This is a genomic window from Methylomonas stagni (genome assembly GCF_050154735.1).
GTDB classification, from domain to species: domain Bacteria; phylum Pseudomonadota; class Gammaproteobacteria; order Methylococcales; family Methylomonadaceae; genus Methylomonas; species Methylomonas koyamae_A.
Genome location: NZ_CP189557.1, coordinates 2,122,670 through 2,180,340, shown reverse-complemented (window position 1 = coordinate 2,180,340; position 57,671 = coordinate 2,122,670). Strand labels below are relative to the sequence as shown.

Genomic DNA, 57,671 nt, shown 5'->3' with positions numbered 1-57,671 from the left:
TTAGCGCGACTGTCGGCACCGGCGTGAAAATGGCAACTGGCGCAGGCCTGCACGCCGTCGCTGCCGATTTGGCTGTCCCAGAACAGCGCCTTGCCCAGTTGCAGGGCCGCTTCGCGGTTCTTGACGAAGCGGTCCAGTCCTTCCGGCAGCGGCGCGCCGCCGTCTTGTCGCACGGCCAGACGCAAGGATTCCAAGCCAAAGGAGCGAGCGTCGGCCGGCGCTTGCACGATGGTGGTATTGGCGGAGACGCCGGCACCGGCCAGCAGGCCGGTTATCAAGGCGGTGTTCAGAAAAATCCTGGCGGCTCGGGAATGGGCGGCCGGTTCGATGGTGCGTGCGCTAAACAGGTGGCGGTACATGACAGTCCTCTTGATGTTTATTCGATCATGTCCCGGAATGCTTGGATTGCAACCCCTGCGAGACCGGGTTGCCGTGACGAAGGATGGCTTGCAATCTCGCCGTTGATTCCGCGGTTTGGGTTTGGAGAAACCGGTCCGGGCGTTATTAGTTTTTCAAAATAAGGTTGGCGCGGCCGGCTGGTGGCCGGCCGAGCCAAGAAGCGAGGGACGTCCTTTTCCCTCTAGGGTTTTGGCTTAGGCCAGTACGATGCCGCCGCTGCAACGACCGCCGACTGAACTGCCCAATTTGACAGCCAAACCAGCACGAATGTTGGATTTTACTTTCATGACACTCTCCTCTTTATACCCGTGCCCATCGCACGTCGATTCGCCGGCCCCATGCCGACTGATCCGGTTCGAGTTTGACCGCCCGCAATCCGCTGCGCAGGCGCGGTCCGACTATCCTCTAAATTCAAAATCGCTGGCGCCACGCCGGAATAGGGTTGACGCCCCGTTAAACCATTCGGCCAGATCGTCCGGCCCCAACGCGATAGGCCGACCCGAAAGGCTATGTTCGCGTTAATCTTCGCCGTCGCCCCGGTATCGATCGCTCAGGCCCGGTAGCCGCGGATGGCGATGGCTAAGCGTCCTGCCAGCCGAGTCCTGGCTAAGCGATGCCAGAGGCGACGGTCGCGCATCCCTGTCGTGATTAACGCGAACATAATCGTTAAAGGCGCTCGGCCATCCCTAGCCGAGGCCGCGTGCCGGGCTAGCCGTGCTCGCGAATGTCGATGTTGCTCTTGGTCACCCGTATCTCAACGTGGAACAATTGCTCGAAGACTTCGCCGATGTGCGGAATACGCTGGACTTCGCCGAGCAGCAGGTTGTAGATATTCAAATCCGCCGCCGAGAATTCGCGCTCGGGTTGCGGGCGGCCGAGCAGCCGATTGATCGCTTGCTGGGTTTGTTCGGCGGCGGCCAAAATGCCTTGCTCACGGCGGAAATATTTCATCAAGCAGCGAATCAAGCGCTCGAACGCCGCCGCTTCGTAGGCCGGTCGGCCGAATTGCGTACTCAAGATGCCGCGCAATTGCGCCTCGGCGATCCGGTGATAGGCACTAACCGCCGGCGGCGCGATGCGTTCGGCCAAGCTGTCGGCATTCGTCGTCAGTCCCAAACCTTCGCAGGTTTTTTGATACATGTCGGCGTAGACCTTTTCCCGATCGGCCCGCCATGCTTCGCTAGCGATCAGCGATTTGGATTGCAACTGTTTGATCTGAGTTTGCACCAGCGCCTTGAACGCGTTAAATCGTTCGGAATCGACGTTCGGCCAAGTATCCAAAATCGTCCACAGCTCTTCGTAATGGCGGCTCATCAGCGACCACACCGAGAAGGCGATGGCGTGGGCCTGCAAGCCGTACAGACCGTAATCCAGCGCGGCCGGCAATGCGTCCAGCGCGGCCGCGACCTCCGGGGCTTGCGGAACGTCGTCCATGCCGGCCAGCGTCGTGCCGTCGACCAGCACGCCCAAAAATTCTTCGATCATCTTGCGCGGTCCGGCGCAAACGCCGTGCGCGGACTGAAACACGTAGTTGCGTTCGGCGTAGTCGTAAATGCCTTGGGCTGTCATCGGCGCGTCGGGGGCGAGCGTGGTTTCGACGACCGGCAGGAACAGCATTTGATGGGTGGTCATCCGCACACCGTCGGTGACGCGGTACATAGATGACAACACCGGATGCAACTCGCCGTTCGCGACGCGGGGCGCGGTTTTCATCAGTTGGTAGGCCGGAACCGCCAGCACCAGCGCCGACAAGCGCTCCAAATGACCGACGGTCCAGCCGGCGCGGGCTTCCGGAAAACGCCGCAGATAGGCTTCGCGGATTTGCAGCAAGGCGGCCATCGCCGGCAACCAATGCTGGCCCATGCTTTTCAGCGCGGTCAAATTCATCGGCCGCTCGTTTTGGTAGCGGCTGCCGGGGTAGGGGCAGGTCGTCCATTCGGTCGGCACTTCGACACGCAACGGTTTCGGGAAGACGTTGGATTCGCCGACCTGGCGACCTTCGTTATCCATCGCGATATGAGCCACCCGAAATACCGGGATCATCAATTCCAGATAGCCCAATTCCACCGGTCGGCCGGTCAGTTCGGCCATGATGGCCTCGCATTCGAACCAAGTGCGCGGCGATTGGCCGGGAGCCGTTGGTAGTAGGTGGTTGGCGCCGGTTTGCGCCATTTTAGGGGCGGGTGCCGGGTTGGTGGTTTGCAGGATGCCTTGTAGAATCAACTCTTCGAGCAGATCCTTAACCACCGGCCAATCGTAGCCCTGGCCCCAACCGGTGGCGCTTATGGCTGGAAAGCTGGCTTGCTTGGCCAGGTTTTCGCCGAATGCGAACAACTCGGGTTCGTCGAAGCTGATTTCCTTGTCTTCGTAATACAGGCGTAGTTCGGTGGCGCCGGTCTCGTTGGTGACGTATTGGGCGATCGTGCGTTTATGCATCGGCAGAAACAGCCAATCGTCCTGGCTCAGTTCCGCCAGTTCCGGCGTTTCGGTCAAGTCGGCGTGAAACGGGCAGCCGCCGCTGTGTTGGGTGTCGTCGGTCCGAGACCTTTCCAAAATCGGCTGGCTCATCGCGCATGTCTCCGGAATGGGTTGAGTTCGAATGGCACGCTTGGTAACGACGCGCCGGCTCTAAGGACTGGAATCCCGTGCCGCCGGTCATTTCTACTGATATCCGCAACCGTGTCGGCGTGATGAAACAATAAATCCAGCGCCGGTTGGTGTCTGTGAATAACGGCATCGGTGCGTTGCGAGATAACTCACTTGACACCGGAAAGTGGGCGTACAGTGTTCGTCAGACCGTGTGGCGTAAGTCGTTCCGCTGCTTTGCGTAGCTCGAGGGGGAGGCGACTGCTTGGGTGTGGTGAAACTGGTTCGGATCAACCAATTGCGCCGGTTGAAATCAACCAAAAGTTTCGCTGGAGCGTCGATTAAGCGCACGACGATGATGCGGTCGCTTGTTTTGTAAGGGCGTTAACGCGATTGGCTCGGGTATTGCCTGAGCGCATCTGTCGTAACACAAGATCGGCGAGGTGTGGCAATGAGCGATTCGGTAGCGAATCTGGCTGAAAACGGAGAGATAGCCTCATGGTGTTGATATTGGCCTATGCCGCGGTGCTGTTGAGTTTTGCGTCCGGGCTGCTGGCGCTGCTGGTCAACCGCCGCGCCGGTTTGCTTCGGCTAGGCCACGCCGCGTTCCGGCGTTGGCCGGCCGGCAGGCGATGTTGGACTAGCGCCGATGCCTGGCTGGAAGAAAGCCGATACGCGGCGTTACTGAAAACCACGGTATTCAGGTTGCTGGGTGCGGCGGGCGTCGCCGCGATTCTGGCCGGTTTGTGGGTGCTGTTGGGTCAAACCTCGGTGGTCACCGACCGAATTGGCTTGGGCTTGCCGTGGTTGCCTTGGCATGTACGTTTCGACGGTCTGTCCGGTTTCTTCTACTTGATAATCGGCATCGCCGTTGGCGCGGTCAGCCTGTACGGGCCGGGTTATGTGGCGGCCTATCAAGAAGAAAAACATCCGTTCGCGGTGTTGGGCTTGTTCACCGGTCTGTTCGTTGCCGGTATGTTGTTGGTTCTACTGGCGGACGACGCCTTCTTTTTCATGATCGCCTGGGAGCTGATGTCGGTCGCCAGTTATTTCCTGGTGGCGTTTCAGCACGAACACCCGGCCAACCGCCGCGCCGCTTTTCTGTATTTGCTGATGGCCGAGGTCGGCGCGCTCGCCATCATTCTGGGATTTGGGGTGTTGGCGGCCTTTACCGACGGCTTTACCTTCGACGCCTTGCGTCAAGCGCAACTGTCCTCGAATTGGGCGACCTTGGCTTTCGTGCTGGCCTTGTTGGGTTTCGGCATGAAGGCCGGCATCGTGCCGATTCACGTTTGGTTGCCGGAAGCGCATCCGGTCGCGCCGTCGCATATTTCCGCGCTGATGAGCGGCGTCATGCTGAAGGTGGCCGTCTACGGACTGATCCGGTTTTGCTTCGATTTGCTGGGCGACGTGCATTGGCAATGGGGCGTCGTGCTGTTGGTGCTGGGCACGTTCTCGGCCTTGGGCGGCATTCTGTACGCGATGATGCAGCCTAACCTGAAACGCCTGCTGGCGTACAGTTCGGTGGAAAACATCGGCATTATCTTCATGGTGCTGGGCTTGGCGGTGATCTTCATGGCCAACGGCTTTCCGCAGCTGGCGGCCTTAGGCTTATTGGCGGCCTTATTTCACGCCTTCAATCACGCCTTGTTCAAAAACCTGCTGTTTTTAGGGGCCGGCATACTGCAGCATCAGGTTCACGATTTGAATATCGATACCATGGGCGGCTTGATCCAACGCTTGCCCAAGACCAGTTTCCTGTTCCTGATTGGCTGCATGAGTATCTCGTCGTTGCCGCTGTTCAACGGCTTTGTGTCGGAGTGGCTGGCCTTCCAGACCGCACTGCAGGTGGACGCGCTGGAAAACGGCGTGCTGCGGAGTCTGATACCGGTGTCGGCGGCGGCCCTGGCCTTGACCGCCGCCTTGGCGGCGGCTTGCTTCGTCAAAGTGTTCGGCATGATTTTCTTAGGGTTGCCGCGTTCGCGCAACGCCGAAAAAGCCCAGGAAGTGGACGATCGCGGCATGCTGTTGGCCTTGAAATTGTTGGCTGGCTTGTGTTTTTTCATCGGGATTTTTCCGGCTTTCATCATTGACTTACTCAATCAGGTGGCCCGGCAATTGTTGGGGCAAGCCTTGCCCAACGACACCGCGCTGAGCTGGTTGCGGCTGGCGCCGGTGTCGCATCAACAGGCATCCTACGCGCCGCTGTTGGTGTTGATCAGCGTTTTGTTGGCGTCCGGCGCGGCGTTCTGGTATCTGCGCCGCAATCCGGAAACTAAAACCATGCGCCGCGCGCCGGCTTGGGATTGCGGCTTCGGCGGTTTGAACGCGCGCATGCAATACAGTTGCAGCGCGTTTACGATGCCGTTCCGGCGCATTTTCGCCAAGGTCTGGTTGATCGACGAGCAAATCGATAAAGACCTGCACGGTGCCGGGGACATCGAAGTCGCGGCGATTCATTACCGCCTGCAAGTGCAGGATCACAGCTGGCCCAGGCTCTATCTACCCATTGCCCATGGCATCAATCAACTGGCCAGGCTGGTTGGCCGCATCCAGACCGGTAATATCCGGGTTTATCTCGGTTACTCGTTTGCTACGTTAATTCTGATGTTGTGGGTGGTCAGTCTATGAACTGGTTCGTTGCCGTGCTCCAAACCTCGCTGTTCGTGGCCTTGGCGCCGTTGTTGAGTGGTTGGTTGAAATGGTGCAAATGCCATTTGCAAAATCGCCGGGCGCCGTCCTTGCTGCAACCCTATCGCGATTTGCTTAAGTTAACCCGTAAACAGCCGGTGGTGGCCGAACATGCTTCGTGGCTATTCATCTACACGCCGTACATCGTGTTTTCGGCGATGGTGCTGGCCGCATCGGTGGTGCCGTTGATAGCGGTGGACTTGCCGACCTCGGCCAGCGCCGACGTCATCGTATTGGTCGGATTTTTTGCGTTTGCCCGGTTTTTCTGGCGCTGGCCGCGCTCGACATTGGGACCGCATTCGGCGGCATGGGCGCGTCGCGGGAAATGACGATTTCGTCGCTGGCCGAACCGGCGATGCTGATGGCGGTGTTCACGCTGACGATGACCGCATCGACCACCAACCTATCGCTGGCGATCGAACATGTACTCTACGAAGGCTTGGTGCTAAGGCCGTCCTTCGTGTTCGCGATGTTCGCGCTGATGCTGGTGGCGATCGCCGAGACCGGCCGGATTCCGGTCGACAACCCGACCACTCACCTGGAGCTGACGATGATCCACGAAGCGATGATCCTGGAATACAGCGGCCGCCATTTGGCGTTGATCGAGTGGGCCAGTCAGTTGAAGTTGGCGTTGTACGGGGTGTTGCTTGCCAATATCTTCGCGCCTTGGGGTATCGCGCGGGAATTGACGTTGCCGGCGCTTGGCTACGGTTTGCTGGCGATTGCGGGCAAGTTGGCGGTGTTGGCGGTGTGCTTGGCGATTTCGGAAACCCTGGTGGCGAAGATGCGCTTGTTTCGGGTGCAGGAATATCTCAGCTTCGCCTACTTGCTGGGTTTGCTGGGCATGTTGAGTCACATCATCTTGGAGGCGGCGCGCTGATGAATCTCGAACAACAGGATTTTTACACCCAGGCGATTTTGTCGATGGCCGCGCTGGTCGGTTTGACCTCGTTTCTGATGCTGGGGCAGGGGCGTTTGTTGCGGCTGATCTTCGTGTTCGCGCTGCAAGGTTTGCTGCTGACGCTGACCACGGCCTTGGCGGCTTACAGTCTGGATAGCCATCATCTCTACATTTCCGCGCTGTTGACCTTGGTGCTGAAGGTGTTGTTCATTCCGTGGATGCTGCGGCGGCAGGTGCTGTTGCTGAATTTGCACCGCGACGTGGAGGCTTTGAAAAACAACACTTTCGTGATGCTGGGCGGCGCGGCGCTGATGGTGTTCAGCTATTACGTGCTACATCCCATCGTGCAGACCTCGTCGGCGGTGATGTTGAATGCATTGGCGGTCAGCCTGTCGGTGGTGCTGCTGGGCATGTTGTTGATGATTTCGCATCGGCAGGCGATTGCTCACGTGGTGGGCTTCATGTCCATCGAAAACGGCTTGTTTTTCGCCGCGATTGTGGCGACTCGCGGGATGCCGATGGTCGTCGAATTGGGGATAGCCTTCGACGTGTTGGTCGCGGCGGTGTTGTTCGGGATCTTTTTCTTTCATATCAGCACCAGCATCGACTCGCTGGATGTCGATCGCATGAACCGTTTGCACGAGGTGGACCGATGATCGCCGCTTATCTGGTCATGCTGATTCCGCTGATCGGCATCCTGTTTTTCGCGTTTGTCGGTCACCAGCGCGAAACCGGCCAACTCAACGTGCGCTTCAATGCCGTCACGTTGCTGGCGACGATTTGGTTGGCGGTCAATGTGCTGAACAACGGCACCATCCTGTCGGCCGGCAAGGCCTTCATCGTCGATTCGTTCAACGTGTATCTGATCGTGTTGACCGCCTTTGTCGGCTTGACCACCTCGATTTTTTCCGCGCCTTACATGGAGCACGAAAAGCAGCGGGGTAAATTGACCGAGAAGCGGCTGAAGCTTTACTACTCGATGTATCAGGGCTTTATGCTGGCAATGTATCTGGTATTGACCACCAACAACATGGGGGTGATGTGGGTGGCGATGGAGGGGGCGACGCTGGCGACCGTATTATTGGTCAGCCTTTACCGCACACCGGAATCGATAGAAGCCGCCTGGAAATATTTCATTCTGTGCGGGGTCGGTATCGCTCAGGCCTTGTTCGGCACGATCTTGCTGTATTACGCGGCGGTGCAGATCGGCGACGGCGATAACGCCTTGCTGTGGTCGGTGCTGTTCGACAACGCCGCGCGCTTGAATCCGGAAATTTTGGAGCTGGCCTTCGTGTTCATGTTGATCGGCTACGGCACCAAGATCGGTCTGGTGCCCTTGCATAACTGGTTGCCGGACGCCCATTCCGAAGGCCCGACGCCGATGTCGGCGGTGTTGTCCGGATTGTTGCTCAACGATGCCCTGTACGCGGTGGTGCGCAATAAGATGCTGGTGGACGGCGCCACCCACACCAACATGGCCGGTTTGTTGATGATGGGATTCGGCTTGCTGTCGTTTTTGGTGGCCGCCTTGTTTTTGCACCGGCAAAAAGACATCAAGCGCTTGTTCAGTTACTCGTCGATAGAGCACATGGGCGTGATGACCTTTGCCTTCGGCATGGGCGGCGCATCGGCGACCTTCGCGGCGCTGCTGCACATGACGGTGCATTCGTTGACCAAATCGGCGATCTTCGTGACAGTGGGCCATGCCGCGCAACTGGCGGGCACCCAGCAGATGGAGAAAATTCGCGGTTTGATCAAAACTCAACCCGAGATCGGTTGGGGGCTGTTGATCGGTACCGTGGCGATTGCCGGCTTTCCGCCGTTCGGCGTGTTCACCAGCGAATTTTTGGTATTGGTGGCGACGATGCATAGTTATCCGTGGCTGGCGCCGGTATTGTTGCTGGGAATAGGCGTCGCCTTCGCCGGGCTGTTTCGCCACATTCAACCCATCGTCTACGGCGAGCGCCCCGAGGGCCAGCAGCCGATTAAAGCCAATCTGTGGCCGGTGATGATTCATCTGGCGCTGGTATTGTGGTTGGGTCTGGCAATTCCCGATTTTCTGGCGAATTGGTTTTCGCAAGCCACGCAGTTGATTTCCGGGAGCGTGCCGCTATGAGCGATTCGAACTGGACCGAAGTCTTACGCTCGTCCCTGTCGGCGGCCGGTGTCGCCGTCGAATCGGATGCCGCCGGCGACGCCATTTTCCGTTGGCGGGTGGCTTCCGAACATTGGCGCACGTTGGCCGAGTTGGCGCTAGCCGATAGCGTGCGCTGGTCGGCCGGCTGGGCCGAACAACGCGCGGCCGGTTTTGTCGTGCATGTATTGCTGGAAAAACACGGCGTTTATCTTTGGGCGCAAACCGAGCTGGGTCCGGCAAAGCCGGAAGTGCCCAGTCAGGCCGGCGTGTATCCGGCCGCCAATCGCAGCGAGCGCCACACCCAGGATATGTTCGGCATCCAGTTCGTCGGCCATCCGGATAACCGGCCGTGGACGCGCCACAAGGCGTGGGACAAACACCAACATCCGTTGCGCAAGGACTTTCCGGTCGAAGGCCGCCCGGAAACCGTGACGCCGCCGGACATGGATTATGCCTTCGTGAAATCGCACGGCGCCGGCACCTACGAAATCCCGGTCGGTCCGGTCCATGCCGGCATCATCGAACCCGGCCATTTTCGGTTTCAGGCGGTCGGCGAATTGATACTGAATTTGGAAGAACGCCTGGGTTACGTGCATAAAGGCATCGAAAAAATCGCCGAGGGCCGCGATCCGCCGGGCTTGGCCAGGCTGGCCGGCCGGGTGTCGGGCGATACGACCGTCGGACACGCCTGGGCCGCCTGCATGGCGATGGAGCGGGCGGCCGGTGTCGAAATTCCGCCGCGCGCGGCGCTGATACGCGGCATTCTGGCCGAACGCGAGCGGGTCGCCAATCATCTGGGCGACATCGGCGCGATCTGCAACGACGTGGCGTTTACGTTCGCGCAAATCCAATTTACCCGATTGCGCGAAGACTGGTTGCGCACCCAGGCCGCGATGTTCGGGCATCGGCTGATGATGGATTGCGTCGTTCCGGGCGGCGTGACATCGGACTTGTCGGCTAAGCAATGCCAAGCCATGCGCGTCGGTATCGTCAAGCTCAGAGACGAATTGGCCGACCTAATGACCACGCTGGATTTGAATTCGTCGCTGGAAGACCGGCTATATACCGCCGGATTTTTGTCCGAGGATATCGCCGCCGCCTACGGCACGGTCGGCTATGTCGGTAGGGCCAGCGGTCAGGATTTCGATGTGCGCCGCGATGCGGCCTATCCGCCCTACGACGCGGTCGGTTTCAAGGTAGCGCTGGAAAATCAGGGCGATATCGCCTCGCGTTTTTGGGTGCGTTATAAGGAAATCATCGCCTCGATGAAGCTGATCGAACAGTTTATCGACCGGCTGGCGCCGGGCGCGTTGGTCGGCGAGTGGCTCATCCCGGCGGCCGGCAGCCGCGGCCTGGGCATCGTCGACGGCTGGCGCGGCGAGATCGTGAGTTTTGTGGCTTTCGAAGCCGGCAACCGCATCGCCCGGTTCTACCCGCGCGATCCCAGTCAGTTGAACTGGCCGGCACTGGAAAAATTGGTGTTGAACAACATCGTGCCGGATTTTCCGGTGTGCAACAAATCCGTGAACGGCTCCTATTCCGGTAATGACTTATAGGTAGCGGCCATGCTGAAACAGTTTAAGAAAATCCTGACCACCGGCATCGTCACCGAGCGGGTGAGCGTGCCCAAGGACGCGGAGTTGGAGGCCCTGGGCATTGAAATCAAGCGGCACGTCGACCGCAAGTTTTCCGGCAGCATCGCGATTCGTCAGGTGGACGCCGGTTCCTGCAACGGCTGCGAGTTGGAAATTCACGCACTGAACAATCCTTATTACGACATCGAGCGCTTCGGGATTCACTTCGTGGCTTCGCCGCGCCACGCCGATGTATTGTTGGTGACCGGGCCGGTATCGCGGCACATGCAGACCGCGTTGATCCGGACCTACCAGGCCACGCCGGATCCTAAGTGGGTAGTGGCGGTCGGCGATTGCGCGACTTGCGGCGGCGAGTTCGGCGTGTCCTACGCCAGTTGCGGCGCGGTGGCGAATGTAATTCCGGTCGATGCGACGATTCCCGGCTGTCCGCCGACGCCGTTGGCGTTGATGCAAGGCTTGTTGGTGTTGATGACGCGCTAGTCCCGGCCTTGCAATGCCTGTGCCCGACCTGGGCTGTTCGCGCGGCACGGCGAAGCCGGCTCTTCGTGGCTTAACCGTCGCCCGACTTCTCGTAGCCGATCAAAATCGGCGCCGTTCAATGCCAAACTCGGGAAAATCGCCGCCTGAATAATTGACCCGGCCCGCGCCGGATGGGTTAAGCTTAACCGGTTGCCGTCCGAGTCGTCGCGGCCGTTTGGCCGCTGCTACGTCGCCGGGCAACGTTGAAGTTTGGTTAGCCATATTCCTCCCTATAACAACGACAGGAGACAACATGAGAATCGGCGTACCCAAAGAAATTCACGACGGCGAAAAACGCGTCGCTACCACGCCGGAAGCGGCGGAAAAAATCATCAAGCTGGGCTTTACAGTCTGCGTGGAATCGGGCGCCGGCGCGGCGGCCAATATCAGCGACGAAGCCTACCAGGAAGTCGGCGTCAAGATTTTGCCCGACGCCAAGGCGGTCTGGCAGGAGTCCGACATTGTCATGAAGGTCCGGGCGCCGGAACGTCACCCGGAACTGGCGATAGACGAGGCGGAATTGCTGAAAGACGGCCAGACCCTGATCAGCTTTATTTGGCCGGCCCAAAACGACGCGCTGATGCAGCAATTGGCGGCCAAAAACGCCACTGTGTTGGCGATGGATAGCGTGCCGCGCATGTCGCGAGCTCAAAAAATGGACGCGCTGAGCTCGATGGCCAATATCGCCGGCTATCGGGCGGTGATCGAAGCCGCCCAGCATTTCGGTCGTTTTTTCACCGGTCAGATCACCGCCGCTGGTAAGATACCGCCGGCCAAGGTCTTGGTCATCGGTGCCGGCGTGGCCGGTTTGGCGGCGATTGGCGCCGCCAAGGGCATGGGCGCCATCGTCCGCGCCTTCGACACTCGCCCCGAGGTCAAGGAACAGATCGAAAGCATGGACGCCGAATTTCTGATGCTGGATTTTCATGAAGACGGTTCCGGCAGCGGCGGTTACGCCAAAACCATGTCCAAGGAGTTCATCGAAGCCGAGATGGCGCTGTTCGCCCGCCAGGCGATGGAAGTGGACATCATCACCACCACCGCGCTGATTCCCGGCAAACCCGCGCCGGAACTGATTACCGCCGGCATGGTGAAATCGATGAAGCCCGGTAGCGTCATCGTCGATTTGGCCGCCGAGCAAGGCGGCAACTGCGCGCTGACCGAAAAAGACCGGGTGGTGGTCAAGCACGACGTCACCATCATCGGCTACACCAATCTGCCCAGTAGGCTGGCTAATCAATCCAGCCAACTGTATGCCACTAACTTGCGCCACTTGCTGACCGACTTGTGTCCGACCAAGGACGGCACGCTCAACGTCAATTTCGACGACGAAGTGATCCGCGGCGCCACCGTGATCAAGGAAGGCAAGATCACCTGGCCGCCACCGCCGCCGAAACTCTCGGCCAGCCCGAAACCGCTGACCGAATCGCCGGCGGTAGCGCCCAAGGAAGAGAAACCCCAATCGGCGCTGGCGCAATTGCTGCCGATGCTGCTGGCGGGCGCCGCCTTGTTCGGCATGGGCGCGGTCGCGCCGGCGTCGTTCCTGTCGCATTTCACGGTGTTCGTGCTGGCCTGCTTTGTCGGTTATCAAGTGATCTGGAACGTCACCGCTTCGCTGCATACGCCGTTGATGAGCGTGACCAACGCGATCAGCGGCATCATCGTCATCGGTGCCTTGCTGCAAGTGTCGACGCCGAATAATTTGGTGATTACGGTATTGTCCGGCGTGGCCATCCTGATCGCGTCCATCAACATCGCCGGCGGCTTTCTGGTCACCCGGCGCATGCTCGAAATGTTCAGAAAATAAGGAGTAGGCAACATGGCACAAGGTTTAGTTACGATGTCTTACATCTCGGCATCGATTCTGTTCATTTTAAGCTTGAGCGGTCTCAGCCGGCAGGACACTTCCCGGCGCGGCAACTATTTCGGCATGTTGGGCATGGCGATCGCAATTGTCGCGACGGTGTTCGGCGGTCACGTCACCGCGTTCGGCATCCTGGCCGGCGCGCTGTTGATCGGCGGCTCGATCGGCGCCTTCGCGGCGGCGCGGGTGGAAATGACGCAAATGCCGGAACTGGTCGCGCTGATGCACAGCCTGGTCGGTATGGCGGCGGTGTTGGTCGGTTACGCCAGTTTCCTCGATCATAATTCCACGTTGGTCGGCGTCGAAAAAACCATACACGAGCTGGAAATCTACATCGGCGTGTTCATCGGCGCGGTGACCTTCTCCGGTTCGGTAATCGCCTTCGGTAAACTGTGCGGCAAGGTCACCGGCAAACCGGTATTGCTGCCGGCCCGGCATTGGTTAAATCTGGCGCTGTTCGTCGCCACCTTCATTCTGGGCCGCCAGTTCTTGGCTAACGCCGAAGCCGGCGACGCGTTGATGCCGCTGCTGATCATGACCGGCATCGCGCTGGTGTTCGGCGTGCACATGGTGATGGCGATCGGCGGTGCCGACATGCCGGTGGTGGTGTCGATGCTGAACAGCTACTCGGGCTGGGCGGCGGCGGCGACCGGTTTCATGCTCAGCAACGACTTGCTGATCGTCACCGGCGCGCTGGTGGGTTCCAGCGGCGCGATTCTGAGTTACATCATGTGCCGGGCGATGAATCGTCACTTCCTCAGCGTCATCGCGGGCGGTTTCGGTACCGCCGGCGGCGGAGAGGCGGCGGAAATCGAAGGCGAAGTTCAGCCGATCGAAGCCGAGGAAACCGCGCAACTGCTGCGCGAATCCAAGAACATCGTCATCATTCCCGGTTACGGCATGGCGGTCGCTCAAGCCCAGCATACCGTCAACGAAATCACCAAGTTGCTGGTCGGACAGGGCAAGAAGGTACGCTTCGCGATCCACCCGGTCGCCGGCCGGATGCCCGGCCACATGAACGTGTTGCTGGCCGAAGCCAAGGTGCCCTACGACATCGTGCTGGAAATGGACGAGATCAACGACGACTTCCCGGAAGTCGATGTGTCTATCGTGATCGGCGCCAACGACATCGTCAATCCGTCGGCCTTGAACGACCCCAACAGCCCGATCGCCGGCATGCCGGTGCTGGAATGCTGGAAGGGCGGCACCACCATCGTCATGAAACGCAGCATGGCCTCGGGCTACGCCGGCGTCGGCAATCCGTTGTTCGTGCTGGAGAACACCCGCATGCTGTTCGGCGACGCCAACGACCGGTTACAAGCTTTGTTGAAAGCCTTGCAGGCTTAATCTGAACGGCCGCTGTCCGGACCGCGCTGATCGGCGGGCGGGCGCGACATTCGGTAGTAGTCCCGACCGGCACCGGTGCCGGTCGGGACTATCGTCATTCCTTCTCTTCAATGCGAGCCGCAATCCGTGCCAAATACGGTCTGCGGCTTACTCCCGCCTTAGTCGGCAGGCGCTGCCCCAGTCGAATGGGTTGATTTAGGGCGCGGCGGCGAGCTGTTGGTGCGGCGCGCAGGCCGGACAACTGACTTCCGCCAATTGGCCGCTATGGCGATGGCGCAAGGGTCGGGCAAGACCATCTTCTTGGTTCATGGACCGGTACAACCGGTTTTCCTCGGCTATGACTTCCCGCTCGTGTTCGAAAGGGTAAAGATTTTGCGCCATGCCGCCGCCGGCGATGAAATGGCCGCTATCCAACAGCATCAGTTTGGCGTGCAGCAGTTCGTGCAGCAGCGCGTCGGCCGGCGATACGCCGCAGGCCGGGTTGGCGTCGCAGCCCGGTTCGGCCAGTAATTGCGCGCCTAGTCGGGTATCGAAATAAATCGTCACGCTATCGACCCGGTATTGGTTGCCCCAGGCTTGCGCCTGCCAGGTGTTCTTGCGGTATTTCAGCAGCACTTTTTGTTGGTCCAGATCCCTGATTAGTGCCGCGACCGCCGGATAATGGGCGTAGTATGCCGCGATGCTCTCGAAATCGGCGGCGACGTTGGCCGGTTCGCCAAGTTCGGGGCGATAGGCGGTTTTCAGAAAATCCAGTATCGCGGCTGCCGCGTCGGCCGGCGCCGGTTGCGGATTCGCGACCTGTTGATAGGCGTTGGCGATGTCGGCGGCGCTCGGCGGTTGGGTTCTTCGCAACTTGATCAACGTATGGTTGGCTTCGTCTCGGCTGGCGATCGCCTGCATCGCGCCGGCCGGCGGCGCCACCAACTGCGCGGCGGGGCTTGGCGGAGGCGCGAGCAAGTCGTCGGCGCAGACCGCCCGCGACCACCCCAGCAAGCCGATGCAAAACGTCAATACCAAGCCGACCTCGCGGCGGCGGTTGCCGTGAGCCGGTGGAAAGTCCAACGAACGCCGGTCTTCTTTCAGGTATACGCCGTGCGCCTCGGCGATCGCCAGCAGTTCGCGATAAGCGTCCGCCGCCGAGACGCTCAAGTCGGCTCGACAAACCAGGGCGGCCTTGCCGTCGATGACGCAGGGATGCAGAAAATTGTGCGTCGGCCAGCGCTGGTACCAGTCGTTGAGTGCTTGGGCTAGGCGCTCGGGGTCGCGCGGCGGCCGGACGGCGGTTTGGTAGGCTTGTTGCAGCGTGCGGGTTTCGCTCATCGTGACCGTGGCATTGCTCGAATATTCAAGGGACAGCGCATTATAAAAATTTCCATAGACTCGCCACAAAATAAATGACCGTGAACGACGGCGCGGATTTGCCGTCGTTTGGCGGAGTCGTGCTTAAGGATTGCAAGTATCCGATTCGAGCCACTGCTCAGTGCCGACTTGCCAAACCCGAAAAAATATTTAGACTATACAATAATTATTGAATAGTTAAATCGATGGATAAGGAATCAGCCGCTAAATTGTTCGAATCTCTGGCTTCCGGTGTGCGTTTGGACGTGTTCCGGTTGTTGGTTAAACACGCGCCGCAAGGTTTGGTTGCCGGCGAAATCGCCGCAGAACTGGGTTTGCCGCCGACCAATCTATCGTTTCATTTAAAAGCCCTGACCCATGCCGGGCTGGTTGACGCCACCCAGGAAGGCCGCTTTCAACGCTATCGGGCTGATTTGAACCTGATCCGCGAGTTGATCGGGTATCTGACCGAGGAGTGTTGCGCCGGCAGCCCGACCGCCTGCTTCGGACCGGAGCAAATGGCGTGCGGCGACGGCGAGTCTTGAATCAAACCCATAACATGGTCATCCGTATGAACGTTTTATTTCTATGCACCGGCAACTCCTGCCGCTCGCTGATGGGCGAAGCGATCTTCAATCAATTGGCGCCCGAGGGCTGGCACGCGATCAGCGCCGGCAGCCGGCCGATCGGCCGGTTGAACGACGGTGCGGTGGCGATACTCGAAGAAAAAGGGATATCCACGGCCGGTTATTTCAGCAAATCCTGGAACGATTTGCCGGTGACCCCGGATATCGTGATCAGCGTCTGCGCCAATGCCGCCAACGAAACTTGTCCTGCTTATCTCGGCCCGGCCTTGCGTAGCCATTGGGGCGTGGACGATCCGGCGCATGCCGAGGGCAGCCCGGAGGAAATCAAAGCGGCTTTCGAAACCGTGTACGGCATTGTGCGTTACCGAATCGAGCGGTTTCTGGACTTGCCGTTGAATGAATTGAAAAACGATCCCGAGCGCTTCAAGGCCGAACTGGATCGCATCGGCGCCTTGTTACCTTAATCCCTCTCGCGGAGAAAACAGCCTTATGAAACGTTTCCATATTCACCTTGCCGTCGACGATCTGCAACGGAACATCGAATTTTACAGCGCGCTGTTCCAAGCCGAACCCAGCGTCGTCCACGACGACTACGCCAAATGGATGCTGGACGATCCGCGCATCAACTTCGCGATCTCCAACCGGGGCCGAGCAGCGGGCGTGGATCATCTCGGCATTCAAGTCGAATCGGAGCAGGCCTTGACCGAAATTCAGCAGGTGCTGCAACAAGCGGCGTTGCCCGTCATCGAGCAAAAACAGGCCGCCTGCTGCTACACCGAGTCGGACAAATACTGGACGGTCGATCCGCAAGGCGTCCCCTGGGAAGCTTTTCATTCGTTGAAAAGCATTCCGATATTCGGTAAAGACGCCGATTTGCCGACCGATAGCGCTGCGAGTTGCTGCGGTCCTTCGTCGAATTGCAGCCCTATCTGATCGAACAGTTCGAGGTTTTCCACGATGAATTTGCCAATCTGCCCGCAGCCGCGCTTGTCGTTTTTGGACCGCTTCCTAACCTTGTGGATATTTCTCGCGATGTTGCTGGGTGTGGGCATCGGCTTTGCGTTTCCGGAACAGGTGAATCGCCTGAACACCCAGGCTTCGGTCGGCACCACCAACGTCCCGATTGCGATCGGTTTGATTCTGATGATGTATCCGCCGCTGGCGAAAGTGCGTTACGAGGAACTCGGCGACGTGTTTCGTAACGGCCGGGTGTTGGCGCTGTCGCTGGTGCAAAACTGGCTGATCGGTCCGCTGTTGATGTTCGGCTTGGCGATCGGATTTTTAGCCGACTATCCGGAATACATGACCGGCTTGATCCTGATTGGCCTGGCCCGTTGCATTGCGATGGTGATCGTCTGGAACGAACTGGCGCGCGGCGATAACGACTACTGCGCCGGGCTAGTGGCCTTTAACAGTGTGTTTCAAGTGCTGTTTTTCGGGGTTTATGCCTGGTTGTTCGTCACCGTGTTGCCGCCGCTGTTCGGTTCGCCGGGCAGTTTGGTGGCGGTGACGATCGCCGATATTGCCCAAAGCGTGTTTATTTATCTGGGGATTCCGTTTATCGGCGGCTTCGCGACGCGTTGGCTGTTGGTCAGAGCCAATGGCAAGGACTGGTACCAGCAGCGCTTCGTACCCAAAATCAGCCCGCTGACGCTGATCGCGTTACTGTTTACGATCGTGACGATGTTCTCGTTGAAGGGCGAATTGATCGTGCAATTGCCGCTGGACGTGTTGCGTATCGCGTTACCGCTGCTGATTTATTTCGTCGCGATGTTTCTGGTCAGTTTCGCGATGGGCAAACTGATCGGCGCCGACTACGGCCAAACCACGACATTGGCCTTTACCGCCGCCAGCAACAACTTCGAATTGGCGATCGCGGTGGCGGTGGCGGTGTTCGGCATCGACAGCGGCGCAGCTTTCGCGGCGGTGATTGGGCCGCTGATCGAAGTGCCGGTCATGGTCGGCTTGGTGAACGTCGCGTTCGCGATTCAAAAGCGCTGGTTTGTTGGGCGCTAGTCCCGGCAGGCTTCGGCGTTCTCGCCAGCACCGGCTTTTTCGAACGATCGATCCCCCTGGAACCTCGGTTTCGGTCAATTTCTCGCAATTCGGCGTCAGCCGCCGCATGCCCTCTACATCCGGCCCTATTTCTCACTGGTGTTTCTCGGGCTGAGCTCGTCTAAGCCCGGACCGGCGTGCCCTTCGACAGGGCGAACGATATTACAAGAGCCGGGTTAATAGGTCCCGCTCCGGCGGGGAAGCACAAACACGCCATTCCCAATGCCACGGGCATCCTGACTTTGCAAGCTATAGTTTTCCCGTTTGGGAAACTCCGGTAGGCGGCGTTTTAGCGGCGACCGAGTGTTTAGCCGCGAATCGCCGATAACTGCGGTTAGCGCGTTTGCAACGCCGGGCAAAGTCAGTCCATCAGTGCTTGGTCCCCGCGACAGCGTCTAACGATTAGCACAGTTGCCCTCTCGCCGATATTCGTTTCCGGCCAATGTTAAGTCCTCCAATCGTTGGGCGGGCGGCCGATGCCGCACGCCAAATTCGACAGTCCATGTCGGATGCGCCCAATTTAGCCTGTTAGGTACGCGGTCCGTGGCGGCAACGATTCGCCCTTGAAAAACAACGTGCTGCGGCATTCGGCGATGTTTCGGCGTATCACGCATGTAATACATTTCACGATTCTTTAACAGAGCTGTAACGGAAACTTATTGATTTGTTTGGAATAATTCGCCGCAACTGAGATGGCAGGGAGCCGCGGATCTTGGTTGATGCGGAATTACAGGGAACAGGGAAGACCAGCGAAGGGAGCGGCAAGAGGAAGAAGGTAGGGAGTAGGTTGCAATACGGACACATGGTAGCGGGGATAGCGACACCACTCGAGGTGTTAGAAGTTTAGTGAGCAGGTAAGCGTGTAAAAGCCAAACTCGCCGCGAGGCGGGGACGGAAAGTTTCAGGTCTTGGCTTGGGTCGGTCGCCGGGGATGGCGGCGGGCGGTAGGAAGCCGACAAGCCAAGACGGCTGGGCTGTCACCTTATGTATTTTTTAAATCTTAAACATAAGGAAACCATTATGAAATCTTTAAACAAAGCCTTGTTGGCGGCGGCGATGTTTGCTGCCACCGGCGCGGCGAATGCGTCTATCAACAACACTAGCGCGGCTACGGTCGAAGCGTATTTGTCGGTATACGACAAAAGCCAAACCTTGACGTTCACGCTGGATTTGGGCGTGTTGATGAGCGATCTGATCGCCAACGTCGCCAACGACAGTTATACGCTGAGCTACAACCTGGCCGACAACGATATGTGGAACACTTTTGCCAGCGGTATGGACGCTTCGCAAACCAAGTTCGCGGTTGCCGTCGGTTACGGTTCCAAGCAGATGATTACCGGTATGGTCGAGATCCCCAAATTCACGAATTTGACTGTGTCGGCAAACACCGGAACGGCAATTAAAAATCACGCGAATGAAATTAACGGTGGACAAGTTGCGGATAACCCCGGTGCTACCGCAGCCGACTATGCGGCCAATCTGAGTTCGTTGGTGTACGACTCCGATACCCCGAAAACCGGGCAGCACAACCAATTCAACACCATCTTCACCGCAGTCAGCTTGGCTCAAGCCAATATAGCCTACGGCACCTCCGGCGATTTCTGGTACTACAACGGCATTCAGCCTCACACTCTGGCCGCCGGTAAATGGACCCTGGCCGGCGATCTGCTGACCTACGCTCCGGTCCAAGCCAATGTGCCGCTGCCGGCCGCGGTTTGGATGTTCGGCGCCGGCCTGATGGGCATGTTGCGCGCGACCCGCCGTAAATACGCCGCCGCGTAAGCGGTATTCGGAGCGGCGTTGGCGCCGCTCCGGTTTTCACGATTGATAACTCGAGGAACTACCCATGAAAAACTTAGTATTAGGCACCGCGATCAGTGCCTTGCTGGCCGCATCAGGTGTGCAAGCCGCCACCATCAATGATCCGATTCCGGTCGACGGCAATAACCTGCCGATCATCGACGCCAGCCAAACCAACGTGTTGTATCTGTCCGGCGCCTCCGCGGCGGTCAACTTTATCGAAAAGCTGATCACCGATTCATCGGTACCGGCCGCCGATAAAGTCTGCGACACCACTAAAAAAGTTTGGAAATACAAAGACAGCCTGACCGGTTCCGACCAAAACGCTTATTTGTGCACCCGCGCTACTACCAACAGCAATGTACCGACCAACAAGCCTTACATCTTGGTCTACAAACGCAGCGCCGGCGGTTCCGCGTTCGGCGTTAGCCCTATCATCGCCGAAGCCAACGGCGATACCGCCAATGCTACGATCGAGTTTTTGAAAATCAGCTCGGCTTGCACCTCCAACACCTTGCCGGTCGCCGGTTCGACGCTGGGCTTGATCACCTGCCCTTACGACTTGGCCGATGCTAGCAAATACAGCACCCACATCTCCGACTTCGGCATTTCCGACGTCGATCCGGGGCAATTTACCGGAAACAACGCCCCAACCGGCTATCTGAATGTGACTTCCGACGATGTCGCTAAATTGACCGTGAAAAGCGCTTCGGCGGTGACCTTCGGCGTGCCGGTCACCAAAAAACTGTATTTTGCATTGCAAGCCGCTCAAATCGCCAACGGTTCCTTGGCGGGCTGCGCGGTCGGTGCCGAAACCGAGGCCTGCATGCCTAGCCTGAGTTCGGCGCAAATCGCATCGATTCATGCCGGCAGCTGGGCGGACTGGAATCAATTGAAAGTGACCGGTTCCACCGGTTTGTACGATTGGGTCCAAGCTAATGCCGCAGCTTATTTGCCGGGTTCTTCGTTGTTGCACACCTGCCGCCGCGAAAACGGTTCCGGTACCCAGGCCCAATCCAACATTAAATTCCTGCACGATCCTTGCACCGAAGCGGCAGTCGCTACTTCACCGGCCGCAGACGCAGTGTCCTTGGGTTTCAGTGAAGGCGACGGCTATCCGATGATCCACGAGAACAACACCTCGGGTTCGGTCGGCAACTGCTTGGACGAGCTGAACGACGGCAGCAACGCCGCCAACGGTTTCAATAACACCTACGGTGTGCGCTGGGCGGTCGGTATCCAGTCTCTGGAGAAAAAGACCGCCGTATCCAGCAACTTCCGTTTTGTTAAAGTCGATGGCGTGGCGCCGACCCTGGCTAACGTGGTCAACGGCAAATACAAGGACTGGGCGGAAAACACTTTCCAATATTGGACCGACCACTTTTCCGACGCCAACCTGAAAAAACTGACCAACGCGATCATTACTTCAGCCGGCGCGCCGGAAGTGATGGCGGCGCTGAATGCCGGTTTCACCCACACCTTTACCGCTACTCCAGGTGCATTCTTGGCCGTACCGACCAGCTTTGCTCCCGAAGCCAACGGTGCGTTTAACGCCAGCCGTCCGGTCAATCCATACAGTCATGCGACAGCAGCCGCATCGACTAATGCCTGCCGCGCACCAACCATTTACAACAACGGCGATGCCAAACTGTAATGGTTGATTAGGGGCAATCCCGAACCAGGTCAGGGACGACCGCCTTAAAAAGTGACCGGGGCAGTCGCGGCAACGCGGCTGACCCGGCCGCTTTTTCGGTTTTAACGCGATTGCCATTTTCGGGGCGACGCGGTCGATTCGTAGCAGGCCGGTTGCCGGTGCGAATGCCCGCCGCGCGTCACCGGTTTGTCATAAAAGCTTAACCTGGGCTACCTAAAATGGCGGCTCGCAGGCCTTCATAACGAAGGCCGTTTAGGTTTCATCGGAATTCAATGAGTTTGAACACTGTCCGCTTCTGCCGGGTCTGGCGCGAAGTATTGATGGCTGCATTGCTGGCTAGCGGCTCGCTGTCCGCGCTCGCGGCCGACCAGGTCTCTACGCCTGCAAACGGCAGCCAGACCGACCAAGCCGGCGCGCCGGCCAAGTTCGATTTGCTGGAATTGCGGGTCAAGGGCAATACGCTGTTGGACAAAAAACAGCTCGAGCGGACGGTGTATCGGTTTCTGGGGCCGGACAAAAGCATCGATAACGTCGAATTGGCCAGGGCCGCGCTGGAAAGTCTGTATCAAGCCAACGGTTTTCAAACTGTTTCGGTGGATATTCCCGAACAGGACGTTAAAAACGGCGTGGTTTATCTGCAGGTCGTCGAAGGCAAGGTATCCAAGTTGCGGGTCAAGGACTCGCGCTATTTCGCGTTGGGCAAAATCAAGGCCGCCGTGCCGGAGCTAGCCGAAGGCAACGTTCCCAACATGCCGAAAATGCAGCAACAACTGGCCGAGTTGGCCGGCCAATCGCCGGATCGCCAGATTCAGCCGATTCTGCGGGCCGGCGAAACGCCCGGTACCCTGGAAGTGGATTTAAAGGTCAAGGACGAAATGCCCTTGCACGGCCGCGTCGAACTCAACGGCCGTAATACCTCGACCACCTCGCGGCTGCGGCTGGTCTCGTCGTTGCGTTACGACAACCTTTGGCAGGCCTTTCACAGCGCCTCGCTGATGTATCAAGTATCCCCGGAAAACAACGCCGAAGTGGACGTTTGGGCGGGAACCTACGCGCTACCGCTGTTCGACAGTCCGACCCGGTTGGCCTTCTACGCGGTCAGTTCGTCGTCGAACGCGCAAATCGCCAGTGCCGGCGCCTTGTCGGTGATCGGTATCGGTAACATTTACGGCGCCCGGTTGGTGCATCCGTTTAAAGCCTTGCCCGACTATTACCACAGCGGCACCTTGGGCGTGGACTACAAGGACTTTAAGGAAGATTTGAATTTGATAGGCGCCGACGCGATCAAGACTCCGATCAGTTACACCCCATTCATGGCTCAGTACAGTGGCACGCTGAACGGCGACGGTCGCCAGACCAGCTTCGAATTGGGCGCGCACTGGTCGTTTCGCGGCTTGGGCAACAGCCAGGCCGAGTTCGAGAACAAGCGTTACCTGGCCAAGGCAAACTACATGTACCTGACCGGCGACTTGAAGCATCAGCAAGACCTGCCGTGGGGTATGAGCTTGGTCGGCCATTTTGCCGGCCAGGCGGCCGATACCCCGCTGATCAGCAACGAGCAATTTTCGCTCGGCGGCGCGCAAAGCGTGCGCGGTTATTTCGAAACCCAGGCCTTGGCCGACGACGCGGTGTTCGGTTCGTTGGAATTGCATAGCCCGCATTTGGGTTTGGCCGATTGGGAAGCCGTCGATGAGTTGAAGCTGTTGGCGTTTCTCGACGCCGGCAAGGGCTGGGTCAAGAACCCTTTGAAAGGCAACGCCAAGGGCAATTTCTTGAGCAGCGCCGGCGTCGGTTTACGCTTTCAGGTGTGGAAGCATTTGAGCGGGGCTTTCGACGTAGGCATACCGTTCAGCGGGTTGGCGCCGGTCAGTAGCGGCGATCCGCGCGTGCATTTCAATATCGCCACCGATTTTTAAAGGCTGTTCCGTGTTCCGCTATGCGAAGCGCGACGCTCTATTTGACGAGTCGCGGAGAAACTCGCGGATTTTTTCGATTGTTGAAGGGAGTACAAACCTAGGTTTGTACTCCGGCTGGTTTCTGGAGTCGATAAATAGATGCGTTTAAACGGTATTTAAAACATCGGCTTGAACGTATGGAAATTCGGCGTATTTATAGATTTTGTTTGAACGGCGGCGCGCGAACGACGAAATCGGAAATGTTGGTTGTTACGATAATATGACCTAATTTTTATACTATTAATTTTCAAGATTATCCCGGCGATTTATTTGCTATAACCAATTAATTAATAAGGCATTTAATTGGATGTTTTTTGTTCGGCGATGAGTTTGGATTTTGGGTGTAATAGACTCGTCATATTCCGAATGGCTAAATAATTTGATTGCTACTTTAGTACAGTTTTTGGCGACCGTTAGTCGGATAGATTAATAAATAGTCACTATTCGCCGGGCATTTGGAAAAGGGTGGTTTATTCCTTCTCCGCGGGAAAGAAATTCGTGCCGCGCGCTGAATGGTTGCAATCAATAGAAGATTAATTCGGCGAAGTCGCTGTTTGCGCTTATTTGGTTAATTCCCCGCCGGCGCGTTATTTTATTTGAAGGGCTAATTCCATGACCAACAAACCATCGGCTAAATCCCAGGACGTTCAATTTCGATTGAAACCGCTCGCGGCTCGCGTGCGCTACGCATTGGCCGGCGGCCTGTTGGTGGGTAACGGCGCCGCGTTGGCCGAATTACCGATACCGGCGGCCGCTTGGATCAGTAGCGGTAGTGCGCAAGCACCGGTCGTGGACGGGAATACGATGGTGATCAAGCAGCTTTCGGACAAAGCAGTCTTGAATTGGCAAAAATTCAACGTCGGCAAGGAAAATACCGTCAAGTTCGAGCAGCCCGGCACCTCGTCGATCGCATTGAACAAGATAAACGATCCAGATCAAGATCCCAGCAGGATCATGGGTCAGATCGTCGCCAACGGCCAAATCTATCTGTACAACAAAAACGGCTTTATCTTCGACAAAGACTCGGTGGTGAACGTCAACAGCTTCATCGCCACCACTTTAAAAGTTACCGACGAAGCCTGGGCGCGCGGCATCACCCGTGTCTACGACGAAAGCAAGGGCGCGGCCTTGGAAATCGAGCCTAAATCGCCGGACGACAAACTCGATCCTAAAACCGCCGAGATACTGATTAACGCCGGCGCCAAGATCACCACCGACAAGGCCGGCCGCATTATCATCGCCGCGCCGAAAATTACTAACGATGGGACGGTGACCGCCGGCACTCAAGGCCAAATTATCATGGCGGCCAGCGAAGACAAGGTGTATCTGCAGGCCGCCGCCGACAAAGGTCCGTTCTCCGGTTTGCTGGTCGAAGTGGGTACCGGCGGCAAGGTGACCAACACCGGCGATATCGCCGTGCGGCAGGGCAATGTGACTTTGGCCGGTTTCGCGGTCAACCAGGAAGGCCGCGTTAGCGCGACGACTTCGGTGAACGTCAACGGTTCCATTCGTTTGATCGCCAGGGAGAAAATCAAGGAGAACAATCCGGTATTGCTCGCTACGCAGACCGTCCGCGACAATGCCGGCGACGGGGCCGAAACCAACGCTAAGGTTCGCTTGGGTGACGGCAGCGTCACCGAAGTGGTGGCCGATAGCGACGGCGGTAGCGCGATCGACGAACAGACGCAACCGGTGTCTTATATCGAGATCGGTGCCCACACGGTGGCCTTGGAGTCGGGTTCGACGATACACGCGCCCGGCGCGACCGTTGCCGTTAACGCGACCGACACTCCGGAAAACGCCGACCTTGGCAAGTCCGGCCGAATACTGATCGATAAAAACGCCAAAATCGACGTCGCCGGCTATAAAAACGTCAAGGTGGGGATGGAGCGCAATGTCGGCGAGATTTCGGTGCAGAGCTACGACTTGCGCGATTCGCCGCTGCAGCGCGGCGGGATTCTAAAAGGCAAAACAGTGTATGTCGATTTGCGCAAGGGTACCGATCTTGTCGATGACGACGGCGCCTTGGCCAGGATCGGCCGAACGGTGGAAGAGCGATTGGGCACGGGCGGTAAAATCACGTTGACGTCCGGCGGCGACGTGATCGCCAACGACGGCTCGCAATTCGATATTTCCGGCGGCTCGCTGCAATATCAGGATGGTTACATCAAGACCACCAAGCTGCTGACCAGCTACGGTGAGGTTGTCGATATTAGCGATGCCGATCCTACGGCAAAGTATGCCGGCGTTTTCGGTAGCGTCGAGGAAAATCATGTCAAATGGGGGGTCAGTAAAACGTGGAACTTGCTGGGGACGTTCGGCAAAGGCGTTTTTGAAAAAGGCTATACCGAGGGTCTGGCCGCCGGCAGTTTGAAAATCTCCGCGCCTCGGCTGGCGTGGGGCGGCACTCTGACCGCTGGTTCCGCGGTCGGTGTTTACCAGCGAGCTTCGGCGAGTGCCGCCGCGAACGGCAGCTTTGAGATCGATTTGGCGACGTTTCAGGACGCTCAAAAAACTCTGCAGAACGTTCAGTTCGTCGATCGTGCCGACGCATTGAACTTTGCGTTGAACGACGAATTCCCCAAGAACGGCGAGACCGATATCGATTTGAAAATCGCGGCCGCCACGCTAACCCGCTCCGGCGTCGGCAACGTGTCGGTGAAGACCCGCGGCGACGCTTCCCTAGACACCGACTTGGCGATGGGGCCGGGCGGCAAATTGAGCGTCGAGGCGACCAACATCGCCGTCAACGGCGATTTCAAAGCGGCCGGCGGCGCTCTAAATTTGCAAACCGATATTTCAGCGGTGGCGGATGGCGTCGATCTAGCGCAACAGGGGCGGATAGTCGTGGCGTCCGGAGTCAAAGTGGATGTATCCGGCGCATGGGTCAACGATTTGCGTAGTGGTCTGCATGGAACCCCGACCGATCCGTTGCTGATCGACGGCGGTAAAGTGGTGTTTCGCGCCAACGGCGACGTGCTTGTAAACAAGGGTGCCAAAATTTTGGCCGACGGTGGCGCATGGTTACCGGTCAACGGCAACGTGCGGTCCGGTCGCGGCGGCGAGATTACGTTGGCCGCCGAAGGCAGTACCGGCGACTTGATTTCGACGCTGACCTTGGCCGGCGAAATCTCCGCCTACGGTTTGGAACAAAACGGCGTTCTCAATCTGACGAGCGGCAAAATCCTGGTGGGATTGCCCGACGCCGCCGACGACGTTAGCGATGCGCTAGTGTTGGGTACTTCAGCCGGATCGTTCGACCTGTCCAAGCAGTTGGCCTTTCGCGAAATCAATCTGAGTGCCGACTTCGGCGGATTGACGGTAAAAAGCAACGTGGACTTGAACTTGAGCCAGCGCAATCTGGTATTGACCGCCGGTTACCAGAACGCGGCGACCGGCAGTTCGATACGCGGGTTTAGCCGGACCGTCCAATTGGCCGACCATTTGCGCCAGTCGGTCACGCTGACGTTAAAAGGCTATGCCGGCGTCGTGTTGGAAACCGGCAGTCGCATCGTCGCCGATACCGGTTCCACGATCGGATTGACCGCGACGGCCGGTAGCGTCTTTGTCGATGGCATATTGAAGGCGGCGGCCGGAAAAATCGATTTGCTGATCGACCCGGCCGCTGGCTTGCAATACGATCCTACTCAAACCATTTGGCTGGGCAACCATGCCAGCCTGGACGCGCGCGGCGTCGCGGTGAAGGAACTGGCGGACGCTTACGGGAACCGGGGCGGTCAAGTGCTGGACGGGGGCACGATCGCTTTCGATGCCAAACGCGGCGCCGTGGTGATCGCCGAAGGGGCGGTCCTGGATGTTTCCGGTACCGTGGCGACCGTCGATGTCGAGCGTTCCGATACGGTTTCGGCGGCGGCCTTCGTCAAGCGAACCTTCGCCTCCAATGCCGGCAACATATCGATCAAAGCGGCCGACGGTATCGTTATCGATGGTGAAATGCGAGCCTATGCCGGTTCGGCCAGCATGCACGGCGGGCGATTGTCGCTGCGCCTCGATCGTTCGGAATTAAACCGTCCGGAAATTCCGGTCGTGCCGTTTCCCGACGGACCGTTGGTCATTAACGTCAGTCAGAGCGGCAAGCGCCAATCCGAAGAGGATCTGAAGTTCGGCGACGCCTACCCGGAAGACGGCATCGGCTTCGCAAGTATCGGCGCGGATCAGATTAGCGCCGGCGGTTTCACCGACCTGAGTCTGGCCGTGAACGGGACGCTAGGCGACGCGGCGGTGGCCTTCGTCGGCGACGTCAATCTGACCGCGGCGGAACGCATCCACATCGATGCCGCCGAGCTGCGCGCGGTCGGATCGAACGGCGCCGACGCCGGCTCGGTTGTGTTGAATACCACTTTTCTAGAGCTCGGTTCCGATAAGCTACGCACTATTGCCGACAGCGCCGAAACCGGTACCGGACAGTTCGCCGGCAATGCGCAATGGATACAACTGACCGGCGCTAGTCTCTGGAACGGCTTCCAGAAGGTCACGCTATACAGCGCCCACGATATACGCACGATAGGCGTCCGCGAGGAAAGCGACGAGCAACGCGATTATGTCGGTGCCCTGGTGACGGCCGGCGATTTGTATTTGCACGCCAGCCAAGTATATCCCAGCACACTGACCGACTTCACGTTCGCGGTGCGCGGCAATCCGGACGGAAAAATCGTTATCTCCGGCACTAACACCGATGCGACGCCGTTGTCGGCGGCCGGTTCGTTGACTTTCGAGGCGCCCTTAATTAGCCAGCAAGGCGTGGTCAAGGCGCCGCTCGGGAAGATTACGTTCCAGGCCGGCGATACGCTAACGCTGGCCTCCGGTAGCGTGACTTCAGTCTCGGGTATCGATCGGCTGACGGCTACGGAGTTATTGATTCCATTCGGTGTTGTTCAGGGCGGAACCGACTGGTTATATACCTTGGATAATGTTCGAAACCTGGTTTGGGGCGCCGCGCCGGAAAAACGCATCGTCATGGACGCGCCGGAGATCGATGTCGCCAGCGGCAGTCTTGTGGATTTGGCTGGCGGAGGCGATTTGCTGGCCTACGAATTCATACCGGGTGCCGGCGGCTCCTACGATTATTTAACGTCCGGTAGCGGCAGCTATCAGGGCGGCTTCGCGATTTTGCCGACCTTGGGGTCGTTGCTGAGTCCGTACGACCACTATCAAAGTAGTAGCTTCGATTATTCGCTCGGCGCCACGATTCATTTGGAAGCGAGCGGCGATCTGCCGGCCGGCGATTACGCGATTTTGCCGGCGCATTATGCATTGCTGCCGGGCGCCTATCTGATCACACCGGTCGCCGACACTCAGGACCAAGTCGTCACCCAATACACGCCTGACGGTAGAACCATCGTGTCCGGTTATTTCGCCCAGGCCGGCGGCAGTATTCGCGATGCGCGTTCCAGAGGTTTTCTAATCGAAACCGGCGCCGACGTTCGTAAGTACTCGGAATATCAAACCTACACTGCCAACAGCTTTTACCAGGAGCAAGCTAAAACCAACGAAACCGCAACGCCCAATTTACCGATGGACGGCGGCCAGGTTTCGTTGATCGCGCAAACCCGGTTGGTGATGGAAGGGGAGTTCATGCTGCAAGCCTTGCAAGGCGGCCGCGGCGCTCGAATGGATATCGCCGCCAATAACATCCGCATCGTCGCCGACCGCTCCGGCGAGGCTGCCGGCACCGGCGTCTTGGAAATTCTGGCCGACGACTTGAGCGCGCTGAATGTGGAAAGCCTGTTGCTCGGCGGCGCGCGAGACCGCGATGTCGAGACTGGCGAGACCGCGGTTGATGTCAGTGCCGATAGCGTGGTGTTCGCCGAGGGCGTCGATCTGCGCGGCGGCGAGATTATCGCGGCGGCCAAAAACCTGGTCGAAGTGCGTACCAATGTGAGCTTGGATGCCGATCGCCGTGTGGTCGGCGGGGACAGTGTGTTCAATCTGGTCGGTAACGGGGCCTTGCTACGCTTGTCCGGCGGCGATCAAATCGAACTGAACCGTACCGAAACCGACGGTTCGGCCGGCGATTTGTTGGTCGCCAAGGATGCGTTGTTGCACGCCGCCGCTTCGATGTTATTGGATGCTTCGCACTCGACCGAGTTGCAGGGCGATATTCGGATGGAGGGAGGTTCGTTGAATCTGGCGGCCAATAGCGTCAATCTCGGTGCCGTGGATGGCTTGGCCGGCGGCGCATTGAATCTGACCAACGCCAAATTGGCCCAGTTAAACGTGGACGAATTAGTGCTGACCGCGCGTGATAGCCTCGGCTTCTACGGCAATGTGGATTGGCGGGGCGAGCGTTTGGCGATTAACGCCGCGGGTATGACCGGTCACGGCGCGGCCGGCGACGTGGCGTCGATCAGCGCCGGAACGCTGGTCTTGGCGAACAGCGGAGCGGCGGAAAATCTACAGACTGTTGACGGCGGCGGTCGATTGGCTATCGTTGCCGATAGACTGGAAACCGGTGCCGGCCGGTTTTCGATACTGGGTTTCGACGCGGTCGATGTCAACGCGAGCGAGCAAGTCCGCGCCACCGGTGACGGCGAATTGCGCGTCGCGGCCGATTTGCGGCTGGCGACCGGCGGTTTCGGCGCCGACGGCGGCGCCAGCTTGAACATCGACGCGAGCGGGCATGCGGCGGAATTCGCCGGTCTAACCGGTAACGCGGCTATCGTCAGCGGATACGGCGCCGAATTGGCCGTTACCGCCGACAATATCGACTTCGATAGTCGGGTGGTGTTGCCGTCCGGCGCGTTGAGCCTGCACGCGTTGAGCGGTGACGTGAGCTTGGGCGAACATGCCCAGCTCGATTTGGCGGGGCGGGCCGTCAAGTTCGGTGATGTCGACCAATACAGTCCGGGCGGCCACTTCACGGCGGTGGCGGATCACGGCGGCATCGCCGCCAAGGCTGGGTCATTGATCGACGTGGATAGCGGCGGTGGCGATGCCGAGGGCGGAAATGTCGAAATCCGGGCGCTGGAAAAATCGGCTTCGTTGCAAGGCGAACTGCAAGCCAAGTCCGGCAGCGCGACGGTCGAGGTCGGCGACTTCGCCGCCGGTCAGGGTTTCGACGCGTTAACGCAAAAATTGAACGGCGCCGGTATCGATCGTTCGATATACATCCGAGTCGGACAAGCCGATATCGTGCAAAGCCAGTCCGGCTCGGTCCGCGCCGAACAAGTGACGCTGGTCGCCGATACCGGTTCGATCGAACTGGCCGGCACCGTGAACGCCGACGCCGCCGACGCCGGCGGTAGCATCAAATTGTATGCCGGCGACGATGTGGTTCTGAACGCTGGCGCGAAGTTGTCGGCGCGCGGTACCGGCGACGGCGCCAAGGGCGGTTCCGTGTTGTTGTCCAGCGTCGATAGCGACGGCGACGGGATCTCCGGCGTCGCGGTGGGCGAAGGTAGTCAAATCGACGTGCACGGCACCGGCGCGGAAGGCGGCGACGTGACGCTACGAGCCTTGCGGGACGGCATCGGGGTGCGGATACAGCCGGTCGCCGGCTCGATCAGCGGTTACAAGACGTTTTATGCCGAGGGCGTCGCCAAATATGCCAACGCCGATTTGGGCGACGACGGCCGAATCGACGCCGCCGACATCGCCAAAATCAAGGCCGATACCGCCGCCTACATGACCGAAGCCAACATGGCGGCGGTCGCCGACCGGTTGGGCCAAGGCATCCGGTTGCTGGCCGGCGTCGAGATCGATTACAGCGGCGACCTGACCTTAAAGGACAAGTGGGATCTGGCCGACTGGCGCTACGACGAAAACAGCGACGACAATGTTTGGGACGACGTGCCGGGGCGCTTGGTGATTAGGGCCAGCGGCGATTTCACGCTGGATCAGTCGTTGAGCGACGGGTTTAAAAACGTCACGTTTCAATTCGACAATTTCGACGGCACTACCAGGTCGGTCGAGATTATCGACAAATTGCAGAGCGGCGCGTCCTGGTCCTACCAACTGACCGCCGGCGGCGATTTGACCAGCGCCGATTCGGACAAAACCTCGGGTGCCGGCGATTTGACGTTAACCAGCAACGTCAAGGTAAGAACCGGCACCGGCGACATTCAGTTGAATGCCGGCGGCGATATTGTGATTTCCGCTGGGGAAAGCATCGATAACGAGCTGGCTGCGGTCGCCGCGAAAAGCAGCACGGTTTTGGCGGTCAGCGATGCGTCGGCCTGGAAAGCCGGCGGGTACCTATCGGGTTCCGGAATTGTCGCCGGGACCTATATTACCGAGGTCGACGCCGGAGGAATCACGCATGCGACGTCGGCTTCCGCCGTCATTCGCAGCCTATCGTTACGGCTGGACGACACTGAAGCGTCCGGTTGGCGGGTTGGTTATTATTTGACCGGTAACGGCATTGCGCCGGGTACCACCATTACCTCTATTAATTTGGCCGGCGTCGCGGCGCAAACCACGGCCTTGGCCGCCAAGAACAGCAAGAGTCTGAAAGTTGCGGATGACGTCAATTGGGTGGTCGGTGATTACCTGACCGGCAACGGTGTCGCGGCCGGGACTCAGATCACCGCGATCAACGTCAACGCCAACACCAAGATTAAGACTGTCACAATCAACAACGCGCTGACCGGAGCAGTATCGGCCAACTCGACCTTGACGACCCTGCCATCGGTGCATTTAAGCACCGCGACGACTAAAATTATAACCGCCGACACGGCCATTTCGACGCTGCCGTCGGTGACGCTCAGTTTGGCCACGACAGCGCAGATATCCAAAGATACTAACAAGAAAGCCGAATATACGCCGGCATCCGTCTATAGCGCCGGCACGACGACGCAAACCAACCCTTACGGTTCGCTCAGCGATCGGGCGGTTGCGCAGTTATTCTACAGTGAGTATCCGGTGGATGGCGGTGATGTGGGTCTGACGGCGGCCGGCAATATCCAAGGGACGGTCAGCAATAATAGCTACAACGATTGGATGCTGCGCGTCGGAGGTTTGAATGCTCAGAGGCAATCGCAACCGACCGCATGGGGGTGGGGTTAGGCTATATTCCCGGCGTGAAAAACCAATTGAAACCCTTTGTGGTACCGCAGCCGTTGTTCCAACAAAACGTTGGGGCCTTCGGCGGCGGCGCGGTTAATGTCAAGGCGGGTGGCGATATTTCCGATCTGGAAGTGGTCATGCCGACCACTGGCAAGCAGGTCGGCGACGCCAATGGTAGTCCGAATCTGACCGGATTTAACAGTAACGAAGTCGTGGTCGGCGGCGGCGGTACCCTGGCGATCGAGGCCGGTGGCAATGTCAACGGCGGCGTGTTTTATTTGGGCCAAGGCGAAGGCTCGATCAGCGCCGGCGGAGCCATAGGCGGCGGCGGCCAATTTGCCGGCGGTCCGGTACTGTTGATGGGGGATACTCGTTTCGACATATCGGCTGGAAACGACTTGTCGCTGGCCGGCGTCACCGATCCGATGATAGCGGACGACGGCGAAGTGAATTTTTTCAGCTACGGCGCCGACAGTGGTTTGACCTTGGCCAGTCTGGCCGGCGACATTGGCTTGCACAGCAGTGCTTCGAAATTGATTTCCGTGTTGCTTCCCAATACTAGCTCAACGGATCAGCAAAAGTTGCTGGCGGCCTTATATCCGGGTTCCTTGAATGCCACCGCGTTTGGCGGAGACATAGAGTTGAACGAAGAAATCATCCTGTTTCCGGCGGCAACCGGCAGCTTGAATTTGTTGGCGGAAGGCGACATCAGCGCGGCCGACCTGACCTACCGCCTGGGTGTATCCGATGCCGACCCGGCGCTGGCGCCCGGCGCCACCGCACCGCTGGCGCGGACGGCGATGGCGGATTTGGCTGGCGCCTTCAATGCGCTCGGGGATTCGCCGTTGGCGCATGCCACCACGCCAATCCACGCCGGCGACAAGCAACCAGCGCGCTTGGTGACTCGTAGCGGGGACATAAAAAACATCGAATTGGTGTTGGCGACCAAAGTCTTGGTGGATTCGGGGCATGACATTCTGAATTTGGCGGTGTCCGCGCAACACGCCAACGTCAGCGACACCAGTTTAATCAAGGCCGCCCGGGATATTCGCTTCAGCAGCGCTCGCAATGCGAACGGTAAGCTATTGGATAACAGTGCCAGTATCGAGATCGGCGGCAGCGGTGAGGTACTGGTAAAAGCCGGCCGCGACATCGATTTGGGGGCGTCCAAGGGTATATCGACGGTCGGCGACGTGAACAATGCCAATCTGCCGGACCAGGGTGCCAATCTTACGGTGCTGGCCGGCGCAAACGGCGAACTGAACTATGCTGGCTTTATCAACGCCTACATGATGGGCGACGACGCGCAGTCGTTGAAAGCCAGGGAATTGATTACCACCTTTATGCGCGAACGTTCCGGGAATACCGCGCTTGGCGAAGCAGACGCCTTGGCGGCTTTCGCTAAACTGAACAGTTGGGATTTTGTGGCGATTCAGCCGAAGTTGAACGCCGCCTTACTGCCGGTATTTTTCGATTTGATTCGCACGTCGGGCAGCGCGTCGGCTTCGGATAAGTCGGCTGGAAACGAGGGGGCTTACTCCGCGATCGACACGCTGTTTCCGGGTGGCGAATGGCAAGGCAACCTAACAATGGTTTATAGCAAAATTTACACAGTGGACGGTGGCGATATCAATCTGCTGGTACCTGGTGGAGGTGCTAACGTGGGTTTGGCGGTTTCGCCGAACGATAACAAGACCTCGGACTCATCAGCAGAAGATGAAGAAGCGAACAAGGACTTGCCGGGGATCTTGGTCCAGCGCACCGGCAACATCAACGCCTTCGTGCGCGACAATTTCAATGTGAATACCTCCAGGGTATTCGCACTGGATGGTGGTGACATCATGCTGTGGTCTTCCAACGGTGACATTGACGCCGGCCGCGGCGCCAAATCGGCCATCTCGGCGCCGGCACCGAAAATCAGCTTCGACGAAAAAGGCAACATGAAGATTGAATTTCCGGCTGTCGTGTCCGGCAGTGGTATTCGCACCGCCGCCAGCTCGGAGGGCGTGGTCGGTGGCGACGTGTTTTTGTTCGCGCCGAAAGGGGTGGTCGATGCCGGCGAGGCCGGGATCGGCGGGACCAACGTGACCATTTCGGCGACGGCGGTATTGGGCGCGCAAAACATCCAGGTCAGCGGAATTTCCACCGGCGTGCCGGTGGCTTCGGTCGGCAGTGTCGCCGCCGGCTTGACCGGTTCCAGCAATTTGACCGCCGGCGTCAGCCAAATGGCGGAAAGCTCGGTCGGCGGCGATGTGGCCAGTAAGAACAGTGCCGCCGCCATTGCCAAGGCGATCCTCGGCATACTCAGCGTAGAAATCCTCGGTTTCGGCGATTGATATAGCGGTGCCGGCGCGGCGGCGGCGAGCCGCCGCTGGTTGGCTCGGCGGGAGGCACCCCGTCCGAGTCTTTGGCGTCATTCCCAAGGTGTCATAAAAATGTAAGATTTGGCGGGGATAATTCGCGATATGTTTTGATTTGAGGGTAAACATGAAGCGGATAGTCCTTGCAGTATTGACCTTGTTGAGTTTATCGCAGCCGGCCCTGGCGTGGTGGAACGACGATTGGGGTTACCGGAAGAAAATCACCCTGGATGCCAAGCAGTTGCAACAGGAGGGCGTGAAACCGGCCGGCGAGGCTTTGATACCGGTGCGGCTGCATACCGGCAACTTCGGCTTCTTTACCGATCTGGGCGAAAACGGCAAGGATGTGCGCTTTATCGCCGGCGACGACAAAACTCCGCTGAAGTTTTTCATCGAGAAAATCGATGCCGTCAACGAGATGGCGCTGATCTGGGTGAAATTGCCCAAGGACATCGCCAATGCCGACGAGCCGGCGATCTGGATGTATTACGGCAATCCCAAGGCCGTGGACGGCCAGGACGGCGTCGGCTTGTTCGATGTCGCCCAAGGTCTGGCCTTCCACTTCGAGGCCGATGCGGTCAAGGATGCCACCGCCTACGCCAGCCAACCGAGTAGCGCCGGCTCCAGCAGGATCGAGGGCGGCGCGATCGGCGACGCGGCGGGGTTTAACGGCGGAGCGGTCATCAAAGTACCGGCCACGCCGGCGATCCAAACAGCGACCGATCCGGGCTGGACGCTGTCGATGTGGGTCAAGATCGATCAGGCCCAGTCCGACGCGGTGTTGTTTCAACGCGATAAGTTGACTTTGTCCGTTAGAGGTCAGGCGCCGGTCCTGCAAGTGGCTGGCAAGGAATTCGTCAGTCCGGCCGGTTTGAATCTGGCCGCGTGGCAGTTGTTGGCGGTGACCGGCAACGCTGGCGGTTACACCTTATATGTCGACGGCAAGGCGGTCGGCAACGTACCAGCGACGGTGACCGCGCTGGACGGCGAGCTGGCGATCGGCGCCGCGTTGGACGGTAGCCGCGGCTTCGTAGGCGCGCTCGACGAATTCGGCATCGCCAAAACCGTGCGCGACGGTAACGCCTTGCGCTTTGCCGCCTTGTTGCAGGGCCAGAATTCCACGTTGTTGACTTACGGTGAGGACAGCACGCCTGACAGCGAGGAGGGCGGCGAGTCGTATTTTACCGCGACGCTGAACAACGTGACCGTGGACGGCTGGGTGGTGATCGGCATTCTGATGGTGATGTTCGTGATCAGTTGGCTGGTGATGATCGCTAAGGCCATCGTGCTGGGCCGGACTCAGTCCGAAAACAAAAAGTTCGAAGCGGCCTTCAGCCGTTTAGGCCAGCGCGATATCGCCACCTTGGACCACGCGGACGAAGACGGTCAAAGCGATTTCGACGAGTCGCCGCTGCTGCTGTCGTTGACCGGCCATCACGCTGCCTTTGCCGGGTCGTCGATCTACCGGGTCTATCACGTCGGCGTACAGGAAATGAACAAGCGTCTGGCCAAGGCGGTTGGCGCCGACGTCGCGGACCGTAGCTTGTCGGCGCAGGCGCTGAATGCGGTCAAGGCTTCGATGGACGGCGCGTTGGTCCGCGAACTGCAAAAACTCAATTCGCAAATGGTGTTGTTGACCATCGCCATCTCCGGCGGACCGTTTCTGGGGCTGCTCGGAACCGTGGTCGGGGTGATGATTACCTTCGCGGCGATCGCGGTCAGCGGCGAAGTTAACGTCAACGCCATCGCGCCAGGTATCGCGGCGGCGCTGACCGCGACGGTCGCCGGGCTGGGCGTCGCGATTCCGGCCTTGTTCGGATACAACTATTTAGGTAGCCAGATTAAGGTGATTACCGCCGATATGCAGGTGTTCGTCGACGAGTTCGTCGCCAAATTGGCCGAACAGCATAGCTGACGACCCATTCGTAGGGTACGCATTGCGTACCTTGCAATTTAGCCGGTACGCAATGCGTACCCTACGAAAACGCGAGAAGTTTCCATGAAAGTTCAAGAAGAAAATGCCGCTTACGACGAGATCAACATCACGCCGATGCTCGATCTGGCTTATGTGCTGTTGGTGGTGTTTATTTTGATGACCACCGCGGCGGTGCAAGGTGTGCAAGTTAACCTGCCTAAGGCCAGTAATACGCCCAGCCTGTCCAAGCCGCAAACCAAGGCGATCACGGTCACCGCCGACGGCACGATATTTCTGGATACCTTTCCGGTGACGATGGAGCAGTTGGAATCGACGCTGCTGCAGTACAAGGCCGCCAATCCGGAACTGCCGGTCGTGGTCAAGGGCGACGCGACGGTGCAATACCAAAGCGTCGTGGATATCTTAGCCTTGTTGGGCCGCTTGGAAATCACCCAGGTCGGCTTGGTGACGCAGAGCTTGGTCAAGTAACGCCTTATGTCCGGCAACAAACGCTGGCGGGTGTATATCCCGCGCCTGATTGGTTTTGCACTGGCGGCCCTGGCGATTTATTACATCGTTAAGGTCATCGGCGAATTCATCAATGAAAAACCGGCGCGCGGCGAAAAGAAAATTCAGCCGATTACCTTGCTGAAGCCGCCGCCTCCACCCCCGCCACCGCCCAAGGTCGAAAAGCCGCCCGAGCCGGAGATCAAGGAAAAAATCGAAGAGCCGGAGCCCGAGCCGGAAGCCAAACCCGAGGAAGCGCCGCCCGACGAAGCGCCGGCCCGCGATCTGGGTCTGGACGCCGAAGGTACGGCGGGTTCGGACGGGTTTGGTCTGGCGGCGCGTAAGGGCGGCACCGGGCTGTTCGGCGGAGGCAGTCCCTACGCCTGGTACGGTGGCTTGATCAAGAACGACATCACCAACTTGCTGAGTAGCCACGACGATTTACGGCGCAAGGGTTATACCGCCATCGTCAAAATCTGGCTGAAGTCGGATGGATCGGTCGAACGCTTGGAATTGGCGAAAGGCAGTAACGACGCGGAGATCGACGAATTGCTGACACGCTCGCTGGAGAAATTCAAGCGCGTCGCCGAGCCGCCGCCGCCGGGCATGCAGCAACCGATCAAGTTAAAAATTTCATCACGACTATAAATCTAAACAGGTAGATCCATGGCGAACAAAAAACGGCTGATGGCCCTGGCATTGTCCGGGCTGATCGGCACGGCGCAGGCCGGCGAAAAGGAGGAGTTGCTGAAGCTGCGAAACACCACCACCAATTTGATCAAGCAATTGGTCAAGCAGGGCGTGATTACCGATAAGATGGCCAATGAGATGATCAAGCAGGCCGAGGTCGACGCGGAGCAGCAGGTGGCGCAAGCCAAGGCGGCCGGCGCCAAGGAAGCCGTGCCGGCCGACGAGGTCAGGGTGGCCTACGTGCCCGACTTCGTCAAGGATGAGATTCGCCAGCAGGTGCGTAGCGAACTGCGCGAGGAAGTCGTCGGCGACGTGATGCAAAAAGCCAAGAACGAACAATGGGGCTTGCCGAACGCATTGCCGGAATGGACTAAGCGTTTCAAGCTGTCCGGCGACATTCGCTTGCGTTCGCAGCATGAGTATATGGCCCAGGACAATATCGCCGACTCTTATGTCAATTACCAAGCATTGAACGACGCCGGTGGGTTTACTAACGCCCAAGACAATTTTACGTTGTATCAGAACACCACGCATGATAGACAACGCTTTCGTGAACGCCTACGCTTGGGGATAGACGCCAGTATTACTGACAGCGTCAAGGCTGGCGTGCGCTTGGCGACCGGTAACCAGCGCGATCCGGTTTCAACCAACCAGACCTTGGCCAATTTTGGTAATCGTTACGAATTCACGGTCGATAGAGCTTATCTGCAGTACGACGGGGTTGACGACAACAAATTCAAGTGGTTGACCTTGAGCGGTGGCCGGATCAAGAATCCCTGGTATACCGGCGGCGGCGAATTTAGCGGCGGTAGCGAATTGGTGTGGGATACCGATTTGTCGTTCGAGGGTTTTGCTGGCACGGTCAGGCAGCGCTTGGGTGGCTCGGACAGTTTGCTGGAGAATACCGATCATTCGGATTCGGTGTTTATAACGGCAGGTGCGTTTCCGTTGCAGGAAACCGCGTTCAGTAGCGACAAATGGCTGTTCGGCGGTCAAGTAGGTCTGGAATTGGGCTTTGATAACCAGGATAGTTTGAAAATCGCCGGCGCTTACTTCGATTATGTCAACGTCGAGGCAAGTCAGAACACCTCGTTGACAGGCACTTGCGACAATAATACTGTCACCAACAACGCTTCTCGCCCTTCATTCCTGCAAGGCGGTAACTCCTACGCGACGATCTGCGCCGAAGGTAACCGCAACGATCTGGCGTCGCGCACTGGGTTGCCTGCCATGGTCGGCTTGGCCTCGGACTTCAACATAGTCAATATCAACGCGTCCTACGACATGGCGGTGTTTGCGCCATATCATCTACGGTTTAGCGGCGACTACGCCGAAAACATCGGCTTCGATTATGCAGCCGTTAGCGCCAAAGTCGGCCAGCTGGTCGATGATAAAACCAACGCTTGGCAATTTCGCGCCGACTTCGGCTGGCCGAAAGTGGAAGTGGCCGGCAATTGGAACGTGTTCGCGGCTTACAAATACGTTGGGCGCGACGCGGTGCTGGATGCCTTCACCGATTCGGACTTCCATTTGGGCGGTACCAACGTCAAGGGCTGGTTCGTTGGCGGCAATTACGGCCTGATGAAAAACGTCTGGCTGACCGGCCGCTGGCTCAGCGCCGATATGATCAGCGGTCCGCCCTGGGGTATTGACGTGTTGCAGATGGACATCAATACCCAATTTTAGGAGGCTGGCATGGGATCGGCAATGAAAACGGGTTTGATGGCGGCCATTCTAGCCACGACGGTCGTTGGCGCAGCGCAGGCGGCACCGCGCGAAGCCAAGGGGGATAGCGCGGCGGTGTTGAAGTTGCAGGCGCTGGTTAAAAGCTTGACAGGCGAACGCGACGCCGCGCAAGCCGATGCGGCCAAACTTTCCCAGGAAATCGACCGTTTGAAAAAGGAGAAATTGGCGGCGCAGGCGGCCAAGGACGAATTGAGCGGTGCATTAGCGGCCCAACGCAGTGCCGCCGGCGATGTCAAACAACGTTTGGATAGGTCCCAAGCCGCTTTACAGGACTGGCAAGACAAACATCGTCAGCTCAGCCAGACTCAGGCAGACTTGACCAAACAGTTGAACGTTTCGCGCGGCAAGCAGCGGGATGTCGAGCAGCATCTGCAAGAATGCGCCAGGCGTAACGTTAAACTTTACCAAGCCGCCAGCGAGTTGCTGGAGCGCTATCAAAATCGCGGTACCTTGACCGCGCTGGTCGGCGACGAACCTCTCTTGCAATTCGACAAAGTCGAAATGGAAAGTCTGGTACAAGATTACCAAGACAAGTTCGACGCGGAAAAGCTGAATTCTGACGAGTCGCAGTCCGGGCGTTAGTCCCGACGGCAATACTTTCGGGCCGGTTTTATCCTGTAGCGATAGCGGCTCGCGAGGAATTGCATTTATTCTCAGGTCAGCCGCTTATGCTGGCTAGGCGCCGGCACGGGTGGTGATGAGCGACGGTATGGCTTGGCGTTTGATACCGTCGGTTTGCCGACTTTGGCGCCAAAATCACTCATGCAAATCCCCTGCCGCTTTACGCCGTTACTGGGTGCGTCATCATGTCGCACCCAGCAACGCACGGTTTTTGCCGATTCCGGCACTGCTTGACCTTGCAAATACGTTAAAATTTGAACAGGCACCTTCACTTGCCGGCAGTTATTCATCAAACGCAGGAACTAGCGAGATACGCAATGACGACAAAAACAACCTTTTTAAAGACTCTGGGCATTGCGGTGCTGACCACGGGCTTGGTAGCCTGTAACGGCGCCGAAGAGCGTAAAGCCAAATACATGGACGAAGGTAAGCAGTTGCTGCAGGCCGGCGATTTCGAGAAAGCCCAGCTTGCTTTCAAAAATGTGTTGCAAATCGATCCCAAGGATTGGGAAAGCCGTTATCAAATGGCCGAGGCTCTGAGCAAGCAAGGGAAAATTGAAAACGCTTTCAAGGAATATAGTACCGTTGTCGCCAATAGTGAAAATCATGTAATGGCGCGTGTTAGGGTTGGCCAGCTGTTATTGTTGAATCGGGCGGTGGACGAAGCTGAAAAAATGGCCGGCGAAGCCCTGGCGAAGCAACCGGACAATGTCGAGGCCTTGGTGTTGTTGGCGGGCGTTCAGGCGGCGAAAAACAATGACGACACCGCGATTGCCACGATCGAGCGCGCCTTGAAACAGAGCCCGGACGACGTGTCGGCCACACTGATGATGGCCTCGATTCAAACCAAATTGAATCAAGTCGATAAAGCCATTGGTTTGCTCAAGCAAGCCAGTGAAAAGAAGGCCGACAGCGTGCCGTTGCGCAGCATGTTGGCCGGCCTTTACGCCAAATCCGGCCAACTCGGCGAAGCCGAGACCTTGCTGGCTTCATTGATCAAACTTGAGCCGCAACAACTGCAGCATTACCGAACCTTGGCTTTGTTCCAAGTCAGTACTCAGCAACTGGATAAAGCCGAGGCGACATTGCGCGACGCGGTTCAACAGCTCCCGGACAACGATACCGCCAAATCCTATTTGGTGGATTTCTTGCTTGAAAAGCGCAGTCCGGAAGTGGCAACCGCCGAGTTGTTGCCGATGATCGAAAAGAAACCGGACGCTTACGATTTGCGCTTCAAACTGGCCAACATCCAGCTAGGGCAGAAGCAAGTCGATAAGGCCGAAGCCACGTTAAAAGAGGTGGTCGAGCTCGATAAACTGGGAGCCAGCGGTATCAGTGCCCGCAACAAGTTGGCCGCGTTGTATTCGATGACCAAGCGCGTCGATGAAGCGAAGGTCTTGAACAAGGAGGTGTTGGACAACAATCCGCGTGATGCCGAGGCGTTGACCTTGCGGGGCCAATTCGCGCTGAACGACAACAAAATGCCGGAAGCGATTTCCGATTTCCGTTCGGTACTGGTAGATCAGCCCAACAATATTGCGGTCTTGAAATTGCTGGCCGCGGCACATCTGCGTAACAATGAAGATGAACTGGCTAGGGAAAATATGGAAAAAGTCGTCGCGGCGGCTCCCGCCGACGAGGTCGCGCGCATGGATTTGGCGGGCTTGTTCATGAAGGCGGGTCGGCAGGATCAAGCCAAGCAGCAGTTGGAAGCGTTGATCAAGGCCAACCCTAAAAGTTTGAAAGGTTTGGAAGCATTGTTTAAGTTCGAACTCAGTCAAAAGCACTGGGATAAAGCCCAGGATGTCGCGACCCAGGTACAGCAACTATCCGATAAGGATGCCACCGGTTTTTATATGTCGGGATTGGGTTATCAGGCTGAAAACAAGCTGGAGGCCAGTGTCGAGGCCTTTCAAAAAGCCTTGGACCGCAAACCCGATGCGATCGAGCCGCTAACCGAGATGGTCAAAAGTTTGTTGGTGTTGAAGCAGCCCGAGAAGGCGGTCGCCAAACTGCAACAAGTCATCAAACAGCAGCCCGACCATTTCGTCGCCTACAATTTGCTTGGTGGCGTTTATTTGAACCAACAAAAATTTGCCGACGCCAAAGCCATCTATCAAAAGGCGTTGACAATCAAACCCGAATGGTACAGCCCGTATCGGAACTTGGCGTTGATCGAACTCGCGCAGAAGAATCAGCCCGAAGCTGAAGCAATCTACCGCAAAGGCATCGAAAAAACCAATGGCGCACTGGAGCTGGTCGACGACTTGGCGCGGCTGATACACCGTAGCGGTAATCACGAGAAAGTTCTGGCTCTTTACGAAGAGTCCTATAAAGCTCATCCGGATTCGGCGGTGGCGGTCAACAATTTGGCTAGCTACATTTCCGATTTCGCGGCAACGCCCGAGAATTTGGCGCGAGCCGAGAAAATGGCCGAACCCTTGGCTAAGGCGAACAACGCGAACTTGCTGGATACCGTCGGTTGGATTGCTTACAAACAGGGCAAGTTCGATAGAGCCAAGGAGTTGTTGCTACAGGTTGTCGAGAAAGCACCGAATGCCGCGATCAGTCGCTACCACCTAGGAATGGTGTATTTCAAACTGAACGATACCGTTAATGCCAAGGAGCAATTGCAAAAGGCGGTGGACGGTAAGGTTGAATTCGACGGCTTAGCGGAAGCCAAGGAAACGTTGGCGAAGCTTTAAACCGGCAAGTCGCCAAACTAAAAAGGCTAGTTCCGTTGGGAACTAGCCTTTTTTATTGTTTGATGGTCTGCTAGCGAAAGTTTCTTTAGCCGATCGGGTTTAAAGTGTCGGAGCGGTAAGTTGCGCCTAAAACCGTAATCGACTCGAAAGTCATTTCAACGAGCTTTAAAGCGCGGCATTCAGACTTGTTCGAAAGAGAGTTTGTCGTCGGTGGCTTTATTGAATACGCTGCCGAGCAAGTCTATGCCTTTCAGCAAATTTGCGGCGTGTTTTAGCTCCTCGGTTTTGGTATGTCCTTCGTCAACGACCAGCAACACGCAATCGACGTAGGGCGAGAAACCCAAGGTGTCGTCGTGCGACAGTATCGGTGGCATGTCGAATATGATAATCCGCGACGGATAGCGGCTTTTCAGTTCGTTAACCAGACGAACCATTTTCGGAGAACGCAACATCTCGGTCGAATTGAACAGCGGTTTGCCGGCCGGCAAAACCACTAGGCGTTCGATACCGGGGTTGACTAGCATCGTGCTCAATTCGCTGTCGTTGAGGAGATAGTCGCTGAGGCCAGCGCCTTGTGGAAAGCCGAACAACTGATGCTGACTGGGATTTTGCAAATTGGCGTCCACCAATAATGCGGTGCGGTCCAACTCCATCGCCATGCTGATGGCTAGATTGGCGGCGGTGAGGCTATTGCCGGTTCCGGAGCCTGTGCTGGTGATGGCTACGGTTTTCCATTCCATCGCATCCATTTGCTGCAAGCAACGGGTGCGCAGCATGCGATAGGACTCCAGCCATTTGCCCTGAGGGAAGGCGGATATGATCCGATTTTGCTTGAGCAGGCGCTCGTCGGCTTTTTGTACCTTGGTTTGGGTGTAGGCGATGTTGACTTTATCGCTAGGCAGCCCGGCGGCCGGGTTTGCGGTATTTTTATCCGCTAAATTTTCGATGGAGTTCATGGCGGGTTCCCTGGTGTTTTAAGCGTTGCCCGCGACGCGCAGCAGTTTGTACCAAAATACGTCGAGCGGCATGACGATGAAATGAAATGCGATTAACGCGGCAAGACCGGCGCCGATCGCCGCGATAATCAGAATTAACCGATGCTTGCTTTGCTGTTGTTTCTCCTGCTGGCTTTCCAAATACGGTATCGTAGCCAGCGGCTCCGCGCCTAGAATCGCGGCAACGGCCTTTGGGCTATTGATTGTGGAATCCACCATTTCAGTCAGCGCAACGGCGCCGAAACCGCAGGCACCGGCGAAGACTACGCCCAGCACCAAGATTGCAATGCGGTTGGGGCTAAAGGGCTCCAGCGGCTCTTGCGGCGGGTCGATCAGGGTAAAGCGCTCGCCCTTGCGTTCTAATTCCAATTGTTGCGAGATTTGCGCTTCCATCTCGCGGGCACTCACTTCGCGGTAGCGCAGATTGGTGTTGTCCAGTTCTTGGATCAAATCGCTGTATTCCTTTTCGACCAAAGGCGCTTGGCGCAGGCTACTACGCAGATCCTCCATTTTAGTTTGGATTTTTCCGCGAGTGTAATTAAGCGATTCGATTTCGGTATTGACCGAATCAAGCTGCGATTTCAATGTGATATAGGCCGGATTGTCCGGTTTTAGCGAAACATTGCTGTAGCCCGACGATTTCGCTTCCACCAGGCTTTGTTGCAACGCGGTGATCTGCTTCTGCAATTTTTGTACATCCGGGTGTTTCTCGGAGTATTGCTTCAATAGCAGGGCTTGCTCGGCTTTTTTGTCGGTCAGCTCGGCGTTCAATTTGTTAAGGTCGTCGTTGGAGCCGATTTCTTTCTGTAAGGAATCGATTTCGCGCTTGATTTTAATGACGTCCGGATGGCTTGCGGAATGGGTCGATAAAACCGAGGGATATTGCGATTGCAGTTCCTTCAAACGGTCTTTCATATCGAAAACCCGGTTGCCGGTGGCATTGACCGCCAGCGCATTGGGATCGAGTTGAGCCAGTTCGCCCTCCAGATAAAAACGCCGGTCCTGCAGCGAGCGCTCCTGACTGTCCAGCGACAACAGTTGGTTGCTTAGGGACGTCAGTTCTTGTTGGTTCAAGGCGCTAATTTGCGGCAATTGATTCAGGTTTTTTTCCTTGAAGTTGGCTAACGCATTTTGAATTTCCTGGATCTTGACCTTCAGGCGCTTGGATTCCTCACTGAGGAACATCGCGGCATTTTCAGCGGATTCGGTACGCGCTTTGATGTTTTCTTTCAAGAACAACGACGTCAGTTCGTTGGCGACTTTTTGCGCCAAAACCGGCGAACGATCATCGAATGTCAGCGTAAAGGCGATCGTCGCTTGAGTGGGTTTACCATTACGTTGGTCGGCCACGTCGGCGCTGATGGTTTCGACCTTAATTCGGCTGCGCATTTTCTCCAGGATTTTTTCTTCTGGTTCGCTCTTGCGGTTGTCGGCATAGAGATCGTACTTTCTAATGATTTCCGACAGGTTGGGCCGGGTCATGATGCGCTGGCTGATAATTTGAATCCGCTGATCGGCGAAGGTTGTCACAGTCGAGCGTACCAAGTCGACCGGAATTTCCTGGGCTTCGATCAAAATCGTGGAAGTCGAGCGATAGGTGGCCGGCAAGGCTACGGCGAGAACGGCGGCGATACATGCAATGATCAGGAAGGGAATATATAAAAACCGCCTGCGCCGCTTGATGATTTTTAGGTAGTCCTTGATGTCGAGGGTTTGATTGTCCACGCTATTTCACCTGACGATTGATTTGCGGTTGATAAGAAAATTGTAGTTGTACGCTGTTGCCTATCGAAGTCTGATTTTCGGACGCGAAGGAGCGGTCTCGATAGGTATAAGACAAATCAAGGTCGATATCCTCGGTCCAGCGCCAGCGTAAATTCGGGGAGATGGTTAAATAGGTTCGGCTAGTATTGGTGTTTGCCGAGCTCAGAGTCGACTGAGACTCCGAGATCAAGTAGTTCGCGTTAAATCCGGTGCTGAGGCGCTCAGTTAAGTTGTATTTGCTTCGCAACCCGAATGTAGTCGATTGTTGTTGGGTGCCGCTGCTGGCCGGGTTCAATTGCTGGCCGGCCGATAGGTTAAAGTTGCCCCAATCTTCTGCATGAGTCAGGTTGGCGGAGAACACATGCCCGATTTTGCTGGAAGATTGCGAGAACGCGCTGCCGGGGATGGTTAATCCGCGGAGCTGATTTGCGCTCGACGTTTGAGTATTGGTGTCCCTCAGACCGGCCGACAGCGAGACTTGAGTGGCTTCGTCAAAGGTGTATTGCATGCCCATTTGATAGGTAAGCGTTTGAGACCCTTGTGAGTACGCTCGAGTGAAGGTGGGTAACAGTGGGTTTATCGGCGAATTGCTGCTCGACTTGAAGTCCGCGTAGCTCGTGGACACGTTGGCGGAGAGCCGCTCGCTAAAATTGTGCACGGCAGTTAACGAATATTGAGTATTATCGTAATCCGAATACCGAATCGCGTTGGTCAGATTTGGCTTGCGATCGAAGGCCACTTCTACGTAAGCGAAACTGAACTGTAGTGTGTCTTTCTCTGTCAGGCTGTAGCTAATGTTAGGGGCGATTGATTTGGTATTACGCGGCACTTGAGTTTGTACATCGCCGGAGCCGGTTAGGTCTAACTGGGTGTTGATTGACGACTCTTCGGCATAATTGGCCGAGATGTCGGTTTTAAAGCGCTCGCCCTTGAACAAGTGATTGATGTCCGCAATCTTTTCGGAAAAGTCCAACTCCGAGTTGCCGTGGTAAATTAACTCATTCCATCTGAAGCTGGATTTCAATTCGTTGTCGTCGGCCAAATACCCAAAGGTCAGGCTGGGCGAAACGGTGCTAATCCAATTGTCGCGGCTAGGCTTGGGCTGCATGCGCAAGTTGTCTTCGTAGCGTTCCTTGAGCCTGAAATCGGGTTGCAGCAGTAATTCGAGAGCATAACTGCCGGCTGGACAAAGCGCCATCGCAGTTACCAGTAAATCCTTTTTGATAGTCATAGATAGTCGTTTCTATCTAGGTCCTTAAGGTACGGTAACAGTGTCTCCGGGCTCCAGCAATATGTTCTGTTCCAGATCTTCGCCATCGATGACATCGCCGTAGTCAAAAGGAAACACTTGGATTTCATTGCCGTTTCTGCGCAAGATACTGATAGAGCCTTCCTTCGCAAAAATCGACAAACCGCCCGCCAAACTGAGTGCTTGCAGAACGTCCAGGCGCCGGCCGGAAAACACTTGACCGGGTTTGTTGACCTTGCCGATAACGAACACTGAATTACCTTGATTGTTCAGCAGCTTGACGCTGACCGACGGGTCGGAGATGTAATCGGCCAGACGAGCCGTCAGATTGTCCTTCAATTCGGAGATGGTTTTGCCGGACGCGGCGACGGTGCCGATCAGCGGGAATACGATGGTCCCGTCGGGAGCGATCAGGATCTGCAATTGTTGCAAGCCTTCTTCCTTCCACACCGTGACTTCCAGGGCATCGCCCGGAGACAATTGGTAAGCCGCGTAGTTGGTGGTCTCGACGATGACGTTGGGTGCTGGCGGCGGGGTTGGGCTAACGGCCGGTTCGCTCGGAATCGCGGTGGCTTGGAGTTCGGGCTCGGCGCGGGTTACCGCCGGAAAAAGCAGACAAAACGACAAAAGAGTAATTACCTGTTTCAAAATGTTTCCCTTATGATGTTATTGAGGTTGCGATCCGTACGGTCCTGACAATTCTACGCCGCCGTCGCGGATTGTATGGACAAAATGTAACAGCAATGCGTCTTGGATAAATTTAGCCGGTTGCAGCGCGAATGGCTAGATATTTCATTCAATTATAATCTTTTATGCCTGCGTTTTGGGCGATATGGTCTCTAATTGTCTCAACTATAAAGGAGTTTCATGAGTAAGCCAATGATGCTTAACGAATTTTTACTGAAGATTCGAGATGGCCAGCCGGTGGCATTTCAAGATTCGGTCACCGTGATTTCGGAAAATTACCACTACCGGCCGACCGAATTCAGTAACGGCTTATCCGAGCCATTGCTCAATCGCGCCGGACAAAACGAGGGATCGTGCAAGCTGTTTGCGTTCGGCGTGTTACACGATTTAACGGTAGAGCAGACCCTGAGTTTGTTCGGCGATTATTATCGCAAGGACGTACTCGAACACCCGGATGGCGACGATCATCAAAATATTCGCCGTTTCATGCGCGACGGTTGGGACGGCATCCGCTTTAGCGGTGAGGTCTTGACGGCCAAATAAGTGAAAATCGACGTTTTGATCGTCGGTCAGGGTTTGGCCGGTAGCCTGCTAGCCTGGACTTTACTGCGGCGCCGGCTGCGCGTCGTGTTGGTTGACGACGGCCGGGAGAGCGCGTCGAAAGTCGCGGCGGGTTTGATTAACCCGATCACCGGTCGGCGCTGGGTAAAGGCGGCATATTTGTCGCAGATGTTGCCGGCGGCGATGTCTTGCTACCAGGCGTTGGCGAACCACTTTGGGCAAGCGTTTTTCGTCGAAATGCCGATGCTGCGGCTGTTGCGGGATGAGCGCGATCGTCAGCGGGTGATCGCTCGGCTGGAAGACCCAATATACGAAGGCTTTCTGACCTTCGACGCACCTTTGCCGGTAGGCTTGCGATCGCCGTTCGGCGCGGTTCTGCAGACTGGCACCGGATTTTTACGGACTGAGGCCTTGCTGGTGCGAATTCGCGAAACCCTGCTGGCGATGGGTGTTTATCGTGCCGCCGAGCTCGATTGCCGGCAAATCACATTGGAACCCGAGCTTCGCTGGCGAGAGCTGGCTCCGCGCTGCATCGTATTCTGCGAGGGACATCGCGCCCGTTTTAACCCGTGGTTCGGCGGTTTGCCGTTTCAGCCGGCCAAAGGCGAAATTCTGACCGGCGTAACGACAGGGCCACTGCCGGAGACCATGTTGCATTACCGGCATTGGTTGGTGCCGGTGGGCGATGGACGTTTTAAAACCGGCGCGACCTACGATACCACGCAACTGGACGCGGTTCCGACCGAAGCCGGCAAGCAAGCGCTGCTGGCTGATTTAAGGGCTGTGTACCCCGCGTCGGTCGACATTCGAATCGAACAGCATCGGGCCGGTATTCGCCCGACCACGTTGGACAAGCAGCCATTTCTGGGGTGTCATCCGCGCCACCCGAATCTCTATATATTCAACGGTTTTGGCAGCAAGGGTAGTTTGACCATTCCCTGGCTGGCCGAACGCTTTGCCGATTTTTTGCAGCAGCGGGCGGATTTGCCGGCTTGGTGCGACGTGTCTCGATACCATGACTCGCATTTCCCTGGTTGAGCGCGCGCACGCCCTGGTGGGCGAATGCGTTAAGCCCGGCGACGTCGTCGTCGACGCAACGTTGGGTAACGGTCATGATGCCGCATTTCTGGCGCAATGCGTCGGAGCGGGCGGCACGCTGTTCGGATTTGATGTGCAAGCGCGCGCTTTGGAAAACACTCGGTCGCGCTTGCGCGAGGACGGTTTTCAAGGGCGGGCGGCGTTGACGCTGGCGAGTCACGCCGAAATGGCGGTTCACATTCCGCCACAATGGCACGGCAAGTTGGCGGCGGTGATGTTCAATCTCGGTTATCTGCCGGGCGGCGACAAAGCGGTCGTCACGACGGCGGCAGCGACGTTAACCGCCTTGGAAACGGCTTGTCGCTTGTTAGCCTCCACCGGGATCTTGACGGTATTGGCTTATCCCGGTCATCCGGGCGGGGATATCGAAACCGAACGGCTGACAACGTGGTGCCATGCGCTGGACCCGGCCGGTTTTGCCGTCGAACGGGTTGCCAGTGGATCGGACAAACCGACTGCTCCCCGGCTTTTTGCGATTCGAAAGCGAGTCGATCTGATATGATTGCGCTCCTTTTTTACCCACGGACTCGTAATATGACCGAATTCAACAACGTATCCATCGTCAAGCAAGCCAACGTCTATTTCGACGGTAAGGTTAACAGCCGGACCATTCTGTTTGCCGACGGCAGCCGCAAAACCCTGGGCTTTATGCAGCCCGGCGAATATACCTTCAACACCGGTGCGCCGGAGTTGATGGAAATTCTGGCCGGCGAACTGGATGTGCGCTTGCCGGGCAGCGATGCTTGGCAAACCGTCAAGGGCGGCGAGTCGTTTAACGTGGCCGGCAATGCCGAGTTTACGATGAAGGTTCGGGTGGCCAGCGACTATTGCTGTTCGTTTCTGGGCTGAGCCGGATGGAGAAGATAGCGATATTTGTCGATGTTCAAAACATTTACTACACGACTCGGCAACGCTATCAACGTCACTTCGATTACACCGCGTTTTGGCGTTTGGCGACCTCCGATGCGCAAGTCGTTGTCGCCATCGCCTACGCGATCGAGCGCGGGGACGGCAAGCAGCAGGCGTTTCAAAACATACTGAGAAATATCGGTTTCACGGTAAAACTAAAACCCTACATCTTGCGTCGCGACGGGAGCAGCAAGGGCGACTGGGATGTCGGCATCACGTTGGATGTGTTGGATTACGCCGCCGAAGTGGATCGGGTGATTTTACTGTCCGGCGACGGGGATTTCGAACCTCTGTTGCAGAAAATTCGTCGGGATCACGGTACGGCCAGCGACGTTTACGGCATTTACGGATTGACCGCGCCGGCGCTGATCAAGGCCGCCGACAATTTCATCGCGATCGCCGGTGGTTTGTTGAAAGCCGACGACAATCGCAAATCCTGAGTCGCTCGGCTTATTGTTCGACGTCCTCTTCGAGGATTTCCTTGCCTTTTTCCGCCGCCGCTGGCTCGGGTTTGGCGTCGGTGGAGTTCGCGGCGCCGGTCCGGCGCGGCAAGGTATCCGGCTCGTCGCTAAACATGCCGCTGATTTTTTCCCACATCGACCGGTCCAGTTCGCGCTTGGGTAAATCCACGCTGGTTTCGGTCGATTCCTTGACGACCGGCAGGGAACTGGGGCGGAAGTCGCCTTGGACACCCATCAGATTCTCGCCGTTGAAAAATAGCGAAATGCGTTTTTGCACACGATCTTCGCCGCTGGGTTGTTCCGAGTATAAGTAATCCCAACGCCGCTCGTGAAAGGCGTCGGCCAGCATCGGCGAACCCATGATGTAAAGCACTTGGCGTTTGGTCATGTTTGGGCGAAGTTGATCGACCATGCTTTGGTCGATGATGTTGCCTTGCTCTATATCCAAAGAGTAAACGCCGGGGAGGTTGTTCAAAATGGTGGAGCAACCCGGCAGCGCCAGGCCGGCGGCGAGCAAAACGGCCAGTTTTTTCATTGCATCATCCAGTGAATTCGGTCGGAAACGGACGACTATTATCCCATAATTCACCCAGCGCCTGACCGTAAAAAACGATACAATGCCGGGATTGACTGTTAGACGGGGATAGGCTTGTGGAAACTAAGGATTTGCGTAACGCCGGGTTAAAAGTGACGTTGCCCAGACTGAAAATTCTGGAAATACTCGAAAAACAGCAAGACGACCACCATCTATCCGCCGAAAAACTCTACAAAATTTTGCTCGCCGAAGGCGAGGAAATCGGTCTCGCCACCGTATATCGGGTTCTGACCCAATTCGAGGCAGCCGGGTTGGTCAATCGCCACCATTTCGAAGGCGGCAACTCGATATTCGAATTGAACAGCGGCAGCCATCACGACCACGTCGTCTGCATGAAATGCGGCAGGGTCGACGAGTTTACCGATGAAGTCATCGAAAAGCAGCAGGACGCAATCGCTCGCCGTCTGGGCTATACCTTGACCGACCACAGCTTGTACCTCTACGGCTATTGCGCCGAGTGCAGTAAAAATCCCTGATTCCCCACTTATGTTCAAACCCCTGATCCTGTACATCGGGTTGCGCTACACCCGTGCCAAGAAGCGTACCCAATTCATTTCATTCATCACTTTGACCTCGGTGCTCGGCATTGCTCTCGGGGTTACCGCGTTGATCACGGTGCTGTCGGTGATGAACGGGTTCGAGGCTGAACTGCGCGAGCGGATCCTGGGCATGACCGCCCATAGCACGATCACCGGCCGCTACGGGCAATTGGACGATTGGCGGTTGTTGGAAAACCGCACCCACGGTCTGCCGCATGTCTTGGGGGCGGCGCCGTTCATTCACGGTCAAGTGATGATCAACGCGGATCGCCAAGTCAGCGGAACGTTGTTGCAAGGCGTGTTGCCGGAATTCGAAAGCAAGGTTTCCGAAGTCGCCGCGAATATGAAATTCGGCGCGTTAACCGATCTGAAGCCAGGCGAATTCGGCATCATACTCGGCGCGGAACTCGCCAGTTATTTGGGCGTGATGATGGGCGATAAAGTCACTGTGATTACTCCGCAGATCAATTCGACGCCAGCCGGGATTTTGCCCAGGATGAAGCGCTTCACCGTGGTTGGCGTGTTTCAGGTAGGGATGTACGAATACGACCGCAACATGGCCTTGATGCATCTGGACGACGCCGGCAAGTTGTTCCGAATCGAGCCGGCGGTGTCGGGCCTGCGCCTGAAGCTTGACGATTTGTTCAATGCGCCGCGCATTACTCAAAGCTTGGCCGATGCCTTGGGCGACGACTACCGGGTCAGCGATTGGACGCGCGCCCACAGCAATTTCTTTAAAGCGGTGCAGACCGAAAAACGCGCGATGTTCGTGATCCTATTACTGATTGTCGCGGTGGCGGCTTTCAACATCGTCTCGACCTTGGTGATGGTGGTTACCGACAAACGCGGCGATATCGCCATTTTGAAAACCCAGGGTCTGAGCAACGGATCGGTCATGGGTATCTTTATCGTATTGGGCTGCGTGATCGGCAGTATAGGAACTTTGTTAGGAACCGTCGGCGGCGTGTCGCTGGCCTTGAACGTCGAAACGATAGTGCCGGCCATCGAAAAAACCTTCGGTGTCAATTTCATGCCTTCGGACGTCTATTACATCAGCGAGGTGCCGTCCAAACTGATTTGGGGCGATGTGTATTGGATCGCTTGCGCGGCATTTTTGTTGTCGTTGCTGGCGACCTTGTATCCGGCCTGGCAGGCCGCCAAAGTGAATCCGGCCGAGGTGCTTCGGTATGAGTAATCCCGTGATTTTGCAATGTGCCGGTCTGACCAAGCGTTACGTGCAGGGCGATTTGAATGTCGAAGTGTTGAAGGGTGTCGATCTGTCGATAGCCGCTGGCGAGCGCGTGGCGATCATGGGGGCGTCGGGATCGGGCAAGAGCACCTTGTTGCACTTGCTGGGCGGTTTGGAAAAGCCCAGTGCCGGTTCGGTGGTACTCGACGGGGCCGATTTAAATAAGATCGGCGCCGGCAAACTCAGTCAATTGCGTAATCGAGCCCTCGGCTTTATTTATCAGTTTCACCATCTGCTGGGCGAATTTACGATCCTCGAAAACGTGGCGATGCCGCTGCTGATCGGAAATCAGTCGATTAAACACGCTAGACAGCAAGCGGCAGAACTGTTGAAAAGAGTGGGGTTGGGGCATCGTTTGGCTCATAAGCCCGGCGAGTTGTCCGGCGGCGAACGCCAGCGCGCCGCCGTGGCGCGAGCATTGATCAATAAACCGAAATGCGTGTTGGCCGATGAGCCGACCGGTAATCTGGACAGCAAAACCGCCGAACAGATCTATCAACTGATGCTGGAGTTGAATCGGGAGCTGCAAGTCAGCTTTTTGGTGGTCACTCACGACCCCGATTTGGCCGCGCGCATGGATCACGTGCTGTACATGGAAGACGGTTTGATCGTGTCCGAGCGCAGCCATCATGAGCAGGGTTAGCGCTGGAACGATTTTCGACGGCGACCGGTAAGTTAAACGGTTACCGTCCTTGTAAGCCGCTGGCTGAGCGGAGTCGAAGCCAGCGGCATAACGGACATTGAGGTTTATCCCCCTCCGTAGGGAGAGGGATTTTTTTACTTTGAGTTGTATCGTTGCAGCGGATTAACCCTTCACGATAGTATTGCGGTTACGACGCCCAAATATCGCCAATAAACCGGGCGCAAACAAAAAAGCGGCAGCCGGCACAGGTACCGGTGCGGGATCTTGAGCGGGGATAATGGTCACATTCGCGCCGCGCAACGAACCGGCCAGCGAAGTACCGTCGAATGAATACACAATTGGGTTGGTAATATTCAGCGGGTTATTCAGCGCGGCGTTTAGCGCTTTGAATTTGACGGTGCCTAGTAATGTCGGAGCGGTAATGTTTAAACCCGCTTCCAGCGTGGAAGTCGCCGAAATAGCTTCCGCGAAATGAATTTTGCCGCCGCCGACCGTCGAGATGGAATTGGCGAAGGTTTCGGTATCCGCGCCGAAAATACTGGCGCTGGTCAGTAATTCGGCGGACAGGTTAGCGCTGTTATACGTTAGATTGAAATCGAATCCGCCGAAGTCCGCCAGACCATCGACATAAATATTCGCATCGAAAAACGAGCCTACCTCGGCTGTGTAAAGATCGGTATTGCCAGGTAATTCGATGGTCAAGGTTGTCGCGTTCGCGTTGGAAACGAAGGCCGCGAATCCAAGTGCAAGCACTTTAGAGAAAAGGTGTTTGTGCATCATCATAAAAGAGTCCGTCGTTAAATTGGCCGGGAGGAATGTTCCCGGCCTTGGCTGAATGAGTGTTAGCGATTAGGGTGTTGGCGTGACCAAGGCGCATTGCGGTTTGGTGCAAAGCGACGCGGCTTTCCGATAGTCGGCGATATTAACCTTGCGGTCGTTGTTTAAATCTGCCGGGTCATTTGCCGCGACCGCCGCGCCGTACTTGGCTTTGATCGTTGCCAAATCGGCGGAGTCGATGTCGTTGTCGGCGTCGGTATCGCCGGGGCCGGTCACTTTAACGGTGTAGTTTTTGTTAACGATGCTGCCGTCAGCATCGGTGGATTCAACAAAAAAGTTAAATACGCCGACTTTGGATGGGGTGCCGGACAATACGCCGGTACTGGAAGCGATCGTCAAACCGTTAGGCAGGGTACCGCCGGTCGTCGTCACGTATGGTGTGTTGCCGCCAAAAACGACCGCACGTTGCGGGAAGGCTTGGCCAACGTTGCCGCTTTGAATTTCGTTAATCGTCGAAAGCGGTGCGGCTGCGTTGAATTCGCCCATTTGCGCACCACGGTATGCGCCGACGATGGCCACGCTAGCGCAGTCGAATTCGGTGTCGTTACCGTTCGCGTCGGTAACGGTCACAACGTCAACACCGCTGACATTGTCGGCACCCACCGCATCGCACATGGCTTCGCCGCTTTCGCCGTCTATCGAAGCGGCCGGACCCACATATTCATAGAACTCGTAGCGTCGGGTCACGACATCCCGTCCGTCCTTCATGTCCTCGGCCTTGCCGGCCAGTTCGGATTTGTTTTTATTGTTTTTATTGTTGGTTTGCAACAGATACCATTCCGACTCTACTTCGTCGGGTTCGCCATTGGTCCAATCGGAATGACCGTCGTTATCTTTGTCGTCGCCTACCAATTCTTCCAAGGCCAATACCCGGACTTTATGCGTTTTGGTTTTGATGACCTTCACCCAGCTCGGCTCGCCGAATTGCTTTGCCGGCGGAATAGGCGCTACCGGTGCCGGAATCGCCGCGACGACTTGCGCCGGAAATTGCACGACGGCCGGAACTTCGACGATGGGCGGTTGATTCGGAACCGGATTCGGTTTGATCACCGGCGGTTGTACGAAAACCGGCGGCTGATAAGTGTATGTCGGGGTGCCGACGTTCACCGCGGGACCGAGGACGACTTTGCCGGTGGCGTCCTTGACCAGCCAGTTATATTTGATCGTGCTGTAAGAGCCGTAGATCCCAACGCCAAAATGCTCGCAACCCTGGTTGACCGAGGGATTGGTGCACATATGGCCATTGGTCGGAGAAATGGCGCCCGGCGTGGCCGGGTTGGTAAAACCTGTCGTGGTGCCGCTCGCTGTCGGGGCTTCGTAGCGCACGAAGACTTTTGGGTGGTTGGGGTCGCTATTGTCTTCCCGAATCTTCGGTATGCCGTAATGATTCCATGAGTAAGTGCCGCCGATACTGGTGCTGTGGATGTCGTCAATTTCGATCTCGAAGCCATGGCAGGTTTCGCCGGTATCGTTGACCGCGTCGAAATTGCCGAGCGAACCGTATGCAGTCGACGCGCCGGCGTCGTGAGTGCTCAGCAAAAAGATTGCCGGCAAGATCAGTTTTCTCATGAGTGGATCCTTGGGAGTGGGTTGCAGTAGAAAATGCTCAATTGAGTGTTTAAAGCGGACCGTATTGAAGCACAGGAAGATAAGTTTTCAATTAAAATGTGATTAAGATAACACTATGGGAAAATAATCCGCGCTTCGGCTTTTGACGCGAGCCTCGGGTTTGGTATCCCTGTCCGAGGCGAGTTCGGGAACATCCATGCCGGCGGCAGACCGAGTTTGGCTGGGCGCCTGTCAAGGTGATAATATCCCGAATTGTTCAATACTGAATCAATCAATGCCTCTCACACTCTTTCCCCACGCGTTCGTTCGACTGATTTGTTTTCGATGTGGCCTCGGTGTGGAAATCACTTCGAGATGCGGCGCACCTAGTCCACTATAAAATCCACATGCTACCCAACGATTCCAGCGCGACCGGTCCGGACGCGGATTTCGCGGAGACCTTTTTGAAGCTAATGGTCGATCAAGGTGTTATCGACGCGGCCAAACTCAAATACGCTTTGCGCGTGCAAAGTAAATTGGAATCCGCCAAGCCGATTTTGGTCGTGCTTTGCGATTTGGGTTATGTGACCCAGCCTCAATTGGCCGAGTTGTTCCGTCGCTATCCGGTTAAAGTCAAACTTGGGCGTTTCCTGGTCGAATTCGGCTATATCGGCAACACCGACTTGCAACTGGCATTGGCCGCGCAACAGCAGGAGTTGGGCCGCAAGCGATTGGGCGAAATTCTGGTCGAGCGCAATCTGATCGCCGAATCCAAAATGCTGGAAGTGTTGGCGGACTTGATGGGGATTTCGGTCATCGATCTCAGCGTTGCCAATGTCGATCAAACCTTGATGTCCAGGCAGATGCTTAAGTCGGCCAACAAACACTGCTTCTTGCCGATCGAAAAACAGGAAGACGGCGTTTTGGTAGCGTTTGGAGATCCCCTGGACCACGCGGCCATTGAAATGGCTAGACATGTGCTCGGCAGCGAGATTATCCCGGCGGTCGGGCGCTATTTGCAGATCATGCGTTTTTTGTTGAATTTCGAGCGCAACGCCGGCGCCGAGAAAGTTTCGGTTTCCGAACAATCGGTGGTGGCGATCGTCAATGGCATATTCGACGAAGCGATCCGCCAGGAGGCCAGCGATATCCACATCGAGCCGCTGGAGCACAAATTGCGGGTTCGTTTCCGGATCGATGGCATGATGGTGCATTATCGCGATTTCTCGTCGAAGCTGGTTCAGTCCTTAATCAGCCGGATCAAGGTGATGGCCGGTGCCGACATCGCCGAAAAGCGGCGCCACCAGGACGGCCGCGTCCAGTTCGAACAAGCCGGGACGAGTCATGTCATCGACATGCGGGCCTCGTTTTTCAGCACGCTCAACGGCGAGAAAATCGTTTTGCGGCTATTGAACCGCAAGACCGAATTGCTGGATATACACGAAGTCGGCATGGCACCGCTGATGTTGGAGCGCTTTGTCCAGGATTCGCTGGACGTGCCAACCGGCGTCGTGATCATCACCGGTCCGACCGGCTCCGG

At 57.0% G+C, this 57,671-nt stretch carries 41 protein-coding genes, 1 pseudogene and 1 riboswitch (2 of these 43 running past the window's edge); of the genes and pseudogenes, 32 read left to right on the top strand and 10 right to left on the bottom strand.

The genetic code is table 11. The annotated features are described in order from the left end of the window. On the bottom strand, window positions 1-359 hold the beginning of the coding sequence (locus ACP4CD_RS10030; protein ID WP_426994427.1) for a cytochrome-c peroxidase. It extends 1,873 nt beyond the left edge of the window; only the first 359 of its 2,232 coding nucleotides appear in the window; the start codon lies at window positions 357-359; its stop codon lies beyond the left edge, outside the window. 748 nt (window positions 360-1,107) lie between these two features. Beyond that, window positions 1,108-2,967, bottom strand: coding sequence for a hypothetical protein (locus ACP4CD_RS10025; protein ID WP_426994426.1), 1,860 nt, complete (start codon window positions 2,965-2,967; stop codon window positions 1,108-1,110). Window positions 2,968-3,483: 516 nt separating this feature from the next. On the opposite strand from ACP4CD_RS10025, the gene hyfB reads away from it, so the two are divergent. The 8 genes and pseudogenes from hyfB to pntB all read left to right on the top strand — a co-directional run bounded on the left by hyfB (window position 3,484) and on the right by pntB (window position 14,039). Next, on the top strand, window positions 3,484-5,616 hold the full coding sequence (hyfB, locus tag ACP4CD_RS10020; protein WP_168033694.1) for a hydrogenase 4 subunit B: 2,133 nt from the start codon (window positions 3,484-3,486) through the stop codon (window positions 5,614-5,616). Further along, a pseudogene (locus ACP4CD_RS10015) lies at window positions 5,613-6,556 on the top strand (respiratory chain complex I subunit 1 family protein). Before hyfB ends, ACP4CD_RS10015 begins: the two are co-directional and overlap by 4 nt. Then, the gene (locus tag ACP4CD_RS10010; protein ID WP_313728623.1) at window positions 6,556-7,233 is read left to right on the top strand and encodes a formate hydrogenlyase; all 678 of its coding nucleotides are present in this window, start codon (window positions 6,556-6,558) and stop codon (window positions 7,231-7,233) included. Before ACP4CD_RS10015 ends, ACP4CD_RS10010 begins: the two are co-directional and overlap by 1 nt. Further along, entirely contained in the window at window positions 7,230-8,693 is a 1,464-nt protein-coding gene (locus ACP4CD_RS10005; RefSeq protein ID WP_064029009.1) for a hydrogenase 4 subunit F, read from the top strand. Before ACP4CD_RS10010 ends, ACP4CD_RS10005 begins: the two co-directional genes overlap by 4 nt. Further along, complete coding sequence (locus ACP4CD_RS10000) at window positions 8,690-10,270, top strand: NADH-quinone oxidoreductase subunit C (protein WP_426994425.1); 1,581 nt, start codon at window positions 8,690-8,692, stop codon at window positions 10,268-10,270. Before ACP4CD_RS10005 ends, ACP4CD_RS10000 begins: the two co-directional genes overlap by 4 nt. A 9-nt stretch (window positions 10,271-10,279) precedes the next feature. Further along, the gene (locus ACP4CD_RS09995) at window positions 10,280-10,789 is read left to right on the top strand and encodes an NADH-quinone oxidoreductase subunit B family protein (RefSeq protein WP_071155047.1); all 510 of its coding nucleotides are present in this window, start codon (window positions 10,280-10,282) and stop codon (window positions 10,787-10,789) included. A gap of 292 nt (window positions 10,790-11,081) precedes the next feature. Next, window positions 11,082-12,635: a Re/Si-specific NAD(P)(+) transhydrogenase subunit alpha gene (locus ACP4CD_RS09990; RefSeq protein WP_426994424.1), complete on the top strand. Its 1,554-nt coding sequence runs from the start codon at window positions 11,082-11,084 to the stop codon at window positions 12,633-12,635. Between the two features lie 12 nt (window positions 12,636-12,647). After that, window positions 12,648-14,039, top strand: a complete 1,392-nt coding sequence (gene pntB, locus ACP4CD_RS09985) for a Re/Si-specific NAD(P)(+) transhydrogenase subunit beta (protein ID WP_426994423.1) — start codon at window positions 12,648-12,650, stop codon at window positions 14,037-14,039. A 195-nt stretch (window positions 14,040-14,234) separates the two neighbouring features. Here pntB and ACP4CD_RS09980 read toward each other — a convergent pair whose 3' ends face one another. After that, complete coding sequence (locus ACP4CD_RS09980; RefSeq protein ID WP_426994422.1) at window positions 14,235-15,359, bottom strand: hypothetical protein; 1,125 nt, start codon at window positions 15,357-15,359, stop codon at window positions 14,235-14,237. A gap of 224 nt (window positions 15,360-15,583) precedes the next feature. Here ACP4CD_RS09980 and ACP4CD_RS09975 point away from each other — a divergent pair, with 224 nt between their 5' ends. From ACP4CD_RS09975 to ACP4CD_RS09905, 15 genes are all read left to right on the top strand, one after another. Further along, window positions 15,584-15,922: an ArsR/SmtB family transcription factor gene (locus ACP4CD_RS09975; RefSeq protein ID WP_071155051.1), complete on the top strand. Its 339-nt coding sequence runs from the start codon at window positions 15,584-15,586 to the stop codon at window positions 15,920-15,922. Between the two features lie 26 nt (window positions 15,923-15,948). Further along, complete coding sequence (locus ACP4CD_RS09970) at window positions 15,949-16,428, top strand: arsenate reductase ArsC (RefSeq protein WP_426994421.1); 480 nt, start codon at window positions 15,949-15,951, stop codon at window positions 16,426-16,428. Between the two features lie 25 nt (window positions 16,429-16,453). Then, window positions 16,454-16,897, top strand: a complete 444-nt coding sequence (locus ACP4CD_RS09965) for an ArsI/CadI family heavy metal resistance metalloenzyme (RefSeq protein WP_426994420.1) — start codon at window positions 16,454-16,456, stop codon at window positions 16,895-16,897. A 24-nt stretch (window positions 16,898-16,921) separates the two neighbouring features. Then, window positions 16,922-17,980 carry an ACR3 family arsenite efflux transporter gene (gene arsB / locus ACP4CD_RS09960; protein WP_426994419.1) on the top strand — a complete coding sequence of 353 codons (1,059 nt, stop codon included), beginning with the start codon at window positions 16,922-16,924 and terminating at the stop codon, window positions 17,978-17,980. 897 nt (window positions 17,981-18,877) lie between these two features. Continuing rightward, window positions 18,878-19,001: riboswitch (cyclic di-GMP riboswitch) on the top strand. A gap of 38 nt (window positions 19,002-19,039) precedes the next feature. Beyond that, on the top strand, window positions 19,040-19,801 hold the full coding sequence (locus ACP4CD_RS09955) for a VPLPA-CTERM sorting domain-containing protein (protein ID WP_064025879.1): 762 nt from the start codon (window positions 19,040-19,042) through the stop codon (window positions 19,799-19,801). A gap of 64 nt (window positions 19,802-19,865) precedes the next feature. Then, window positions 19,866-21,473 (top strand): hypothetical protein, encoded by a 1,608-nt coding sequence (locus ACP4CD_RS09950; RefSeq protein ID WP_064025877.1) that lies wholly within the window; start codon window positions 19,866-19,868, stop codon window positions 21,471-21,473. Window positions 21,474-21,745: 272 nt separating this feature from the next. Then, on the top strand, window positions 21,746-23,389 hold the full coding sequence (locus ACP4CD_RS09945; RefSeq protein WP_426994418.1) for a ShlB/FhaC/HecB family hemolysin secretion/activation protein: 1,644 nt from the start codon (window positions 21,746-21,748) through the stop codon (window positions 23,387-23,389). Between the two features lie 651 nt (window positions 23,390-24,040). Beyond that, window positions 24,041-32,452 (top strand): filamentous hemagglutinin N-terminal domain-containing protein, encoded by an 8,412-nt coding sequence (locus ACP4CD_RS09940; RefSeq protein WP_426994417.1) that lies wholly within the window; start codon window positions 24,041-24,043, stop codon window positions 32,450-32,452. Continuing rightward, entirely contained in the window at window positions 32,437-34,788 is a 2,352-nt protein-coding gene (locus tag ACP4CD_RS09935) for a filamentous hemagglutinin family protein (protein WP_426994416.1), read from the top strand. The genes ACP4CD_RS09940 and ACP4CD_RS09935 overlap by 16 nt, the downstream gene beginning before the upstream one ends. 151 nt (window positions 34,789-34,939) lie before the next feature. Next, window positions 34,940-36,727 (top strand): DUF2341 domain-containing protein, encoded by a 1,788-nt coding sequence (locus tag ACP4CD_RS09930; protein WP_426994415.1) that lies wholly within the window; start codon window positions 34,940-34,942, stop codon window positions 36,725-36,727. An 84-nt stretch (window positions 36,728-36,811) separates the two neighbouring features. Beyond that, window positions 36,812-37,216, top strand: coding sequence for an ExbD/TolR family protein (locus ACP4CD_RS09925; RefSeq protein WP_071155059.1), 405 nt, complete (start codon window positions 36,812-36,814; stop codon window positions 37,214-37,216). Between the two features lie 6 nt (window positions 37,217-37,222). Continuing rightward, on the top strand, window positions 37,223-37,882 hold the full coding sequence (locus tag ACP4CD_RS09920) for an energy transducer TonB family protein (protein ID WP_396642365.1): 660 nt from the start codon (window positions 37,223-37,225) through the stop codon (window positions 37,880-37,882). Between the two features lie 18 nt (window positions 37,883-37,900). Continuing rightward, window positions 37,901-39,610 carry a putative porin gene (locus ACP4CD_RS09915; protein WP_064026770.1) on the top strand — a complete coding sequence of 570 codons (1,710 nt, stop codon included), beginning with the start codon at window positions 37,901-37,903 and terminating at the stop codon, window positions 39,608-39,610. Between the two features lie 21 nt (window positions 39,611-39,631). Further along, window positions 39,632-40,252 (top strand): hypothetical protein, encoded by a 621-nt coding sequence (locus tag ACP4CD_RS09910; RefSeq protein ID WP_426994414.1) that lies wholly within the window; start codon window positions 39,632-39,634, stop codon window positions 40,250-40,252. A gap of 356 nt (window positions 40,253-40,608) precedes the next feature. Next, window positions 40,609-42,996: a tetratricopeptide repeat protein gene (locus tag ACP4CD_RS09905; protein ID WP_426994413.1), complete on the top strand. Its 2,388-nt coding sequence runs from the start codon at window positions 40,609-40,611 to the stop codon at window positions 42,994-42,996. A 179-nt stretch (window positions 42,997-43,175) separates the two neighbouring features. Here the strand turns inward: ACP4CD_RS09905 and ACP4CD_RS09900 are convergent, their stop codons facing one another. From ACP4CD_RS09900 to ACP4CD_RS09885, 4 genes are all read right to left on the bottom strand, one after another. Then, window positions 43,176-43,952: a CpsD/CapB family tyrosine-protein kinase gene (locus ACP4CD_RS09900; RefSeq protein ID WP_064026764.1), complete on the bottom strand. Its 777-nt coding sequence runs from the start codon at window positions 43,950-43,952 to the stop codon at window positions 43,176-43,178. A gap of 18 nt (window positions 43,953-43,970) precedes the next feature. Next, the gene (locus ACP4CD_RS09895; protein WP_426994412.1) at window positions 43,971-45,716 is read right to left on the bottom strand and encodes a lipopolysaccharide biosynthesis protein; all 1,746 of its coding nucleotides are present in this window, start codon (window positions 45,714-45,716) and stop codon (window positions 43,971-43,973) included. Window position 45,717: 1 nt separating this feature from the next. Further along, window positions 45,718-46,797, bottom strand: coding sequence for a hypothetical protein (locus tag ACP4CD_RS09890; RefSeq protein ID WP_426994411.1), 1,080 nt, complete (start codon window positions 46,795-46,797; stop codon window positions 45,718-45,720). A gap of 213 nt (window positions 46,798-47,010) precedes the next feature. Next, on the bottom strand, window positions 47,011-47,652 hold the full coding sequence (locus ACP4CD_RS09885) for a polysaccharide biosynthesis/export family protein (protein ID WP_231883601.1): 642 nt from the start codon (window positions 47,650-47,652) through the stop codon (window positions 47,011-47,013). A 219-nt stretch (window positions 47,653-47,871) separates the two neighbouring features. Here ACP4CD_RS09885 and ACP4CD_RS09880 point away from each other — a divergent pair, with 219 nt between their 5' ends. Genes ACP4CD_RS09880 through ACP4CD_RS09860 form a run of 5 tightly spaced genes read left to right on the top strand, consistent with a single transcriptional unit; the run spans window position 47,872 to window position 50,699 of the window. After that, window positions 47,872-48,234, top strand: a complete 363-nt coding sequence (locus ACP4CD_RS09880; protein ID WP_426994410.1) for a HopJ type III effector protein — start codon at window positions 47,872-47,874, stop codon at window positions 48,232-48,234. After that, complete coding sequence (locus tag ACP4CD_RS09875) at window positions 48,235-49,290, top strand: NAD(P)/FAD-dependent oxidoreductase (protein ID WP_426994409.1); 1,056 nt, start codon at window positions 48,235-48,237, stop codon at window positions 49,288-49,290. Beyond that, window positions 49,268-49,852, top strand: a complete 585-nt coding sequence (locus tag ACP4CD_RS09870) for a class I SAM-dependent methyltransferase (protein ID WP_313728609.1) — start codon at window positions 49,268-49,270, stop codon at window positions 49,850-49,852. The genes ACP4CD_RS09875 and ACP4CD_RS09870 overlap by 23 nt, the downstream gene beginning before the upstream one ends. Window positions 49,853-49,884: 32 nt before the next feature. After that, window positions 49,885-50,199 carry a pyrimidine/purine nucleoside phosphorylase gene (locus ACP4CD_RS09865; protein WP_168033646.1) on the top strand — a complete coding sequence of 105 codons (315 nt, stop codon included), beginning with the start codon at window positions 49,885-49,887 and terminating at the stop codon, window positions 50,197-50,199. A 5-nt stretch (window positions 50,200-50,204) separates the two neighbouring features. Further along, the gene (locus tag ACP4CD_RS09860; RefSeq protein ID WP_064026749.1) at window positions 50,205-50,699 is read left to right on the top strand and encodes an NYN domain-containing protein; all 495 of its coding nucleotides are present in this window, start codon (window positions 50,205-50,207) and stop codon (window positions 50,697-50,699) included. 10 nt (window positions 50,700-50,709) lie between these two features. Here the strand turns inward: ACP4CD_RS09860 and ACP4CD_RS09855 are convergent, their stop codons facing one another. Then, the gene (locus tag ACP4CD_RS09855) at window positions 50,710-51,255 is read right to left on the bottom strand and encodes an outer membrane protein assembly factor BamE (protein ID WP_064026747.1); all 546 of its coding nucleotides are present in this window, start codon (window positions 51,253-51,255) and stop codon (window positions 50,710-50,712) included. Window positions 51,256-51,371: 116 nt separating this feature from the next. On the opposite strand from ACP4CD_RS09855, the gene fur reads away from it, so the two are divergent. The 3 genes from fur to lolD are packed head-to-tail and all read left to right on the top strand — an operon-like array spanning window position 51,372 to window position 53,746. Continuing rightward, the gene (gene fur / locus ACP4CD_RS09850; RefSeq protein ID WP_064026744.1) at window positions 51,372-51,791 is read left to right on the top strand and encodes a ferric iron uptake transcriptional regulator; all 420 of its coding nucleotides are present in this window, start codon (window positions 51,372-51,374) and stop codon (window positions 51,789-51,791) included. Between the two features lie 10 nt (window positions 51,792-51,801). Continuing rightward, window positions 51,802-53,049 carry a lipoprotein-releasing ABC transporter permease subunit gene (locus tag ACP4CD_RS09845; RefSeq protein WP_426994408.1) on the top strand — a complete coding sequence of 416 codons (1,248 nt, stop codon included), beginning with the start codon at window positions 51,802-51,804 and terminating at the stop codon, window positions 53,047-53,049. Further along, complete coding sequence (lolD, locus tag ACP4CD_RS09840; protein WP_071155085.1) at window positions 53,042-53,746, top strand: lipoprotein-releasing ABC transporter ATP-binding protein LolD; 705 nt, start codon at window positions 53,042-53,044, stop codon at window positions 53,744-53,746. The genes ACP4CD_RS09845 and lolD overlap by 8 nt, the downstream gene beginning before the upstream one ends. Window positions 53,747-53,908: 162 nt before the next feature. On the opposite strand, the gene ACP4CD_RS09835 is transcribed toward lolD, so the two are convergent. Then, entirely contained in the window at window positions 53,909-54,448 is a 540-nt protein-coding gene (locus tag ACP4CD_RS09835) for a cohesin domain-containing protein (RefSeq protein ID WP_426994407.1), read from the bottom strand. 147 nt (window positions 54,449-54,595) lie between these two features. Beyond that, a complete protein-coding gene (locus tag ACP4CD_RS09830; protein WP_064026814.1) occupies window positions 54,596-56,152 on the bottom strand; it encodes a putative Ig domain-containing protein in 1,557 nt (518 codons plus the stop codon). A gap of 386 nt (window positions 56,153-56,538) precedes the next feature. Here ACP4CD_RS09830 and ACP4CD_RS09825 point away from each other — a divergent pair, with 386 nt between their 5' ends. Next, window positions 56,539-57,671, top strand: the 5' portion of a protein-coding gene (locus tag ACP4CD_RS09825) for a GspE/PulE family protein (protein ID WP_426994406.1). It continues 766 nt past the right edge of the window; 1,133 of the gene's 1,899 nt are visible here — the first part of the coding sequence; it begins with the start codon at window positions 56,539-56,541; the stop codon falls past the right edge of the window.

Excerpts from the sequence above, each read along its gene's own strand:
- ACP4CD_RS09860 (WP_064026749.1), top strand. The coding sequence starts at position 50,205 with ATGGAGAAGATAGCGATATTTGTCGATGTTCAAAACATTTACTACACG.
- ACP4CD_RS09980 (WP_426994422.1), bottom strand. The coding sequence starts at position 15,359 with ATGAGCGAAACCCGCACGCTGCAACAAGCCTACCAAACCGCCGTCCGG.
- arsB (WP_426994419.1), top strand. The coding sequence starts at position 16,922 with ATGAATTTGCCAATCTGCCCGCAGCCGCGCTTGTCGTTTTTGGACCGC.
- ACP4CD_RS09990 (WP_426994424.1), top strand. The coding sequence starts at position 11,082 with ATGAGAATCGGCGTACCCAAAGAAATTCACGACGGCGAAAAACGCGTC.
- hyfB (WP_168033694.1), top strand. The coding sequence starts at position 3,484 with ATGGTGTTGATATTGGCCTATGCCGCGGTGCTGTTGAGTTTTGCGTCC.
- ACP4CD_RS09855 (WP_064026747.1), bottom strand. The coding sequence starts at position 51,255 with ATGAAAAAACTGGCCGTTTTGCTCGCCGCCGGCCTGGCGCTGCCGGGT.
- ACP4CD_RS10010 (WP_313728623.1), top strand. The coding sequence starts at position 6,556 with ATGAATCTCGAACAACAGGATTTTTACACCCAGGCGATTTTGTCGATG.
- pntB (WP_426994423.1), top strand. The coding sequence starts at position 12,648 with ATGGCACAAGGTTTAGTTACGATGTCTTACATCTCGGCATCGATTCTG.
- ACP4CD_RS09995 (WP_071155047.1), top strand. The coding sequence starts at position 10,280 with ATGCTGAAACAGTTTAAGAAAATCCTGACCACCGGCATCGTCACCGAG.
- ACP4CD_RS09870 (WP_313728609.1), top strand. The coding sequence starts at position 49,268 with ATGACTCGCATTTCCCTGGTTGAGCGCGCGCACGCCCTGGTGGGCGAA.
- ACP4CD_RS09915 (WP_064026770.1), top strand. The coding sequence starts at position 37,901 with ATGGCGAACAAAAAACGGCTGATGGCCCTGGCATTGTCCGGGCTGATC.
- ACP4CD_RS09940 (WP_426994417.1), top strand. The coding sequence starts at position 24,041 with ATGACCAACAAACCATCGGCTAAATCCCAGGACGTTCAATTTCGATTG.
- ACP4CD_RS09965 (WP_426994420.1), top strand. The coding sequence starts at position 16,454 with ATGAAACGTTTCCATATTCACCTTGCCGTCGACGATCTGCAACGGAAC.
- ACP4CD_RS09865 (WP_168033646.1), top strand. The coding sequence starts at position 49,885 with ATGACCGAATTCAACAACGTATCCATCGTCAAGCAAGCCAACGTCTAT.
- ACP4CD_RS09950 (WP_064025877.1), top strand. The coding sequence starts at position 19,866 with ATGAAAAACTTAGTATTAGGCACCGCGATCAGTGCCTTGCTGGCCGCA.
- ACP4CD_RS10000 (WP_426994425.1), top strand. The coding sequence starts at position 8,690 with ATGAGCGATTCGAACTGGACCGAAGTCTTACGCTCGTCCCTGTCGGCG.
- ACP4CD_RS10005 (WP_064029009.1), top strand. The coding sequence starts at position 7,230 with ATGATCGCCGCTTATCTGGTCATGCTGATTCCGCTGATCGGCATCCTG.
- ACP4CD_RS09905 (WP_426994413.1), top strand. The coding sequence starts at position 40,609 with ATGACGACAAAAACAACCTTTTTAAAGACTCTGGGCATTGCGGTGCTG.
- ACP4CD_RS09920 (WP_396642365.1), top strand. The coding sequence starts at position 37,223 with ATGTCCGGCAACAAACGCTGGCGGGTGTATATCCCGCGCCTGATTGGT.
- lolD (WP_071155085.1), top strand. The coding sequence starts at position 53,042 with ATGAGTAATCCCGTGATTTTGCAATGTGCCGGTCTGACCAAGCGTTAC.
- ACP4CD_RS09935 (WP_426994416.1), top strand. The coding sequence starts at position 32,437 with ATGGGGGTGGGGTTAGGCTATATTCCCGGCGTGAAAAACCAATTGAAA.
- ACP4CD_RS09955 (WP_064025879.1), top strand. The coding sequence starts at position 19,040 with ATGAAATCTTTAAACAAAGCCTTGTTGGCGGCGGCGATGTTTGCTGCC.
- ACP4CD_RS09930 (WP_426994415.1), top strand. The coding sequence starts at position 34,940 with ATGAAGCGGATAGTCCTTGCAGTATTGACCTTGTTGAGTTTATCGCAG.
- ACP4CD_RS09845 (WP_426994408.1), top strand. The coding sequence starts at position 51,802 with ATGTTCAAACCCCTGATCCTGTACATCGGGTTGCGCTACACCCGTGCC.
- ACP4CD_RS09975 (WP_071155051.1), top strand. The coding sequence starts at position 15,584 with ATGGATAAGGAATCAGCCGCTAAATTGTTCGAATCTCTGGCTTCCGGT.
- ACP4CD_RS09910 (WP_426994414.1), top strand. The coding sequence starts at position 39,632 with ATGAAAACGGGTTTGATGGCGGCCATTCTAGCCACGACGGTCGTTGGC.
- ACP4CD_RS10025 (WP_426994426.1), bottom strand. The coding sequence starts at position 2,967 with ATGAGCCAGCCGATTTTGGAAAGGTCTCGGACCGACGACACCCAACAC.
- ACP4CD_RS09880 (WP_426994410.1), top strand. The coding sequence starts at position 47,872 with ATGAGTAAGCCAATGATGCTTAACGAATTTTTACTGAAGATTCGAGAT.
- ACP4CD_RS09945 (WP_426994418.1), top strand. The coding sequence starts at position 21,746 with ATGAGTTTGAACACTGTCCGCTTCTGCCGGGTCTGGCGCGAAGTATTG.
- ACP4CD_RS09970 (WP_426994421.1), top strand. The coding sequence starts at position 15,949 with ATGAACGTTTTATTTCTATGCACCGGCAACTCCTGCCGCTCGCTGATG.
- ACP4CD_RS09900 (WP_064026764.1), bottom strand. The coding sequence starts at position 43,952 with ATGAACTCCATCGAAAATTTAGCGGATAAAAATACCGCAAACCCGGCC.
- ACP4CD_RS09925 (WP_071155059.1), top strand. The coding sequence starts at position 36,812 with ATGAAAGTTCAAGAAGAAAATGCCGCTTACGACGAGATCAACATCACG.
- ACP4CD_RS09830 (WP_064026814.1), bottom strand. The coding sequence starts at position 56,152 with ATGAGAAAACTGATCTTGCCGGCAATCTTTTTGCTGAGCACTCACGAC.